Consider the following 51302-nt stretch of genomic DNA (forward strand, 5'->3'; position numbering starts at 1 on the left):
TATGTTATATAGTATTTATGCAACAACGGCGGCTGCTACATTTGTATTTTTCATGATTTGATGAATATCTTCATCGATAACTTCTTTCTTTTTATCTGCAAAATTTAAAAATTCGGTATAAACATCGTCTAATTGTAACTTGGTTAATTCATATCCTACTTTCTTTGCTCTATAGGCCAAAGCTGCTCTACCACTTCTTGCGGTTAACACTATTGCAGATTCTGTTACTCCTACGTCTGCAGGGTTTATGATTTCATAAGTCTCGCGATTTTTGATCACGCCATCCTGATGTATTCCTGAACTATGTGCAAAAGCATTAGCACCTACTATAGCCTTATTTGGTTGTACAAGTACTCCCATATGATCAGAAACCATAAGACTTGTTTCGTACAATAGTTTTGTGTTAATTCCTGTATTTAATGCTAGATCCGGATGCTGTTTTAATACCATTACTACTTCTTCTAACGAAGTATTCCCGGCACGTTCTCCAATTCCATTAATAGTGCATTCTATTTGTCTAGCGCCATTAATAGCTCCAGCTACTGAGTTGGCTGTTGCTAATCCTAAATCATTATGGCAGTGACAAGAAATAATTACATTGTGTATGCCTTTTACATTTTCTTTTAGATACTTTATTTTAGCACCATATTCTTCGGGTAAACAATATCCTGTAGTATCAGGAATATTAAGTACGGTAGCTCCGGCTTTGATCATTGCTTCGCAAACTCTTGCCAAAAATTCATTATCCGTACGTCCTGCATCTTCTGCATAAAACTCGACATCTTCAACAAAAGATTTTGAATATTTTACAGCAGCAATACCACGTTCGATTACCTTTTCTTGTGTAGAATTAAATTTATATTTGATATGTGATTCAGAAGTTCCTATACCAGTATGTATTCTTGGTCTGGCAGCATACTTTAATGCCTCTGCAGCAACCTTGATATCATTTTCTACGGCACGTGTAAGGCCGCATACTGTAGCATTTTTTACAATTTTAGCTACTTCATTGACTGATTTAAAGTCTCCGGGGCTTGAGACAGGAAATCCTGCTTCTATAATATCGACTCCTAATAGATCAAGTTGTTTGGCAAGTACTACTTTTTGCTCAGTATTAAGTTTACAACCTGGGACTTGCTCTCCATCTCTTAGGGTAGTGTCGAATATTTGGACTTTATTATCGCTCATGAGAATTTAGTGAATTATATGTTCAGTACTTTTATAAAAAAATCATCTTTTTAAAATATTATTGAGAAGATGTTTCTTAAATCTCTTACGAATTTATATTTTGGGAATTCAAAAGGGAAGTATTTGATAGCTGGTTTTACAATGCTAAACTAATTTTGTGAAACTTTAATCAATTACAAATCAATTAATTACAATATATTTTCTTACAATGACTATTGATCAAAAAGATCCTTTGTTTGTTTTAGTGAAATCACTTTCTAAATCTGAAAAGAGGCAGTTTAAGGTGTATGTAGGGCGATTAGGAGTAAATACAGATTCTAAATTTTTAGCACTTTTTAATCATTTAGATAAACATGATATTTTAGACGAGGATCTTATTGTAAAGAAAGGAATTGTGAAAAAACAACAACTTTCAAATTTAAAAGCTCATCTGTACAAGCAAATATTAATAAGTTTAAGATTGAGCCCTCTTCATCAAAATATGCGTTCTCAGATAAGAGAACAATTAGACTTTGCATCTATTTTATACCATAAGGGCCTGTATAAACAAAGCCTAAAGATATTAGAAAAGGCAAAAGTCATGGCAAAAGAAAATGAAGAACATAATGTTGCTTATGAAATAGTTGAATTAGAAAAAATAATAGAAACCCAATACATAACAAGAAGTATTAATAGCAGAGCCGATGAACTGACGATAGAGGCTAAGATGTTGAGCATGAAAAATGTATTAACCAGTCGTTTATCAAATTTGTCACTTCAGTTATATGGTTTGATGTTAAAAAGTGGATATGTACGTAATGATAAAGAGCATACTATAATTACGAATTATTTTAATAGTAAATTACCTAAGTACGAATGGAACTTAATGGGTTTCAGAGAAAAACTATGGTTATATAAAGCACATTTATGGTATAGTTTTATGATTCAAGATTTTTTATCGTGCTATCGTTATTCTAAGAAATGGGTGGACTTATTTTATGAACATCCTAAAATGATGATTCAAAACCCAGTTTTCTTTCTTAGAGGAAATCATTATTTGTTAGAATCTTTATTTTTAATAAAGGATAAAACGCAATTAAAATCTACCTTATTTAATTTTGAAGAAGCTATTAATAAAGATACGTTTCCAAAAGATGATAATATAGAGGTTTTATCATTTCAGTTTATTTATAATAATAAACTTAATATTCATTTTCTAGAAGGAACTTTTGATGAAGGAGAGCATTTGGTAAATGAAATTCTAAAGGGTATAGAAGATTATAAAAACCGTCTTGATGATCATCACATTATGGTTTTTTACTATAAAATTGGATGCCTTTATTTTGGAATGGCAAATCATAAAAAATGTATAGAATATCTTGCTAAAATCATCAATAATAAATCATTAAAAATGCGAGAAGATTTAATGTGTTTCTCTAGAGTTTTAAGCTTGGTTGCCCATTATGAAGCCGGAATGGACTATCACTTGGAAACACAATTAAAAGAAACATATCGTTTTTTAATTAAAATGGATGACCTACATGAAGTCCAAAAAGAAATGATCAAGTTTCTAAAAAACCTCGGGGATATTTTTCCACATCAAATTAAAGACGAATTTAGGAAGTTACATAAAAGATTAAAAGAATATGAAGAACATCCTTATGAGAAAAGAGCATTTTTATATTTAGACATCTTATCATGGTTAGAAAGTAATATCGAGGGTCGCCCTGTAGCAGATATTATTAAAGAAAAATCTAAAAAATCTTCACGTTAATTTTGTTTAGAGATTCTAAAGTAATAAAACGGTTAGTATTGTCTGTTAAGTAATATCAGATCTGTAGAACAAGTTATGTTAAGTATTTGTTAAAGAATTGATGTTTAAGTAGGGACTTTTATACTTAATGTGTTATTAAGCTATAGCAATTACTATGAAAATCTGTTAGATACAGAAAATATGAAAGTAAAAAGAATACTTGGTAATATCTTATTCATAACCTTAATGATTTTTACCAATATTGTTAAAGGACAAATTACCGTTGATGATCGTTCATTTACAGCGCAACAACTTATCGAGGATATTTTAATTGATAGTCCATGCGCTGTTGTAGAAAATATAGTATCTTCTACAGGAACTGCAGCTGGTTTTAATGGTATTGGATATTTTGAAGAAAATGGTTCTGGCTTTGAGATCGATAGAGGTATTGTATTAAGTACTGGGAACGCAAGAAGTGCTATTGGTCCTAATAACCCTGACACAACAGGAGAAGGAGATGGTACTGGATGGAGAGGAGACGCTGACTTAACTCGAATTACAAGCACTCCAAATTTGTTTAATGCATCTTTTATTCAGTTTGAATTTGTGCCAGCAATCGATTTTATAAGTTTTGATTTTTTATTTGCTTCAGACGAATATGTTGGTACTTTTCCTTGTACTTTTTCTGATGTTTTTGCTTTTATTCTTACAGATTCTTCTGGGAATTCAAGGAACTTGGCTGTTTTACCAGGTACAACGATTCCTATTAGAGTAACTACTGTTCATGATGGGGTTGATTTAAATATGGATGGAGATTACATAGATACATTTGTTGATTCAGCAGAATGCCCTCCTACAAACGAAGAATTTTTTAATACCAGAAATTTAATAGGCTCAAATTCACCTATAAATTTTAATGGATATACTAAAGTGTTAAAAGCATCGGGAAATGTTATACCTAATGAGCGATATACTATAAAATTGGTAATAGCAGATAATATTGATGGTAATTTTGATTCTGCTGTATTTTTATCTGCAGGTAGTTTTAATATCGGTGGGGATTTAGGAGAAGATAGAACTATTGCAAACGGTAATCCAGGATGTATAGGAGATTCGATTATCCTGAATGCTAATGTTGGATCAGGATCTACTTATGTTTGGATGAGAAATGGCATTCCATTGGTCCCAGAAGATGGAACCACAATATTAGATGGAGGCGCAAAATTAGAAGTTACACAAAATGGGACGTATACTGTTGGTATTGATATTTCAGGTAAATGTAGAGCATCAGATTCTGTAATAGTTGAGTTTGTTGCTTCCCCAGAAATTATAAATGCACCAGTAGATATTAATTCTTGTAACCCAGAAGGAAATACGACAACGGTATTTGATCTTACTAGAAATTCTAGTGTCGTACTAGGGGCACAAGACCCTTCATTGGTAAATATTTCTTATCATTTAAATGAAAACGATGCAAAGAATTATACAGGATTAAGTACAGATAATGTAATAGATAATCCCGGAGCATATACGAATACAAGTGCAAATCAAACCATTTGGATTAGAATAGCAGAACTTAATCAAAAATGTTATGAAATAGCTTCGTTTAAAATTTCAGTATTTCCTGTCGAGCCATTTCAAATAGAAAATGAATATTTAAGATGTTTAGAACGGGATGGCACATTAATCAATTTAAAACCTACAAATACTATCGACCTCAATCTAGATCCAACAATATATGATTTTCAATGGTATACAGGTATTCAACCTATTACAGGAAATGAGATTATCGGAGAAACAAGTAGTTCATTTCTACCACTTACTGCGGGAGATTATACAGTTTTAGTTACAAATAAAACTATAGGATGTACGCTACCTAAGACTATTAAAGTTATAGATTCTTATCCGCCAGAAAGTGTTACTGCAGAACTTATTTCGGGAGCATTTTCTAATAACGGTACAATTGAAGTTACAGTTACAGGTTTAGGAACGTATGAATATAGAATTGATAATGGCAACTGGCAAGAAGAAGCTGTGTTTACTAAAGTTTCAAAAGGAGAACATACAATAACAGTAAGAGATAAAGGAGAGTGTAATGAACTATCTACCACTATAAGTTTAACATCTGATTATCCTGAGTATTTTACACCAAATGGAGATGGTTTTCATGATTTTTGGCAGATTAAGGATACTAAAAATATTACAATTTCAGAGGTTTTAATTTTTGATCGATATGGTAAATTACTTGTAAATCTTGGACCTAAAGGAAACTGGGACGGTACTTTTAACGGAAAACCATTGCCATCTAATGATTATTGGTTTAAAGTTTTATATAGAGAAAATGAAGAATTTAAAGAATTTAAAGCTAATTTTACACTCTTAAGATAGATACCATTGCCAAAGAATAATCACCACCTTAAGAATATTTTAGAGTTAAATATAGCAATGCTCCTTATCAGTACTTCGGGAGCGTTAGGAAGGTACATAGATATGCCTGTACCTGTAATTATAGGTTTTAGAGCAATTTTTGCAGGAGCATTACTTTTTGCTTTTTGTAAATGGAAAAAAAATTCGTTTCAGATAGGGAGTAAGGATAGGGCCACAATTATATTAAGTGGTATCCTAATGGGATTGCATTGGATTACATATTTTTATGCCTTGAAGTTGTCTAATGTTGCAATAGGTATGTTGTCAATTTTTACGTATCCAGTAATTACAGCTTTGCTAGAACCTATTTTATTGAAAACAAAATTTCAAAAAATACATATACTATTAACTCTTTTAGTATTAATAGGAATATACTTTTTAGTACCTGACTTAGATTTTAGTAATACATATACAAAAGCAGTTGTTTTAGGAATAATTTCTGCGGTATGTTATTCACTTCGTAATCTTATTATGAAAACAAAAGTAAGTAGTTATAACGGTTCTGTACTAATGTGGTATCAATTGGTAGTAGTGAGTACTATTCTTTTGCCGTTTATATTTTTTATGGATAGTTCTGGTATCACTTCACAATGGTTCCCTACTTTGATGCTAGCGTTATTAACCACGGCAATCGGTCACACATTGTTTTTGGGTAGTTTTAAAAAGTTTTCAATCACTACAGCAAGTATTATAAGTAGCATACAACCAATATACGGTATTATTATTGGTATGATTTTTTTAGGCGAAATACCTGAAATTTCAACTATAATTGGTGGAGTTTTGATTTTAACTTCGGTGGTCATAGAAAGTGTACGGGCATACAGATAAAACGAGAAGCTCATTTTATACCTTTAAGAAATGCTAAATTCTTTTTATTAAATACAAGCTTTCCAAATAGGATCAGTAGGAGGGGGCGCTATAATGTGAATAGGTTCTTTTTTTACAGGATGTATAAGTTTAAGTTCTCTGGCATGTAGATGTATACTACCATCTTTATTACTGCGTTGTGCTCCATATTTTAAATCTCCTTTTATAAAAGACCCAATAGTAGAGAGTTGTGATCGTATTTGATGATGTCTTCCTGTATGAAGTGCGATTTCAAGTAAAAAGTAACGCTCTAGTTTTTTCAATAGTTTATAGTCTAGTATAGCCTTCTTACTATCAGAAACTTCATTTTTATGAGCGTATGATTTATTTTGTTTTGGATTGCGTTTTAGCCAATGTACTAGAGTGTCTTTGTCTTTAGGAGGTTGGTTTTTTACAATTGCCCAATATGTCTTTTTTGCTTCTTTATCAGCAAACAATTTATTTAATCTAGGTAAGGCTTTACTAGTTCTTGCAAACAATACTATTCCACTAGTGGGGCGGTCTAATCTATGAACTACGCCAAGATAAACGGCGCCAGGTTTATTATATTTTTCGGCAATATATTCTTTAACAACATCGCTTAAAGGTTTATCTCCTGTTTTGTCCCCTTGTACAATATCTCCAGGTCTTTTATTTACAACAATAATATGATTGTCTTCATAAAGGACTTGAAGGTTAGCTTTAGTCGAGATAATTTTAGACATTTTAAGATTCCTCTAATATGTTATCATTTAATGGCTTTTGTGTATGTTTCAAAATCCATTCTAATGTATTTGTATTTACAGTATTTGGGGCGTTAATTTTAATAATAACAATATCATTAAACATGAGTTGAATTTGGTGATCTGATTTTTCAATAGTAAGTGAAGACACATCACCTTCGATAGTTTTTTTACCGATATCAAAGGGCTTTTTAAAATAAAAAGTGGCGTTATTCACTTTAAATTCAAACCCAAGATACTCGATAAATCTACTAAGACCATTAATAATCATTTTTATTCCGGATAACCCAATCGTTATTAAAAGAATACCCATAAAAAAAGAAAATAAGTTGAGCTTTTCTTCGCCAATAAAAAGATAAGAAATGTTACCTAGACCTATGATACCGATAATAAAAAAAATAAGACCAACAATGATGGCCAAAATATCAACAAGTAACCCTTTTAAAGATCTTTGGATTTCAAAAACTGTATCACCAGATTGTCGAATTGTAAGTCCTAGGTTTCCTAAATACTTAAAATCTCGTATTTCTTTTTGTTCAAGATCAATATCCCTTACTAAATTATCAAATAAAGACGGGTGTTCTATATCGTTAATAGTTCGACTTAAAAACTCTTTTTTAAGTTCTTTTTTAGCAATAAAAGACAATTTGGTATGTCTTGATAAAGTAGTTTGTAATTCTTTATCAGTAAATTTAGAATATAAACCCATATATTTTTTTAATACTGCTCACTATCATTAGGAAAATCAACAGCCTTTACATCTGTAACATATTGTTTAAATGCATTAGTCATTTCGGTATACAAATCGAGGTAGCGTCTTAAAAAACGTGGATTAAATTCGTGTGTCATTCCTAGCATGTCATGAGTTACCAATACTTGTCCGTCAACACCGTTTCCAGCACCAATTCCTATAATTGGAATAGTTAAGCTTTCTGCAACTTCTTTAGCCAATTTGGCAGGGACTTTCTCTAATACTATAGCAAAACATCCTGCTTTCTCTAGCATTAAGGCATCTTCTTTTAGTTTTTGAGCTTCTGCTTCTTCTTTTGCTCTTACTGTATATGTACCAAACTTATATATAGATTGCGGAGTAAGACCTAGATGTCCCATAACTGGGATACCTGCATTAAGAATTCTTTTTATAGATTCTTTAATTTCTTTACCACCTTCTAATTTTACTGCATGTCCACCTGATTCTTTCATAATTCGTATCGCAGATCGAAGTGCTTCTTTTGGATCACTTTGATAACTACCAAAAGGTAAATCAACAACGATTAGAGCTCTGTGAATCGCTCTAATAACAGAAGAAGCATGATAAATCATTTGATCTAAAGTAATTGGTAAAGTAGTTTCATGACCAGCCATTACATTAGATGCAGAATCCCCAACAAGAATTACATCAACGCCTGCACCATCTACAATCTTAGCCATTGTATAATCATAAGCTGTGAGCATGGATATTTTTTCTCCATTAGCTTTCATTTCCACAAGGGACTTTACGGTAACGCGTTTGTAATCTTTTTTTGCTGTAGACATTTGAAATAATTTTTTGAGATGTAAAAGTAATCATTTACCAATATCGTAACAAGTGTATACCATTTTTGATGCTTTTTTATTTTAAAGAAATAAAAAATGATAATATGAAAACCTTATTTTTGATAAAATCAAAAAACAATATTATGTATAAGCTATGTATATCTGCAGTATGTATTTTTTTATGTTCATTTAGTGTTAATGCCCAAAAAGATGGTTCAAAAGATGAAGTATCACGATATAAAGAAGAGGTAAAGCAAACTATTTTGAACTTTTTTGAAGGTTTTCATGAAGGTGATACATCCAAAATAAAAAAAACTATAGATCATAATATTGCTATGCAAACTATAGCAAAAAACAAAGAAGGTAAATTAAGAACAGTACAAACAGATGTAAAAAAGTTTCTTGATGTAATACATAATCGACCTGCTGATCAGCGTTGGGATGAACGATTATTACTTTTTAAAATAGATACCGATAGTGGTATTGCTAATGCCTGGACACCGTATGAATTTTATGTAAATGATAAATTTAGTCATTGCGGAGTTAATGTTTTTCAATTATTTAATGATGGAAATTCTTGGAAAATAATTGCTATTGCCGATACTAGAAATAAAGAAGGCTGTAAATAATTTGACGTTAAATTGTTGTTTGAATATAAATATGACTAAACGTGAATGTTGTTTAACAATCACTTAAACTTACTTTAACGGCGAGACCACCTTCGCTTGTTTCTTTGTACTTTGTATTCATATCCAGAGCAGTTTCCCACATAGTAGCAATAACTTTATCTAAAGGTACTTTGGCATTTGCAGCATCGGTATCCAGTGCCATTTCGCAGGCGTTTATAGCTTTAATTGCTCCCATAGCATTACGTTCTATACAAGGTATTTGTACTAGACCGCCAATTGGATCGCAGGTTAAGCCTAAATGATGCTCCATTGCTATTTCACTAGCCATAAGAACTTGTTCAGGAGTTCCCCCCATTAGTTCTGTTAATGCTCCTGCTGCCATTGCAGAAGAAACACCAATTTCAGCTTGACAACCACCCATCGCGGCAGATATTGTGGCACCTTTTTTAAACAAACTACCAATCTCTCCGGCAACTAACATAAATTGTTTTACATCGTCAAAATTAGCATCGTGATTTTCGATAACCATATAATACATCATTACTGCCGGAATAACACCTGCACTGCCATTAGTTGGAGCTGTTACAACTCTTCCTAATGATGCATTTACTTCGTTTACAGCCAGAGCAAAACAAGAAACCCATTTTAAAATCTGACGAAATTTCACTTCGGTGTCACGAATAGATTCTATCCATTCTGTTGGGTTGGTATATGTAGTGGTACCTATAAGTTTCTTATGAGTGTCAAATGCTCTACGTCTTACATTAAGACCCCCAGGCAATGTTCCCTCTGTATGACAACCTGTATACATAGATGAAAGCATAACATCCCAGATTTTTGTTATTCTTTCATCAATTTCAGAATCACTTCTTAAAGAACGTTCATTTTCAAGAACTATTTCTGATATTTTTTTGTTTTTGGCAGTACAATATTCTAATAAATCGGTGGCTTTTTGAATAGGAAGAGGAAAACATTCAAAAGCTTCTAGTTTTTTTTCTTTTCTTTTTCGTTCCTCTTTTACTACAAAACCGCCTCCAATAGAGTAGTATGAAGATGAAATTTGCTGACCATCATTTAATATAGCATGAAATGTCATTCCGTTAGGATGAAATTCTTTAAATTTTGAATTAAAATTGATTTGAGACTCAGGATCAAAAGAAACCGCTAACTCATTATTAAATAGAAGTTGTTTTGAATTCTTGATGGTATCGATTATCGAACTAATTTGGGATACATCTATAGTTTGCGGATCATAACCACATAATCCTAAAATAACTGCAATATCAGTGGCATGTCCCTTGCCCGTAAGAGATAATGAACCATAGAGATCAACTGAAATTGTATCAACAGATGTAAAGGTGTTGTTGCTTTTTAGTTCGGCGATCCATCTTCGACCGGCTCGCCAAGGGCCTAAAGTATGTGAACTAGAGGGGCCAACTCCTATTTTGAGCATATCAAAAATACTGATACATTCCATAATTCGTAATTAGTCAATAAATTTATGGGTTAAATATAGTTTTTTGATAATAAAGAAACTTACTTTTTGTGAAATACTTAGAAAGTATTTTAAAGAGCATTAGTATCATTGTTTTTAGAATGGTTAAAGAAATCATAATGACATCCTGTCATATAAAAAGCAATGGCATAATCATTGACTTAAGAGAATTAAATTATTATGAACAGTAGTATAACAATTTATTATAAAAGATGAGTAAAATAATAGGAATAGACTTAGGGACAACCAACTCTTGTGTTTCTGTAATGGAAGGTAATGAGCCTGTAGTAATCCCTAATGCCGAAGGTAAAAGAACAACTCCTTCAGTAATTGCTTTTGTAGAAGGTGGAGAAATTAAAGTAGGAGATCCTGCAAAGCGTCAGGCGGTTACGAATCCAACTAAGACTATCTCTTCTATAAAGAGATTTATGGGAAATAAATTTTCTGAATCAGCTAAAGAAGCAGAAAGAGCTGCTTACAAAGTTGTAAAAGGAGATAACGATACACCTCGTGTTGATATTGATGGTCGTCTATATACACCACAAGAATTATCTGCTATGACACTTCAGAAAATGAAGAAAACAGCAGAAGATTATCTTGGACAAGATGTATCTAGAGCAGTAATTACTGTACCAGCATACTTTAATGATGCTCAACGTCAAGCGACTAAAGAAGCAGGAGAAATTGCAGGACTTAAAGTAGAACGTATAATCAATGAACCTACTGCCGCAGCATTGGCATATGGTCTAGATAAAAAAGGTACTGATCAAAAAATCGTAGTATTTGATTTTGGTGGAGGTACTCATGATGTATCTATCCTAGAATTAGGAGACGGTGTATTTGAAGTATTATCAACAGACGGTGATACACACTTAGGAGGTGATGATGTAGATCAAAAAATTATAGATTGGTTAGCAGAAGAATTTAAGGCAGATGAAAACATGGACTTACGTAAAGATCCAATGGCCTTACAACGTCTTAAAGAAGCTGCAGAAAAAGCTAAAATAGAATTATCATCTTCTGCACAAACTGAAATTAATTTACCATATGTTACTGCTACAGCTAGCGGACCTAAACACTTGGTAAGAACTTTATCAAAAGCTAAATTTGATCAATTAATTGATGATTTAGTAAAACGTACTGTAGAACCATGTCGTACAGCTCTTAAAGCAGCTGGATTATCAACTAGTGATATAGACGAAATTATTTTAGTAGGAGGGTCTACTCGTATACCTGCTGTACAAGAAGCTGTAGAAAAATTCTTTGGAAAAGCACCAAGTAAAGGGGTGAATCCAGATGAAGTAGTAGCAGTAGGAGCAGCAATACAAGGAGGAGTACTGACAGGAGATGTTAAAGATGTATTGTTATTAGATGTTACGCCTCTTTCTTTAGGAATAGAGACTATGGGTAATGTAATGACAAAGCTTATTGAAGCTAACACAACTATCCCTACTAAGAAATCACAGGTATTCTCTACAGCAGCAGATAATCAGCCATCAGTTGAAATCCATGTATTACAAGGAGAACGTCCTATGGCGGCAGATAATAAAACAATTGGTCGTTTCCACTTAGATGGTATTCCACCAGCGCAAAGAGGTACGCCACAGATCGAAGTTACTTTTGATATTGATGCAAATGGTATCATTAAAGTATCTGCTACAGATAAAGCAACTAATAAGTCTCAAGATATTCGTATCGAAGCTTCTTCAGGATTAACAGAAGAAGAAATAGAGAAAATGAAGCAAGAAGCAGAGGCTAATGCTGAAGCGGATAAAGCGGCAAAAGAAACTGCAGACAAGTTGAATGAAGCTGATGGAATGATTTTCCAGACAGAAAAGCAGTTGACAGAGTTTGGCGATAAAATTTCTGAAGATAATAAGAAACCTGTTGAAGAAGCTTTAGAAGAATTAAAGAAAGCTTATGAAACTAAGGATCTTGCTATTATACAACCAGCACTTGATAAGATCAATGAAGCTTGGAAAGCTGCTAGTGAAGAAATGTATAAAGCACAGGCTGAAGCACAACAAAATGGACAACCAGGACCTGATGCAGGTGCAGACCAAACAGGCGGTGGTTCTGAAGGTAGTGATGTAGAAGATGTTGACTTTGAAGAAGTAAAGTAACATTTACAACATATAGATAAAAAAATGCGCAGTATTACTGCGCATTTTTTTATTTACTTAATCCTCTTTAAAGCTTCTTTATTTGATAAAGGTTTAAGTCCCGCAGTCGAAACGAACTGAAGAACCTCTTCAGAATTTACTTTTGAATATTCCCGTAGTGCCCATCCAATTGCTTTTTTAATAAAAAATTCATTAGAATATTTGTGGTTATCACATAGAGAAAACAACAATTTTGAATCAGTCTTTTCCTTATACCCAAGCTGAAATAAAATGGCACTTCTGTTTAACCACATATTCTTTGAAGAAGAAAATTGAGAAGTTACAATAGCGACCTGATTTGGAAACTGAAGAAGATAATTCCCTAAAATATGTTTTGCAATAAAATCAACAGAATCCCACCAAGAGTTTGTTATGATTAATTTTTGAATAAAGTCTATATCTGTTACTTCATACTTCTTTTTAAGAAAACGATCTATAAGTTCTATAGCGCAATAATGTAATTCTCGTTGGGGTTTTTGGTATAGTATCTCTGTTATCTCAATAACTTTTTTTCTTGTTAGTTCAGCTTTAAAACTAGTAATAGTTTCTTTCAAAATTGCTTTTCTGATAGGAGCTTTTACTCCATATAATTTGAAAATATTTTTCAAATATTTTTCCATAGCAAAAGCTGTATCCGCATCTGCATTATTTTCAAATTTTAATATTAACTCAGAAATAAAACTCATCATCTTAAAATCCAACAGCTGTATCATCACCACGTCTATCTGCACCTCCTTCTAGGGTGCCATCGGGTAATACAAGAATGCCATCAACCTTACCAATAATTTTAGAGGTTTCTTCATCAATTTTGTATCCTTTTTGCCTTAAACTGTCCAGAATAGCAGTATCAAATAAGTTGGGTTCAAAAACAACTACATCTGGCAGCCATTGATGATGAAATCTAGGTGCATTTACGGCATCTTGCATCGTCATACCAAATTCTTTTACATTAAGTATGGTTTGTAAAACAGAAGTGATGATAGTTGAACCACCTGGAGTTCCTACAGACATCCAAAATTTTCCTTCTTTTTCAACAATAGTAGGTGTCATAGAGCTAAGCATTCTTTTTTCGGGTGCTATAGCATTGGCTTCGGCACCAATTAATCCAAACATATTAGGAACTCCAGGTTTAGCACTAAAGTCATCCATTTCATTATTTAGAAAGGTTCCTATTTCTGGGGCATATAATTTTGAGCCATAAGCTCCGTTAAGTGTTATAGTAACCGAGATAGCGTTTCCAAATTGATCGACAATAGAGTAGTGAGTCGTTTCATCGCTTTCATATCCAGGAATCATACCGCAATTTATAGCAGAAGATAATGTTGCTTTTTCAAAGCTAAAATCTGCCATTCGTTCTTGTAAATATGGTTCTCCTATTAATGTATCTATTGGTATTTTTGTAAAATCGGGATCACCAAGATAAAAACTACGATCTGCATAAGCTCTGCGTTCGGCTTCTGTAATTACCTGAATAGTTTTTGTTTGGTTATGCCCGTATTTGGAGAGATCATACGGTTCTATCATTTTCATGATTTGGGCGAGACAAACTCCTCCGCTAGAAGGAGGTGACATAGATATAATAGAAAGGTCTTTATACGTAAAACGTACTGGTTCTCGCCATTTTGCTTCATATTTAGCTAAATCTTCCATGGTGATAATCCCACCATATTCCTGTACTCGATTTACAAGTTTTTTTCCAGTTTCACCTGTATAAAACTCAGATGCACCATTTTTAATAATGCGTTCTAAAGTAATAGCGAGTTGTTTATTTTTTAAAGTATCTCCTGTATTAAAGGAATTCGCAAACAGTATAGTATCTTTATTTACTTCAATAAAAAGGTCTTTAAAATGATCAAAACGTAGTTTTTGCTTTTCGGTGATAACGAAACCACGGTTTGCTAATGCAACTACTGGGGTTAAAATTTCTTCTATAGGTAATGTTCCAAATTTTTTGTGCACCGCAAAAATTCCGGCAATTGTTCCGGGTACACCAATGGCTAAAGCGCCTACCTGACTTTTTTCAGAAACAACTTCACCATTTTCATCCAGATACATGTCTTTTGTAGCTGCTAGAGGTGCTTTTTCTCTGTAATCTAATGCTCCAGTTTCTCCATCTGCTTTGCGATACACCATAAAACCACCACCACCTAGGCTACCAGCAAAGGGGTATGCAACCGCAAGTGCCATTTCTGTTGCAACCATGGCATCAAAAGCATTGCCTCCTTTTTTCATAATCTCGGTCCCAATCTTAGAAGCTTCTTCTCGTGCAGATACTACCATAGCTTTCTGTGTGATATTACCACGTAATGGTGTGTAGGTAGAAAGTGCTTTTTCAGGAGTTTTTTTACAAGAAATAAAGAGTAAAATAGTAAGTAAGAAATAGACTGTATATTTCATTTGTATAGAGAATTAAAGTTTTGACATTTCGTCTTTGGTGTAGTGTTCAAGCTGCTTAAAAAAAGAATGAAATTCTGAATTAAAGTCCTCATAATAACTTTCGAGTTCTACAACAGCTAGATGCATCTTAGATTTATTTTTTGTCCTTCTATTCATGCCAGCCAATACATCTCCAATTCCCGAAACTGTTGCATAACTAAGCAACCAATTATCTTGGATCATATAGGGAAGAAAATTTTGAATTCGTTTAGGTAAAATATCATAGTTTTCTTCTAATAGCTTATAAAAACCTAAAGTATATTCTTTAAGCGGAATATTAGAATACTCACTCCAATTTGCAGCCAAAAAATGATCATAAAGGATATCAACAATTACAGAACTGTAGTGACCGTATTTTGGGAATAACCTTGATACACTTTGTCGTACAATAGCATTTGTATCTGTATAAAAGTCGATTTTACGATGTAATATGATGCCTTGACTAATGCGTTCAGGATAGTCTAGATACTTTTTTCCTTTTACAGAATCGGCTATAAAATTGCCTATTTTAAGTTCTGGATCATCACCAGAAAGATAGATATGGGCTAAAAAATTCATTGTGTTAAAATACGAGTTTTTTTAATTATACATTCTACTTTATTGCTGTTTATAGTTCTATTACAGTCATTGATATAAAAAAAATGTTTTTCGTGGTTTAAGATTCTATTTTTGAGAGGATAACTGAAAAATGTATGAAACATAATTCTTATTTACACGCTAGCATGACAAAAATTAGATATTGTCGTGTTGTATATTTACTTCAAGTAGCTGTAAATGTTATTGTTGTAAAATATATGTTGTTGGTTTTTATGGTATGCCCCTTTTTGTATTCATGTACCGTAATTAATGAAAGTTCGGACTTTACAGATGAGGGAACATTTACGAGTGGAATTGAAGGACCAGCTACAGATGATTCAGGAAATATTTATGCCGTTAATTTTGATACGGAAGGAACTATAGGAAAAGTAACACCAAACGGAATAACTTCTATTTTTTTAGAACTCCCTAACGGAAGTATAGGAAACGGAATACGATTTGGAAGTAAAGGAGACATGTATATCGCAGATTACAAAAATCACAATGTATTAAAGGTTGATATGAAAACGAAAGTAATAGACGTTTTTGCACATGATTCTAGTGCTAATCAACCCAACGATATAGCAATAGGAAACAATAATGTTATTTATGCCAGTGATCCTAATTGGTCTAATAATACAGGGAATCTTTGGAAAGTAACTAAAGAAAAAGGATTCGAATTGCTCGAAGGAAATATGGGCACAACTAATGGAATAGCAATGAGTCCAGATGGAGAAAAACTTTATGTGAATGAATCTGTTCAAAGAAAAGTATGGGTTTACGATATAAATGAAAGAGGTAGGTTATCAAATAAAAAATTATTCTTTTCATTTAATAAGTATGGTTTAGACGGAATGAGATGTGATGAAACAGGAAATCTTTATATATGTCGTTATGAAAAAGGTACTGTTGTCGTATTATCTAAAGAAGGAGATTTACTAAAAGAATTTAGACTTAAAGGAAAAAAACCAACAAATATTACGTTTAGTAATGATTTTAAATTGTTTTATGTTACCGTTGCAGATAGAGGCAATATTGAAGTAGTAAGAAATACATTACAAGCGATGTAAAAGCTTAAAAAAGAACCTCTTTCTTTTCAAGATTTTATAGTACATTAAATTGTACCGGTTCATTGTATCTTGTACATTTGTTTAAAATTGAAACAAATCAAGGAAGATATATATGACATTAATAAAATCAATTTCAGGAATTAGAGGTACAATTGGAGGATCTGTAGGTGAAAATTTAACACCTATAGATACGGTTAAATTTGCTTCCGCTTATGGTAGTTGGTTAAAAACAGATACAAATAGTGACCATCCTACTGTAGTAGTTGGTAGAGATGCCCGAATTTCTGGTTCGATGGTACAACAATTAGTTATGAATAGCCTAATTGGGTTGGGGATAAATGTAATTGATCTTGGACTTTCTACAACGCCAACGGTAGAAGTTGCAGTTACTTTAGAAAAAGCCGATGGAGGAATTATTCTTACCGCTAGTCACAATCCAAAACAATGGAATGCTTTGAAACTTTTGAATAATAAAGGAGAGTTTTTGAATGCAGAGAATGGAAAGAAAATCCTTGAAATAGCAGAAAACGATGCATATACATTTGCTGAAGTTGATGACTTGGGAAGTATTACTATAAACGATACCTATATAGACAAACACGTAGATGAAGTTTTAAACTTATCTCTTGTCGATGTAGATGTTGTTAAAAATGCAGGTTTTAAAGTAGTTGTAGATGCAGTTAATTCTACAGGGGGAATCGCAATCCCTAAATTACTTAAAAAAATGGGGGTTGACGTAGTTGAATTGTATTGCGACCCAACAGGTCATTTTCCGCATAACCCAGAGCCCCTAAAGGAACATCTTACTGATTTGTCTGAACTAGTGGTAAAAGAAAAAGCAGATTTCGGTTTAACAGTAGATCCAGATGTAGACAGATTAGCATTTATGAGTGAAGATGGTGAGATGTTTGGAGAAGAATATACTTTAGTAGCTTGTGCTGATTTTGTACTAGGAAAAACTCCAGGAAATACTGTTTCTAACTTATCTTCGAGCAGGGCATTAAGAGATGTCACTCAAAAACATAATGGAGTTTATGAAGCAAGTGCCGTTGGAGAAGTAAATGTAGTAGAAAAAATGAAAGCAAATAAAGCGATCATAGGAGGAGAAGGTAATGGAGGGATTATTTATCCAGAATCCCATTACGGAAGAGACTCTCTCGTAGGAGTCGCATTATTTTTAACACATTTGGCAGAGAAAAAGTGTACGGTAAGTGAATTAAGAAATAGTTATCCATCTTATTTCATGAGTAAAAATAAAGTGCAACTTACACCTGGATTAGATGTAGATGCAATTTTAGAAGAGTTTCATGACAAAAATAAGACAGAAGAAGTTTCTACTGTTGACGGAGTTAAAGTAGATTTCTCTGATTGTTGGGTACACTTGCGTAAGAGTAATACAGAACCTATCATTAGAATTTATACTGAAGCATTGAGTCAAGAAAAAGCAGATCAACTTGCAGCAGAAACTATTACTACGTTAAAGAATATTGCAGGTATTTAAACTGTAGTGCTTTACCGTATATTAGGTAAAATATAGCAAACAGTCCATTCATTTCTATTAGTTACATAAATGAATGGACTGTTTTTTATTTCAATAATATTGTTTTTTACTTGTATTTATGAATTTTGTTTTATGAATAATTCTAAACATCATTCTCTTTTCTAAAATATTTTTAGCTTCATACTCTTGGCATTAGAAATGTCTTTTTTTGTTTTGGATCAAATAGAAGTGTATTTTGTACATGATGAATTTCGTATATTTGAAAACCCCTAAAAACAGTTAGTCTATTACCATGAAAAAAATAAGGATTATACAAGAATTAAAAGAACATATTGTTCCCTTATCCAAAGAAGAATATCATTTATTGAGTGAAAGTATAATTTCTGAAGGATGTAGAGAAGCTTTGTTGGTATGGGAAAAAGATGATGACCTTATTCTTATCGATGGGCATAACAGGTATCAAATTTGTACCGACCATAATATTAAGTATAAGACTAAAAAAATGATTTTTTCTAGCATTGAAGATGTCAAATTTTGGATGCTTAATAATCAACTTGGTAGAAGAAACCTTAACCCAGATCAGTTAAGTTATTATAGAGGCTTAAAATATTGTTTTACCAAAAAAAGTAGAGGAGGATATGCAAATGTAGAATCAAAGGGTCAAATTGAACTTTCGACTTCAAAATTATTGTCTAAAGAATTTAATGTTAGCGAAAGTACAATTAAACGCGATGAAAAATATACCATGGCCCTTAATTTAATAGGGGATACAAACCCTAAACTTAAACTACAAATATTAATGGGTGAGATCAGAATGAAAAAATCTGACCTAGCGGTATTATTACAAGCCCAATCTGTTGACGATTGGATTATTGTTAATGAATCAGATTTAAGACACAAAATTAAAATCACTAAAGAAGATTTAGAAAGGAAAAAAAGCATTTCCGAATTTGATAAAATCGATACTTCATCTTCATATGAATTGGTCAATGGTGTCGATACATTATTCTTAGATCAAGACAGTAGACTTAATTTGATTAAGGGTAAAATATTATCAGCTGTTAATTCACTTATTAAGAACAGAGATAAGAATTCATTAAAATTGCTAAAAAAGCAGATAAATAAATTAGAATTAGAAATACTACATACTAAAGAATTAAAAAAACACTAATAATTTCAAATAACTTGATTTCAGTGTGTTATTTATTAGTTGTCTACCTACTGTTTACCTTTTTTAACAATTTATTATCTCAAGTCTACTTATTGTAGACCTTAGTTATGTCTAGAATTTATCAATATTATCTATTTTTGAGCCCCCAAATAATAGTCTTTAATAACACTATTATCTTTAAAATGATGTAAGTACAGTTTGTGTTTTTTGTAATACGTAACTATATACATAAATTTAAATTCAAATATTCCTCATGAAAATTTCGAATTTATAATTTAAAAGATATAATAAATCAATTATGTTTATTTAACGTTTATTTAAAAGCCCAGTTGCATTTCGTTAAATTTTAATTATTCATATTTGCAGTGTAATAAAGTACAAATATCCCCTCATATATAGTCGTCATAAAAGTAAATTTATTTAAATTTTTAAAGCTAAACCTGTTTAGTTTTGAAAAATAGAGAAACGCTGGAATAATGTCAATAATTAATAATTAAATCACTTTTTGTGATCTTACTTATTAGTTAAATAGTTGGCTAATTCTAGAGTTTTAAAACAGAAATATATTATTTTATTTTAAAGTATAATTTATGTGAACCTATGTAATAACAATCAATTAGAGCATTTTTAAGTAGCCTAGTGAAATGCAATGAAATAGTTATGACTTAAATAATATTTAATTTTATCTCGTAATTAAAAAATGATAGTTGATCTTTTTGTATTGAAAACAATTTATACTTGGGGTATAAATGAGTTCATTAGAATAAACAGGAATATATTCTTATAATATGAGAAGGTCGATTTATTAAAGAAAATTAATACTCTTAAAACCTTTTAAATGGAAACAAAAAATTTTAAATCAATCGCAGAGATCTTGTACTGTAGGGGTGAAATCGAAGCGAACAAAGTAGCTATTACTTTTTTACAATCAAAAGACAAGAAAGAAGAAATCACGTATGGTGAATTGTCAAATAGGGCAAAAGCTATAGCAAAGCAACTTAAACAAAAATTAAGTTTTGGAGATAGAGCTCTTTTACTTTATCCTCCTGGACTAGAATATATAAGTACTTTTTTTGGATGTCTTTATGCAGGTGTAATTCCTGTACCAGCTTATCCGCCAGATAGCAGAAATACAGAAAGATTGTTAATGATTATTAAGGATTCTGAAGCAAAATATGCGTTAAGTACATCTCCTGTTATAGAATATGTAAATTCACTGGTTGGAAAAAACATTTCTAATGACAACAGAAAAGAAGGAATGGACTGTTTAAATAACATAGGTTGGATAGCCACCGATTTAATAGATTCTTCTAGTACAATAGCATATGATACAAATGAATTAACCCCAAATGATATTGTTTTTTTACAGTATACATCTGGTTCGACTGGAAACCCTAAAGGAGTTATTTTAAACAATGAAAATCTTCTTGATAATTTAGAGGTAGCTCGAGAATCGTTTGGGTTTTATCCAGATACATATATGGTAAGTTGGTTACCTCCTTATCATGATATGGGATTAATAGGAGGTATATTGCAACCGCTATATAGCGGTATTGGATTAACATCTATGGCACCGATGACATTTCTTAAAAATCCTTTTATATGGTTAGAAGAAATATCTAAAAGAAAAGAAAAAGGAGGTGTTATAAGTGGAGCTCCAGATTTTGCATACCAATTATGTACAAGAAAAATAACCGATGATAAATTAGAGTTATTAGATTTAAGTAACTGGAAAGTGGCTTTTAGTGGAGCAGAACCGGTGAGAGAAAATACATTAATTGATTTTAATGAAAAGTTTAAGGCATCTAATTTTAAACCAGAGTCATTTTTTCCAGTATATGGTCTTGCAGAAGCAACACTATTAGTTTCTTCAGGAAAAACACAAGTAAATCCAAAAATTATTAGTGTAGACAAAGAGGTTTTAAAAGATCAAATAGTAAAAGTTCTTGATAAAGATAATAATGATGAAAGCTTATCTTTTGTGTCATGCGGTACCAAAGAAGATGGTCATGAAATAAGAATAGTAGATCCTGAAACGCTAACATTATCTGATGATTTAACTATTGGGGAAATCTGGATTAAAAGCCCAAGTGTAGCTGTAGGATATTGGGGAAAAGAAGATTTAACAGAAGAAATGTTTCATGCGTTTGTAAAAGATACTGGTGAAGGACCATTTTTTAGAACTGGAGATCTTGGGTTTATGATAGATGAAAATTTATATATTTCAGGAAGACATAAAGATTTGATAATTATTCGAGGTAAAAATTATTACCCTCAAGATATAGAACATACAGTACAAAAAACTCATGAATCATTAAGACCAGGATGTGGCTCTGCTTTTGCAATAGAAAATGAAGATGGAGAAGCGCTTATTGTTGTGCAAGAAGTGAAGCGAGAATTTAGAAGAAAAGTTGATGTAGACGAAGTTACAAATGCGATATGTATGGCAGTGTCTAAAGAATACCAAGTACAGGTAAAAGATGTTGTATTAATAGAGCCATCTTCGTTTCCTAAAACTACCAGTGGAAAATTACAAAGATTGGCTTCAAAAGATATGTATTTAAAAAATAACTTACAGCCCGTAAAAGCAACTTTAGTATGCTAATAACTAATTAATCGTACCAAATACGTAAGATTAATTCGATTTATTTTTAAACTTCATAAACATTGACAAAATAGGTATTCATAAATGATACCCGGTTAATGTATTGATGAATGTTTGATTGATTATCTAACTAAATTAAGAAAGAATATGTCTGTAGATATAATTAAAATACAAAAATCAATAATTTTTGATAGACTTGCTATTGTAGAAGAGTTGGAACAATTTCTAGAGAGCCCTTTTGATGAATCATCAGCAATTTCATTTAAAAAATCAGCCGAACTTGATGAAAATGAAATATTTCCTCATCAAGAAATTAAAGAATTACATAAGTGGAGATATAATGAATATTATATTCCCGAAGAATTTGGTGGAAAACTAAAATCTTTCGAAGAGTTATTATTTCTTACAAGAATGATTTCTAGAAGAGACTTATCTATTTCGATTACCGATGCGCATACGCTCTTAGGATCACTGCCAGTTTGGATTGCTGGATCAGAAGAACAAAAAGAAGAGTTAGCCGAAGCGATAAGAAATAGTAGATCTGCTTGCCTTGCAGTAACAGAAAGATCTCATGGAAGTGATCTTAATTCGAATGGAGTATATGCAGTGCAGTCAGATGATGAAGTGTATCATTTGACAGGAGAAAAATGGCCAATTAATAAAGCTACATTGACCGATATCTTATGTGTTTTAGCAAAAACTAATGATAAGAAAGATTCAAGAAGCTTATCTATTTTAATGGTAGATAAAGAAAAACTAACACCTGATACCTTTTCGTATCGTCCAAAGATCAATACACTTGGCATTAAAGGATGTGATATAAGTGGTATTGTATTCGAGAATGCAGTACTACCAAAAAATGCACTTGTTGGTAAAGAAGGTGCAGGTCTTGAAATAACATTAAAAGGATTTCAAATAACAAGAACTCTTTGTGCCGGTTTATCTCTTGGTGCAGCTGATACGGCATTAAGAACTACACTGAATTTTGTCTTAAAAAGACAATTATACGGAAAAACTGTTTTTGATATACAACATTCAAGACATACATTAGCCAAATCATTTATTGATATTTTAAGTTGTGATTGTCTAGCTATTGCTTCCTCAAGAGGGTTACATGAAATAACTTCTCAATTTAGCGTGTGGTCAGCAATTGTAAAAAATTATATACCACAAAAAGTAGAACAAAGTATACAAGAATTATCTGTTATTTTAGGGTCAAGATTTTACTTTAGGGATGATCATGACTATGGCGTTTTTCAAAAAATGATGAGAGACAACTCTATTATTAGCTTATTTGATGGTAGTACAATTATTAACAAGCATTCTTTATCACTTCAACTTAAATTTTTAGCAAAAAAGAGAGCAAAAAGTAGAGGTATAGATTTAGAAGAGAAATTAGAAAAGATTTTCTCTCTAAATAAAGATGTTAGCAATATCAATTTTGATAAACTAGACCTTTTTAGCAAAGGAAATAATATAGTACTACAAGGTATAGAGTTTGCGCTTTCTAAATTAGGAAACTTAAAAGGAAAAAGTAATGTTTCTCCTAAGACATTATCCGAAATCCTTAACTTAACAATAGATCTTATTAGTAATTTAATGGATCTTGAGAATAAAGTAGATAAATTACCTGTAGTAGAATCAGGACACAATCTTGAAACCGAATATTTTGATCTTGCTCAGGATTATTGTCAATTGCATACAGCGGCTACCTCAGTATTTATGTGGATATATAATCAAGAAGAATTAGGACCATATTTTGCAAAAGGTGAATGGCTGGTCCTTGCTTTACAGAGAACTCTGGACTCTTTTACAATTTATAAGAAAGAACTAGATAAAGAATATCTAGAAAACACAGCAAAACATTTATTAGAATTACATCAAGAAGGTAAGTTATTTTCTATAACACCTTTTCAACTTTCAAATTAATTAAAAACAAAAAAAATGTCAGAAAAAACTGAAACTATAGAAGTGGGGGCAAAAAATACTTCTATAATTGAAATGGAAAATTGGTTAATCAATAAAGTGGCAGAACATTTAAGTATGGATAGTGAAAAGATTTCTGTTCATGAAGAACTGGTGCTATATGGTTTAGACTCTATGAGTGCTATTATGATTTCTGGAGATATAGAAGAAAAACTTAATATAGAATTACCTTCTACTACACTATGGGATTATCCAACAATAGATGCAATTATGTCGTTTCTTAAAGATAAAATTTAATAAGAAACACCATAACCAATTATTAAGAATTTAAGAAAGTAACCAAAACAACTAGTATATATTTTCTTTTTTATTCTTAAGGCTTACCATATTCTTAAAACTAAAAAATAATGAAAACCGATTTTAACATAGATCAAAATACATCTCAATCATATCCACTATCCAAAGAACAAGAAGGGTTGTGGTTTTTACAACAACTAGACCCAGATATTTCGGCTTATAATGTCGTTTTTGGTGGGGAAATAGAAGGACATCTAGATATTCAAACTCTTGAACGTACATTTAATTTTTTAATTGAACGTCATGATGTTTTAAACACAACATTTGAAACAATTGAAGGTAAACCGTATCAAAATTTTGAAAAAAATATTGTTAAAGGATTTGATATTCAGTTAAATACAGATGTGTCTGAAATAGAAGAAATAGTAAAATGTATTGATAAGGATACAAAAAAACCATTTAATCTTAGTACAGATAGGTTAATTAGAGCAAATTTATATCAAAAAAATGATCAACAGCATATATTGGTGGTAACGGCACATCATATCGCTATTGATCTATGGGGATTGGCTATATTACTTAATGAGCTAAGATTAGTGTATACGGCATTTAAGACTAATGAGACTCCACAATTAAAACCAATAACAGCTAATTTCAGAAACCATGTAAATGATCAAAAAGCACTCTTGTTTTCTGAAAAAGGAGATAGTTTATTAACCTATTGGAAAGAAAAATTATCGGGAGAATTGCCGGTATTAGACTTTCCAATAGACAAAGTGAGGCCAAAATTATTAACTTATAATGGCAAAGTAGAACGATTTTCTTTAGACCAAGAATTAAGCAATGAGCTTGTAGAGTTGGCTAAACAAGAAAGTGTAACGCTTTACATGTTGTTATTAGGAGCGTACAGAATTCTTTTACAGCGCTACACAAATCAAGAAGATATTTTAATAGGAGTTCCTGTTGCTGGTAGAGGTAAAAAAGAAACAAGAAATATCATAGGTAATTTTGTAAACACCATTGTATTAAGATCTTCTTTAGATACATCTAGAAACTTTTCTGATTTTGTAAAAGATATTCGTAAAGATGTAATCGATGGGATGAAACATCAGGAATATCCTTTTTCAGAACTTGTAAAGGAACTACTTCCGGATAGAGATCCTGCAAGATCTCCATTAATTCAGACCGCATTTGCTTGGGAGAGATTACCTGTTTTAGATGATGTTATGGCATCTTTAGGAACAAGTCAAGATTCGTTATTAGATATAGAGTTGTTTGATGTTGATCAACAAGAAGGACAGTTTGAGATAAGTCTTGAAATGGGGAATGAAGTCGATGGAGAATTACATGGATTATTTAAATATAATACAGATTTATTATCTAGTGAAACTGTGGTTCAGGTAATCCAACATTTTAAAAACCTACTACGATCGATAGTGAAAAATCCAGAATTATCTATAGCTAAACTCCCAATATTACAGGATGCCGAACAAGAAGAGATCCTAAATATTTGGCAGGAAAAACCACAAGAGTTTCCTAAGTTTAATACGTTACATCAAGGATTTGAAGCAATGGTTGTTAAAAACCCAAATGCCATTGCCGCAGTGTATGACAATACCGAAATGACCTATGATGAATTAAATAAAAAAGCAAATGCTCTTGCTCATCATTTAAAAAGCCTGGGAGCTAAAAAAGGGACATTAATAGGACTTTGCGTGGATAGATCTATCGAAGTACTTGTAGGAATAATGGGGATTTTAAAATCTGGCGGAGCATACGTTCCATTAGACCCTAAAAACCCAAAAGAACGATTAGAACTAATTATTGATGATGCTAAGACTCCTATAATAATAACGCAAGGAAAAGAAAAAATAGCAATAGTAGATGATCAAATTGAAATAGTTGATTTAGACATGGATTGGCCATTAATAGAAACCAATTCAGATGAAAATTTAGATCTGGTTACAGGAAAAGATGAATTAGCATATGTAATTTATACATCTGGTTCTACAGGAAAACCAAAAGGAGTATTAAATACACACCATAATGTATTACGTCTCTTTACTGCTACGGATCATTGGTATAAATTTAGTGAGAACGATGTATGGACTTTGTTTCATACCTATGCTTTTGATGTTAGTGTTTGGGAAATATGGGGAGCACTATTATATGGCGGTAAACTAGCTGTTGTTTCTTATGAAGTAAGCAGAACACCAGAGTTGTTTTATGATCTACTTGTAGATAAAAAAGTAACCGTATTAAGTCAAACACCTTCGGCATTTAAACAACTTATAGAGTATGAAGTATCTTTGGCAGCACCAAAAGATTTATCACTGTCATATGTTGTTTTTGGGGGAGAAGCTTTAGATATACCTGCCTTAAAGCCATGGGTAGAAAGACACGGGGATCAATCCCCTAAGCTTATAAATATGTACGGTATTACAGAAACTACTGTACATACAACATATAGAGAAATAGTAAAAGAAGACCTATTATCACCAAAAAGTATGGTAGGACAGCCAATTACTGATATGAAAATTCATTTATTAGATGGTGAATTAAACCCAGTACCTTACGGAGTTACAGGAGAGATTTATGTTGGGGGAGAAGGATTAGCTGTAAAATATCTAAATAGAGAAGAGCTCACCGCAGAAAGGTTTATAAAAGACCCTTATAGTACTGATGCGAATGCACGATTGTATAAAAGTGGAGATTTGGCACAACTTTATAAAAATGGAGATTTAAAGTATATAGGAAGAGCAGATACTCAAGTAAAAATTCGAGGCTTCAGAATTGAACTTGGTGAAATCCAAACATTATTAACAGCACATCCTAGTATTAAAAATGCAGTAGTAACAACAAAAAATATAAATGATAATGATATACGAATTGTAGCTTACTACAGCATAGAAGAAGAGAAAGAAGTTACTGATAAGGCCTTGAGAAATTATTTAGTAAACAGATTACCGGATTACATGATACCATCGATTTTTATGGAAATGGAATCATTTGCACTTACTATTAATGGAAAAATAGATTACAGAAAACTTCCTATGCCCAAAATTAAAAGAGATGATGTTGAATTGATCTTACCACGAGATGTAGTTGAATTAGAATTACAGAAGATTTGGGAAAAAACTCTTAAAATTTCACCAATCGGTGTGAAAGATGATTTTTTTCAACTAGGAGGACATTCAATGTTAGCCGTGAGCATAATGAGTGATATTAAACTATTATTTGGTGATAGTTTTGCAATTTCTGTTTTGTTTCAATACCCAACAATCGAAAAATTAGGTGAAATAATCCGTGAAAAGAAAGAGATCGCCAAAGGTTCACCTCTTGTACGGTTACAAAAAGGAAAATCAGATAAACACCCAGTATTTTGTATTCACCCAATAGGAGGTAACGTTTTTTGTTATTCACCAATGGTAGAATCTATTAAAGATGAATATGAAATTTATGGTTTACAAGTGCCTTATTTATACGAAGATGGTACACCTCATATTACAGTAGAAGATATTGCAACGGATTATATTGATAACATTAAATCGGTTCAGGAAGAAGGACCCTACCATTTAGTTGGGTATTGTTTTGGAGGATTAATCGCTACAGAAATTGCACATCAGTTAAAAGAACAAGGAGACCAGATTGGGACACTAAACTTATTAGATACACGATCTCCATTGTATGATGATGCAGAAGAGTTTGATGATGCTATTCTTTTATCATGGTTTGCAAGAGATCTTGCATTACCATATGGTAAAACACTTACGATACCTCCAGAAGAGTTAAGAGAATGTGAATCTGTAGATAAAATGTTTGAACTTGTGCTATCCCGCGCAAAAAATGAACATATCGTAACAGATGATATTAATCAAGATCAAATGAGACGATATCTTGATGTGTATATCTCTAACGGAACCGCATTATCACTATACGAAGCGAAACCATACAACGGACGGATAAATTTATTAAGAGCAGTACATGAACCACTTATAGAACAAATAGGTATTAACCTAGGGTGGGATCGTTGCGAAGTTAAAGATCTTAAGGTTTACGATGTACCAGGTAATCATAATACTATGATGTATAATCCAAATGCAATTGTACTAGCAGGAACGCTTCAAAAGGTACTGGCAGAGTATAAAGAAGTTGAAACAGCGGTATTACTATAAATGGTAATAACTAAATAAAAAAAACAATAGCTCGTCAGAAAGTAATAATCATAACTTTTTGGCTAATTCAAGCAATACTAATTAATATCATTTTACGCTTTCTGATGAGCTTTTTATTTAAAAAACACCAATAAAATAAGCATTGATAACAGTATCAAAATAAATAACAAAACACAAAATCATGATATCTATTAAGCAAACATTTTATTTAGATCATAACATCAAGGATGTTTATGAATTTGTAAATGACTCAGGAAATGAAGTCGATTGGGTTTCTTCTGTGAAACAAGTCGAACAATTAGCAAATGATCAATTAAAACTACTATATGATTTTTTAGGTAGAAAAGAAACTTTTGTTATGCAAATCACAACAGAAGCATATCATCTAAGAAAGTATACAAGTACTGAAGGAGTTTTTCCTATGAAAGGAGAACAAAGATTTGAATCTATAAAAAACGGCAATGCAACAAAATTTGAATGGTATTTCGAAATGGATCCAGGAAAGTATTTTGGTATCATACCATTACTAATCATTAAAAAAGCAACAGAGAAAGTCATGAAAAAAGATGGAACAAATCTTAATAAACTGATTTCTCAAAGTATGATGAGTGTATAAGAATCATAACCCCTAACTAATTTTATTTTTTAAAATGAAACTCATAGCTAATATTATTTATAAGAGACCATGGATTGTCCTTATTGGACTTTTGGTCACTACTGTACTCTTAGGAACCGGAGTTACAAAACTTGAAACTAAGAATAATCAGGACTCAGAACTACCAGAAGATGATCCAATTGTAAAAACAAATGATTATCTGGAAGAAGTATTTGGAAAAAAAGATGTTTTAATAGTTGGTATAGAAACCGAAAATATCTTTAACAAAGAAACACTTAGTAAAATCATTAATATCTCTCAGGAAATAGAAACTGTACAAGGTGTTATTGGAGATGAAATCACAAGTTTATCGACAATTAATAACATACAAGGTAAAGATTGGGGGCTAGATGTAGGGCCATTAATGGAAGAAGTTCCGGCGACCAAAGAAGAAATTCTAGAACTTAAAAAAGAAGTTTTTTCTAACGAACTGGTTATTGGTCGCTTAGTGTCCGAAGATGCTACTTTTACATCTATAATAGCTAATCTTGACGAGGATTATGATCAAACTGTAGTTTATAATGAAATTTCTGAAATTATTAAAAAGCATGAAGGACAAGAGAAATTTTATCTTGCCGGTGCACCTATAAATTCTCATGAAATTGATACGGGTATTCAAGATGATGTAAACCTTCTTTTACCCTTAGGGCTTTTATTAGTACTTATTGGGTATTTCATTTCGTTTCGCTCTGCAAAAGGCGTAATACTGCCATTTGTCGTTGTTGTTTTAAGTATAATTTGGACAATGGGTTTAATGGGGCATATTGGTTTTCCTATAACAGTTGTATCTTCGGTATTACCAATGCTTATGATTGCTATATCAAGTTCTTATGGTATTCATGTTCTTCATCGATATTATGAAGAAATCTTAACTAGTGAGAACAGAAAAGTAGCAGCCAGAGAAACGGTAAAAAAAATAGGACCAGCAGTATTAATGACAGGGATAACCTCGGCAATAGGATCTGCTACTCTAATAATTTTTAAAGTCACCTCTATACAAGAATTTGGAATTATTACTTCATTGGGTATAATCTCTACGTTACTAGTATCTATTTTATTTATTCCTGCAATACTTGCATTGTCAAAGAAAAAAGGAGAGAAGAAGAGTACAAAAAATAGAGAGGTACTTCTTAATAAATTTTTATTGTGGGTAGCCGCCGTATCCTTAAAATATAGGGTGAGAATTTTGATCTGTACATTACTACTATTTGTTATTTCGGGTATTGGGATTAGCAAAATTAGAGTAGGTAACGATTTTATAAAGTATTTTCCAAAAGAACATGTTTTACGTTCTACGTTCAATAAATTTAATGACAAACTAGGAGGAGTTCGTACTATGGACATAATGATAGAAGCTAAAGAAGCTGATATGATTAAAGATCCAACATTTTTAAAAAAGATAGCGAATTTTCAAAAATTTGCAGAGTCTCAACCAGGGATTGGTTATAGTAGTTCGTTTTCGGATATTATTAAGCGAATGAATCTACAAATGAACGATGCAGATCCTAAGTTTAATACCATTCCAGACTCAAAAAATACGATCGCCCAGTACTTATTACTGTACTCCATTTCAGGAGATCCAGGAGATTTTGGAGATCTTATAGATTATGATTATCAAAGAGCCAAAGTCAAACTTTTCTTGACCACATCAGAGCAAGAAGAACATATAGCGTTGTATAAGAAGTTTGAAACCTATGTTAATGAGAATTTTAAAGGAGAAGCAAATATTGAGTTTGGAGGAGAAGTAATGTTCTGGTTGGCTCAAATACGCTACATCGTTAATGGTAAAATTCAAAATATTTTCTTAGCCATTTTAATTGTTTTAGTGTTTTGTGTTATCGTATTAAGATCAATATCTCTTGGGTTACTAAGTATTGTTCCATTAACAGTATCTAGTATTTTAACTTTTGGTTTTATGGGCTTTTTAGGTATTCGATTAGAAACTGGTACAGCTATTATAACTGCAATAGGAATAGGTATAGGTATCGATTTTGCAATTCATTATTTATTGCGATTTAAAGAAGAAATGATGATTACAAACGGAAATTTAGAAAAGGCAACCGAGACAACTATTCTAACTTCTGGGAAAGCAATAATTTATGATGTAGTATCCAATATTCTTGGATTTATCGTATTTATTTTCTCTGGATTTTTACCCATACAATATTTTGGATGGTTGATATCATTAACTATGATAACAGTGGCCTTTGGTTCTTTAGTATTGTTTCCTTCACTTCTAGGAATTTTTAAACCTAAATCGTTGTTTCAGCAAAAAATGATTGTGGTAAAAGAAGAAACACCACCAAAGATTATCAAAAAAGAAATGGCATTATCAGAAGAATCTAATTAAAAAAATATAAAATACTTAAAACAATGAAAATTTTTAAAGCAATAAAGCTATCAGCAATTCTAGTTGTATTTTCTCTTAACGTATCAGTGTTATCAGCGCAAACAGGTTTAGAGGTTATGACCAAAAATGAAAAACAAGTTTTTGCAGATGACGAGAAAGTAGATATCACTATGACTCTAGTAAATAAGAAAGGAAAAACTAGAGTTAGAACCATAAATCAAGTAACAAAAAGTGATGAGGCTCGAAATCGTTCATCGATTATACGATTTACATCTCCATCAGATGTAAAAGGTACTTCATTTTTAGCGATAGAGTACTCTGATAGAGATGATGATCAATGGTTGTATCTACCAGCTTTAAGTAAAACCAGAAGAATCTCATCAAGCAATCAGACAGATAATTTTGTTGGATCTGATTTCACATATGAAGACTTGGCAACAGAGGATCTTGAGGATTTTAAATATACAAATGTAAAACAAGAAACTTTAGATGGTCAAGATTGCTTCTTAGTAGAAGCAATACCTGTTTCAGAATCAAAAATCAAAGAAACAGGATATTCAAAAAGAGAAATATATGTTAGAAAATCAGATTTTGTGATTGCTAAAGTGAATTTCTATGATAAAAATGGAGTTCATTTCAAAACACTAACTACTGGTGATATTAAAAAGGTAGTTAATAATGAAAAATCCAGAGCATATGAGATAAGCATGAATAATCTTAAAACGAATCATAAAACCATTTTAAAATTTTCAAATTTTCAAATTAATACTGGAGTAGAAACAGATTTGTTTTCTAAACGAAACTTAGAGAAAGAGTACTCTTACGACTAGAAAATTATTGTATAACCCTTAATATTTGCCTATGGAATTATAGTTTAAAAAACCAAAAAGTAATAGAATAGGTATTCTTATAATTTGTTTAAAGCCACGTACTGATTGATTTGTGTGATTTTACAAGAAACAAATTAGAGAATATCTATTCTTGAATACTAGAATTCATAGAAAACTCAAAAAAGGGATAATCAAATACATAATAATATAAACTTATAATCAATTGTCATTTTGAGTTGTAGACAACTATATAGAAACAATACAAAAGATACTAGAAGAAACAGTTTTTGTAAAATTAAGTTTGCTAGTCTTTTGTTGATAATAACAGCCATACAATCTACATTTTCCCAAAAGGAGAAAAAGTATAACATCGGTGGTTTTGTTGAATTAGATCACATTAGTTATTTTAAAAATACAGAAGAATATGATACCAAAGTCAATTCTAGAAATCAAGGTATTTTACAATTAGAGTTAGACGGTAGTGTTAATGATAAATACCATTTTTTTACCGGTATCGAAGTAAGAAATGATATCTCAGATGCAGATCGTGAACGTGTTTTTATCGATGAAGCTTATATCGATATTTACATGAAAACTATGGATGTAAGAATCGGAAAACAAATAATCAATTGGGGAGAGGCAGATGGTATTAACCCAACTAATAATATTAATCCAATAGATTTTTCAGATATAATTGATACCGATGACGAACGTATAGGGGTATACTCAATATCATCAAAGTATTACATAGATGATATTACTATTCAAGGGGTTTTTATTCCCGTTTTTCAGTCTAGTAAAATACCTAGTACAAACTCTAGATGGTTTGTAGATTTTCCCACAACGGTTACACTTCCTACTGGAGAAATAATTCCCGCTCAATTTGTATTACAAGAGACGCAAGAACCTCAAAAGGATATAGAAAGTGCTCAATTTGCTTTAAAAGTAAGTACAACAATTAAAGGATGGGATTTTTCTGTTAGTTATTTTAATGGTTATGATGATTTACCATCTTTTAGTCGACAACTTTCACAAGACCAAAACGGACTAACAAATGTTTTGATTACTCCAGAAATTGAACGACTACAAGTGTTTGGGGCAGATTTTTCTACAGCCTTGGGTAGTTTTGGTTTACGTGGAGAAGCAGCTTATTTTAGAACTGAAGATCAGGATGGTACCAATCCTTTTATAGATGATTCTTTTTACCAGTATGTTATAGGGTTAGATAGAACATTTACTGATATTATCGGCGAGAATAATTTATTTGTAATTGCGCAATGGGTACATCAGATTATAGAAAGTGGTGAAGATGCACCAAACACAAATCTTAATAATATTTTTCAAGAATCTTTTGTAGCAAGAGCAGAATATGAAATCAATAATGATGCAAAATTTATTGTTCAAGGTATACATGATATCAAAGTAGACAATACCTATGTTCAATCAGAATTGCGTTATAATTTAAGTAGTGGTGTTAACTTAAGCGTAATAGGCGATTTTTTTGGCGGTAAGGACAATACTTTTTTCGGTAATTATCAAGATAATAACAGGATTCAAGCACGATTAAAATATAGTTTCTAGGAAATAATTAATGACTTATACGAGTAAAAGTAATCATCGAATGGTAAATCCTTTCTTGTGATTTAGATTCTAGATTATTTTTACTTGTATTAATCAACAACAGCGCCTTCTGGAATTGGTCCATTTCTATGTTTCCAACGTTTATGAGTCCAAAGGTAATATTCTGGGTTTTTATGGATTTGCTTTTCCAGTAAACGTAGGTATTGTTTTATAACAAAGTACTTTTCTTCTTCTTTACTATTTTCTGAGATAGGTATAAATCGCACTTCATAATGTCCTCGTTTCACTTTTTCGACATGAAGATATAGAACAATAACATCAAGACGTTGCGCTAAAAATTCACCCCCCATAAAAATAGGTACTTTGATTCCCATAAAATCAGTCCAATATTTTGCATTAGAAATTTTAGGAGATTGGTCAGAAATCATACCATATCCGCATACAGTGCCGTCTTGTTTGTCTTTAATTATTTGTCGGGCAACTTTATGACTAGCAATTAATCTTGAGTTAAAACGTCCTCGAATGCGATGAGCTAACTTATCAAAATGTTTGTTTTTAATTTGTTTGTAGATGCCAACACAAGGATTTAAGGATACGAGATCTACCGCATTAGACCATTCAAAACTACCATAATGTCCCATTAATGTGATAATACTCTTATTCTTTTTTTCAAACTCATGAAACTCATCAAGATTAACGACCTTATATCGTTTTATTAATTCTTCGCGGCTAATAGATAATGACTTAGTCATTTCTAAAAACATATCACACATATGCTTATAAAATGCTTTTCGTATTATTTGTATTTCTTTTTTAGTTTTTTCAGGAAAAACAAGGGTTAAGTTTTCCGTAACTGTAGTTCTTCTATACCTAATAATATAGTAGACAATTAAATATACAAAAGTAGAAAAGGCATAAAAAATTCTCCAGGGTAGTTTAGAAATTCCTAATATAATCGGATAGGCTAACCTATATATAAGTAAGTGCATGAATTGAAGATTAGCGGACAAAGGTAAACTTATTTACCATTAATAAGTAAATAAACTCTTTAATCTACTGTTGCGCCTTTTGGTTTCTCTGCATTACGATGTTTCCAACGTTTATGGGTCCATAAATAATACTGTGGTTCTTTATAGATCTGTTCTTCTAACATTCTTAAATAGTCTTTAACAATGGCATAATCCTCACAACTTTTAGGATCATCTGTAATGGGGACAAATGTAGCTTCGTAATAACCTCTTTTAATTTTACTCACTTTTAGGTAAAATACATTTAGATCTAATCTTTTGGCCAATACTTCTGCTCCTACAAAAGTGGGTACTTTAATGCCCATAAAATCAGTCCAATATTGTGATCTATGTAACTTTGGAGATTGATCAGAAACCAAACCGTACATATAAACTCCATCTTTTTTCTGATCTTTAGTAATTTCTTTCATGGCATTTCTGTTAGGTATAAGACGCGAACCGAAACGAGCACGGATTCTTTGAACTAATCGATCAAAATATATATTACCTAAAGGCTTGTAGATACCAACTGCTTGTATTTTTGTTTGTATATCAACAACATTAGACCATTCATAACTTGCATAATGTGCCATAAAAACCATCATACTTTTTCCTTTAGCCTCTAGGTTCTTTAAATCGTCAAGATTAGTGACTTTAAATCGTTTGATCATTTCTTCATTAGAGATAGAAATAGACTTTATCATCTCTAAAAACATATCACACATGTGCTTATAAAAACCTTTTCTAATCTGCTTAATTTCTTTAGGTGTTTTCTGGGGGAAAACCAACTCCAGATTCTCCTTCACTGCTTTTTTTCTGTACCCGATAATGTAATATACAAAGTAATAAATACCAGTAGAAAACGCATAAAATAACCCCCATGGTAGTTTAGAAATACACCACAAAATGGGGTAGACAACTCTATAAATAAGTAAGTGCATGTATTAAGAAAAATTTGATTGTAAAAATAAGGGTATTTTATGAAATCTAAAAAAATCAAAGACCCATTAACCGTAGTATAACTCCATTATACTATTGGATAAAGTACTTCTTTAACAAAATTAAAATGGGTTTTGAGAGGACAAAATATGTGGTATATTTGAATAAAATTATTGTTCCGTATGGGAAAACTTGATCTTGATATAGTAATTATAGTAATTATTGGTGCTAATATTTTAATGTCGTTAAAAGGGTTTAATGACTTTTCTTTTTTCGAAAAATTTAAATTTAATATAGGAGGGGTTCGTAGAGGAGAGCAGGTCAGAATGTTAACTTCTGGTTTTTTGCATGTAGATATGATGCATTTGTTTTTTAACATGCTTACTTTATATTTCTTTGCACCTGTTGTTCTAGGTTTTTTAGGAAATGTAAAATTTTTGATTTTGTATTTTGGAAGCTTGTTAATGGGGAATTTATTTTCATTGTACTTTCATAAAGATGAGTATCATTATAGTGCCGTAGGGGCAAGTGGCGCTGTTTCAGGGGTTATCTATGCGGGAATTTTGTTCAGACCTGATATGAGTTTATATCTTATGTTTATTCCTATTCCTATTCCGGCTTATATTTTTGGGATTGGTTATCTATTATATTCTATTTTTGGAATGAAAAATAGTGTTGGTAATATTGGTCATGATGCACATTTTGGAGGTGCAGTTGGGGGATATTTCATAACACTAATTATGGCACCATGGCTTTTTCAAGAGAATTTTTTAATGATAATATTATTAGCTGTGCCAATTATTATCTTATTTGTTATGCAAAGACTAGGAAAACTATAAGTATAAAAAAACGACCCATTAGGGTCGTTTTTTTATACTATTATAATTCAATATATTATAAAGACTTTTCTCCTAATAATTCTGAGATTTTCTTCTCTAGAGCAGGACCACGTAGGTTTTTAGCAATTACTTTACCTTCTTCATCTATAATAAATGTAGCAGGTATAGAACGTACCCCGTACGCTTGCGCTATTGGATCTTGCCAGAATTTTAAATTAGAAACATGATTCCAATTTAAATCATCATCAGCAATAGCCTTTGTCCAGGCTGTTTGTTGTTTATCTAAAGAAACACCAATGATGTTAAGCCCTTTATCATGATACTTATTGTAAACTCTAACTACATTAGGATTTTCCATTCTACATGGTTTACACCATGAAGCCCAAAAGTCTATAATTGTAATTTTACCCATAGATTCTTTTAGAGACAATAATTTACCTTCTGGAGTTGGACCAGAAAAATCTTCGGCAGTACTACCCATATCTATACGTTTCTGCATAGATACTGCTAAGGTTTGAGCGATTACTTGATTGAGATTTTTACCTAAACGACTCTGTTTTACAGTATCCTGCAACGCAGTATAGGTTTCTTGAGCTTCTTTAGGAGGTAACATTTTAAGGTTAAGAAGATCTCCTAATGCCATAACAGCTACTAATGAACTAGTGTTATTTTCTGCTATTTTTAATCTATAGTTTTTTTCGCTATCTCTTAATTCTTCTTTTTTGGCCGCGATTGCAAGAGCTTTATCACTTTCGTTTAGCCTAGATGCTATTTGATATTGATTATTAAGTTCAACTCTCTCTTTGCCAAACTCGTTAATTTTTTGGATGTATTCAAAAAATAATTTGTTTTCGTTACCTCCTTCAATAATAGAAGAACGTAAACTATCCTTATGAATCGTCATCTTAATTGCATTATTCTCTGGAAGAAACAATACATTACCTTGAATATTATTAAAAGTAAGATAATTAAAATCATTACTTTCTGCAGGGGGTAAGTTTAGTTTAAATTTTTCCTGTTCAATTGTTGTAGAATCAACTATTATAGGACGTCCGGAGTGGCTAATGGCGTTAATAAACACTTTTGTTCCGTTTTCAAAACCAGCTGTTTTGGCATTGATCGAATATCCTTTTTCTTCTTTTGTGCAAGCTGCAACTAATACTAGTAAAGCAAGCAGAGCAATTCTTTTCATAAAATTCATATTTCTTGACAGTAAAAGTAAAGAATCATATGTATATACTCAAAATATTAACGTTGCAGATGAGGTAATTGTTAAAGGATTCTTATAAAGAACCTAAAATTACACCTAAAACTGACAAAATGTTGTAACAAATACCCCTTTAGGTCGTCTTATAATTGTTTTGATAGTAGATTGAAAATAAGAATACTATGTAATGATGTAATTAATAAACCGACTAATATTTATTTATTTGATTTTTTTCTGACTTTCGGTCCAATTATTGTTAAAGTATTCGTCTTAGTAACAGAAACGATATTAAAAAAATAAAATTTAATTAATTGTTAATATCTGTTTAACCAATTTTTAATGCATTATTTTTGCTAAATTAGGGTAAATAATTATATATGAGGGCTTTAGATCAGGATTTTCCACTTGACATTTGGATTAGTTTTTCAAAGTTTTTTGAACAATATAGAAACTACTTAAAGAGTGATAATGAACTCCTTAAGGATAGAGCTATACGTGTTTTAAAAATAGCTGAAGAATATCCTGAATTAGAAGAAGGTATAAGATCAGAAGAAAGAGTACAAGAATTATTACCACAAATTAAAATGGTTCTTGAAGATTCTTTTGCCCAAATATTACAATCCAACGAGATTAAAATAGCTACAATACCATTTAATAATAATGTTTTACAATCTTCTGAACGTTATAAAAATATTATTAAGGCAGCTGGTAAAGATTTTGAACCAGAAATTAAAAATCTTGATGAAGATCACTATTTTATAATGGGATGTAGTATTATTTTAAAATCATACTATGGGTATAGTATTGATTTTAGAAGACCATTTTTTTACGATATTCCTGATGAGAATGGTATTACAAGACATTACAGAATAATGTATAATGCTGATTTTATAGAAATTATAAAAACCGATGATGCTCGGGATATTACTAAAGAAGACGTAGCAGAGTTACTAGATAATTTTGATAATGTAGAAGTTTGGAAAGAAAAGTTCCCGCCAAATAGTTGGATTTTTAAAGGTATAGTTCTTGCTAATATGTTTGACGTTACTACAGACGTTTCTTTATCTGATTTCAAGACAAGCCTTATTAAATATGATAAAACCCAAGGGGATTTTGTAGATAGTTTTCAGGCAATCTTTAGGGCTATATTTAATTTACATGAAATAAAAGTAGGATTCTCTAATTATAACCCAGAAGAAGAGGTACTTGAAAAAGTACCTTTGCGTAATATAGATAGTTATATTCTTTTTAATAGATATTCTGATAGATGTGACACTGCACTTTGTGGAGGGACAAATTATTACCTTTTTGAAAAGTCGACGTATTTTGCAATATCAGATGTAAAAAGATATCAAAAGTCTACTCCAGAGGAGAAGATGTATGCTAATTTAATAGAACAAAATATAAATAGTGCCATTCTTGCTCCCATAAAGAGTGAAGGAAAAATGCTAGGAATTCTTGAAATTGTTTCACCTAATGTACATGAGCTTAATAGCATCAATGCAAATAAATTGCAAGATGTGATGCCATATTTGGTGGATTCAGTGTTACGCTCTAAGTCAAAAGCAGAAAATGAATTAGAATTGATTATTCAGCAGGAATGTACATCAATTCACCCTAGTGTACATTGGAAATTTAGGCAAGAAGCTAAACAATTTATGCGTTCAATGTTAGAAGGCACTCCAACTTCATTTAAAGAAGTTGTATTTGATAATGTATATCCACTATATGGGCAAATCGATATTAAGGGGTCTTCTGAAGCACGTAATTTTGCCATACAAAAAGACTTAGTTTTACAGCTTAAAGGTATTGCTAAAGTTCTGAATAAGGTAATAGAATCTGATCCATTACCAATATATGAGCAACTAAACTATAGAACAAATCGCTACATTAATTCTATCACAGAACAATTACAGGTAGATAGTGAACAAAAAATTGTAAACTTTATAAAAAAAGAAATCACACCGCTATTTAAGCATCTAAAGAAGAAAAATAGTGAGTTAAATATTCTTATCGAACAGTATGAGGATGTACTTGATAAAAACATTAAAACGGTATACAAACATCGTAAAGCTTATGATGATTCGGTGATGTTGATCAACAAGAAAATGGCCGCATTATTAGATCAAAAACAAGATGAAGCGCAGGGTATGTACCCGCATTACTTTGAAAGATTTAAAACTGATGGTGTTGAGCATAATATGTATATCGGAGAGTCGATTACAAAACAAAATAGTTTTAATAAAGTATATCTTTATAACCTTAGACTTTGGCAATTACAAGTAATGTGCGAAATGGAAAATGCATATTATCAAATGAAAACTGATTTGCCAGTAGCACTAGATGTAGCATCTATGGTTTTAGTTTTTAATGCCTCATTATCTGTTAGGTTTAGAATGGATGAAAAACGTTTTGATGTCGATGGGACCTATAATGCCAGATATGAAGTTGTAAAGAAAAGAGTCGATAAATCTAAGATTAAAGGTACAGATCAAAGAATTACAGAAAAAGGCAAGCTAGTAATAGTATATTCTCAAAGTTCTGACGAAAGAGAATACATAAAATATATCAACTTTTTACAGTCAAAAAACTACCTAGAAGAAGAAATAGAAGTTGTAGAGATCGAAAATTTACAAGGTGTAACCGGACTTAAAGCATTACGCGTAAATATTCTTTATCATAAAAAAGAAGATAATAAGGAGTTTTATACTTACGAAGATTTAATGAAAGAACTTAATTAAATCTTTTAAATAATAGCATAAGATATTTCTTAGTTTCTTGATCTAATAATGTGTTATGCTTATTATTTTTATTACTGTAATAAATTAAAGGCAAGTGCAAAAGAAATTACCGAAGTCACGATCCCAATAATAAATACAGTATAGGTTATTCTTAGTATTTTGTATTTCTTATGTAATACTTTTCCTAAAAAGTACAAATCCTTTATCATGGTATCATAAATATAATCTTTATCAGCCATAAGTTCTTCCATTGCCCATTTGTATTCATCTAATGGCATTTTATGAAAGTTTCCAAAAAACAATAGGTTTACTTTTTTTTCTTCAATTTCCTTACGAGTAAACTCTCCACTAGTAACATTAGGTCTTGTAGCTAAAACCGATAAAACAATAGAAGCAATACTAAAAATTAAAAATATCAATGTTGGATATATAAGATATTGGTTAGACGGGTTATCAAGTTTAGGAATAAGGTTAGATAAAGCTAATGATATAATAATAGCATTTACCGAGAGCAGAATATTGGCCTTGGTGTCTGCAATATCACTTAATTTTAAATGATTTCTTAGTGTGACTCTAAATAATGTTTGTATACCTTTCTCGGGACTTTCTTCTTTTGCTTGTTTTTTTTCTTTTTTCTTTTTGATCTTACTTCGTTCTTCTATCATCTTAGAAAGGTTTTCCTCTTTTCTTGATTTCCAATGTTCTTTAGCGTAAGAAGTATAGTAATGGTGTTTGTTTTCAAATAAATCAATATTAGCTTTAAGCCATTGCGATTTGTTCAGATCACAGACATTAGTTAGTTTAAATTCTTTTCTTAAAAGTTCACTAGCCTCTTCATAATAATCTTTTGCAAAATGAGAAGCATCGGCATCTCTAATAATTTCTTCTAAAAGATTTGTTGGCTCATGCTCCATTTTAGTAGCCATAATCAACACAGAGACCTTGTCAATAATATCTTGACTCACTTTATGTTGTGCCAAAAATTCTTCAGAAATAGTAACACTATGGGATTCATGATCTGTAGAGCTTTTAGAATATCCTGTATCATGCAATAAAGCAGTTAATAACAAAACTTCTTTATCTTGATCAGATATATTAGTATTATCAATAATTTCTTTTGTACTTTTAAGTACTCTTTTGGTATGATCGTAATTATGATAAGTACAAGTGTTCGGCAGCTCTTTTTCAAAAAGTTCTGCAACAAAATTATCAGTTAATTCTAGTAAAGAAGACATATTTGTTATTTTTCGGTAACCAAAATAATTAAAAAAAAGAGATTGTAGTTTACAACAATGAATAAATATAATAAGTTTCTGATTATTAGTGTTGCATTTTTGCTTAGTTCTTGCGCAACATATTCTCCTAAGTATAAAGTCGTAGATTTTAAAAAAACATTACCAAACGGCACTATAGAAAGTACCTTTTATTTAGTAGGAGATGCTGGGTATGCTAAAAAAGGAGAGAGTACAGAGGGTTTATCTATGCTTAATAAAGTTTTGGATACAGCAAAAACAAAAAATGATTACCTTATTTTCTTAGGCGATAATATATACCCTAAGGGTATGCCAAAGAAAAATACTCCAGAAAGAAGTTTAGCAGAACATAGAATCAATGCACAAATAGAAGCAGTTAGAAATTTTCAAGGCGATGTCATTTTTATCCCTGGAAATCATGATTGGTATGCTAATGGAGTAGAAGGGGTGAAACGTCAAGAGAAATTCATTTTATCAAAAACAGGGAAAAAAGTTAGTCTCTTACCTTCTAAAGGATGTCCGATCGAAAGCATAACGGTTAGTGATAAAGTTCAACTATTGCTTTTAGATACGCAATGGTATTTGGCAAATTGGGATAAAAACCCTACTGTTAACGATGATTGTGAAATCAAAACCAGAGAAAAGTTTTTTCTTGAGATAGAAGGTGAAGTAAAAAAGCATAGTAAGAAAACAATAGTAATCGCGATGCATCATCCTATGTTTACTAATGGTCCTCATGGTGGAAAGTATAGTTTTGATAAACACATTTTTCCATCTAAAAAGAAAATTCCGCTACCAATTTTAGGGTCTTTGGCTACATTAATACGTGCACAAGGAGGTGTTACGGCACAAGACTTATCAAATGTTCACTATAATGGTTTAATGAGAAGATTGTCTACAATGACTAGGGGAGTAGATAGAGTTGTATTTGCCTCTGGACATGAACATTCTTTACAGTATATTGATAGTCCCGGCGGTAAACAAATTGTATCAGGATCGGGGTCTAAAGTATCGGCAGCAGCATTGGGAAAAGATGGTGAGTTTTCATATCCAGGTCAAGGTTTTGCTGTCCTAGATGTGTTTAAAAATGGAGCATCAAATGTTCGTTTTTTTGGTGGAAAAAATGGTAAAACAGAAGTAGTATATCAAACCGAAGTTCATCCAAAAGAAGAGATTCATGATTATAGTGGCATTAATAATACTTTTGAGCCCGAATTTTCTGCTTCAATTTATAAAAATGCAGAGGTTGAAAAATCATGGTTCTTTAAAACGATGATGGGAGATCATTATAGACATGTTTATGGTAAAAATGTAAAAGTTCCTGTTATTACTTTAGATACACTTTTTGGAGGGGTAACAATCGAAAGACAAGGAGGAGGTCAGGTAACAAGATCCTTAAGACTTATTACCAAAGAAGGAAAACGGTATAGTCTTAGAGCAATGCGTAAGAGTGTTACTCAGTTTTTGCAAAAAGGAGCCTTTAAAAACACATATGTAGGAGACAGTTTTGACGATACGATGACAGAAGAGGCTCTCTCAGATTTTTATACCTCAAGTTATCCATATGCTTTTCTTACCGTAGGAACATTAGCCGATGCTATAGGTGTATATCATGCCAATCCTAAACTATACTATATGCCTAAGCACCCCGCTTTAGGAAGATATAATGATAGTTTTGGTGGAGAACTTTATTTTTTAGAAGAACGTCCGGGAAAAGAATATAGCGACGAGGCTTCCTTTGGTAAACCTGATGATATAGAAAGTACAGATGATTTACTGAGTAAGCTACGAAAAGACGAAGAATACCAACTTGACGAAGAACATTATATAAGAACCCGACTTTTTGATATGGTATTAGGTGACTGGGATCGTCATTCTGATCAATGGCGCTGGGCACGATTCGATACAAAAAAAGGTAAAATATATAGACCGATCCCCAGAGATAGAGACCAGGTTTACTCTAATTATGATGGTGTGATTTTGGATGTTGTCAAGTTTGTAGTGCCATTGGCACGTAAGTTTCAGGTTTATGATGATGAACTTAAAAAAGTAAGATGGATCAATCAATCGGGATTGCCATTAGATAAAGCACTAATACAAAATGCAAATAAAGATACTTGGATTAAACAGGCACGTTATATTAAAGAGAATATTTCAGAAAGAACTATAGAAGAAGCCTTTAAAAATCTTCCTTCAGAACTTCATGGGGATACTGTAGAAAAGATTAAAAGAGATCTGAAAGTTAGAATTGAAAATATCGAAAGTTTGGCACTTCAATATCATGAATATCTTTTAAAGCATATTATTGTAAAAGGAACTGATAAGGATGATTATTTTGAGATTATACGAGAAGATAACAAGACAACAATAAAAGTTTCAAGAATTAAAGGAGATAAAATTAAAAAACCATATATCAATAGAGTGTTCAATTCTAAAGAAACTAAAGAAATATGGATTTATGGTTTAGATGATGATGATCAATTTGTAGTCAAAGGAAAAGGAAAAAGGCCGATCAAATTGCGTATTGTTGGAGGTCAAAATAATGATGTGTATGCGATAGATTCAGGAAGAAAAGTTAAAGTATTTGATCATAGATCAAAACCAAATACAATAAAGAAAAAAGGAGGAGCAACATTTAGGCTAAGTAATATTTATAAATACAACTTGTACGATTTTAATAAATATATAGAAAAAACGAATGTGGTTACTCCATTCGTAGGTTTTAATCCCGATGATGGGCTTAATGTTAGTCTTACAGATGTTTATACTGTGAAAGGATTTAAAAATAGTCCCTTTCATAGTAAGCATACTTTTAGAGCAGCCTACTATTTTCAAACCTCAGGGGGATATGATGTTTCATACTCTGGAGAATATATGAATGCAATAGGAAATTGGAACGTCTTGGTAAGCGGATTACTTACAAGTGAAAATTTTGCTCAAAACTTTTTTGGATTAGGAAATAATTCGATTAATAATGATGATGAATTAGGTTTTGATTTTAATAGAGTAAAGATAAGTACTTGGGCTGTTGGTTTAGGTTTCTCTAAAAACGGATATTATGGATCTAAGTTTTCAATCAAAGCAAATTATGAGGGGATAGAAGTGCAAGATACCTTTGAAAGATTTATCACCTCGGGACTTGATTTTGTAGCAGATGATCCAGATTTTTTTGAAAGAAAGTTTTTTGCAAATGTAGACATGCAATATGTTTTTGAAAGTTATGATAACGCCGTTAATCCAACAAGAGGAATGCTTTTTAAGGTTCAAACAGGAGGAAGAACTAATGTAGAAGACACCGATCGTACCTATGGGTATCTCTACCCTAAGTTAGGATTTTATAATGCTTTGACACGAAATAGAAAATTAGTCCTCAAAACAGATGTTATGGCACAGATAACTATTGGTGATGAATTTGAGTTTTATCAAGGAGCGTCATTAGGCGGAGTTAATGGATTAAGAGGTTATCGAGAAGAGCGTTTTACAGGAGAGAGTGCAGTGGCATTTAGTGGAGATCTAAGATATAGTTTTAATAAATTTAAGACAGGTTTGCTGCCATTGCAGTTAGGAGTTTTTAGTGGGTATGATATAGGGCGAGTATGGTTAGATGGTGAGGACTCTGATAAATGGCATGACTCTGTTGGTGGTGGAATGTGGATTAACGCAGTGGATACAATAGGGGGGCAGTTAGGATTGTTTACCAGTGACGATGGCTTACGGTTTACTTTTGGGTTTGGATTAGATTTCTAACAAATTAATCTAAAGTATATTGATATAATGTCGCCTTTTTATGTTTCATTTTTTCATCTGTAATATATAAAGTAGAGTCGTTTTTAAAAGAAATACCCTCTTTCTGCGAATAGTGATGTAATTTTATTTTTTTAACAGAACCATTAAATAAGCTATCTCCTTTAAAATTTTGAAGTAAAAATATTTTATTGTGAGCAAGCAATGCTATTTTATTACCCGATCGATTTACCGCCGCCGCAGTAATTAGACAGTCAGAAGGGTCTTTGCAAGTGTCATACTCTCCAATCAGTTTTGCCATATACTTACCAGGTTTAGCAGAAATCTTATATAATTTTGTGGTAATAGGAGATTTTTTAACCCTATTTTTTGTAAAGAGATAAAGATTCCCATTAAGATGAATAAATGCTTCTACATCAAAGTTTAGGTCATTCTTTTTAGGAGGAAACCTTTTTTGATCTTCAAAAATAAATTCGATTTTAGAAACCGAAATAGTATTAGATAAGATTCCAGAAACTTTATAAATAACTAGATCTTTTCTGGTATTTTGATTATTTCCAAAATCGCCAATATATATATTATCGTTATGATCATAGGTAAGATCTTCCCAATCAATATTTTTTGAATCAGGAATTTTAATTTCTTTTAATATCTTACCATCTTGATTAAGACAGAACAAAGTATTGTCATTTCCAGAATCATTAATTGCATATAGTTTATTGTTTTCAAGTGTTGTAATACCCGATATTTCATGAAGAGTATTTGATAAAGGGGCAATCTTTACCAAAATAGAAGCTTCATTCTTTTGACAGCTAACTTGTAAAGCCGTTAAAAGAATGAAACATAAAAGTGCTGATATTTTAATTTCTCTGATTCCAAGCATTAAGCATCCAACTTGTTTTTTCGAGCTCTCCAATATAAGTTCCAGTAATATCTAAGGTACCTTCATCTTTAACATCTGCTGCTTTTTCCGCTACATTTTTTAGTTGACTTAAAATTATGTCATGATCTTCTAAAATAGCCGAAACCATTTCGTGATCAAGCAGATTGCTTTCAGATTCTTTAATATTAGAATTATTTAGATATGAACTGTAGTTGCTAAAAGGTTTTGCTCTAAGGGTTAATATTCTTTCGGCAATTTCGTCAATTTTAAGTTTAGCATCCTCATAAAGTTCTTCAAATTTTTCATGTAACTCAAAAAAGTTGGATCCTGTAACATTCCAATGAAAATTTCTTAATTTCTGATAATGCATATGATAATCCGCTAATAAGGTGTTTAAAGCCGCTATGGTTTCTTTATTTGAATATGTCATAGTTTTTGTTTATTGATTATTTATTTTCAATACAAAAATACTATAGTTTATTATTGTTTATTGTAGATGCTCATAGTTAGTGGTGATAGTGGTATTATTATAGTCGATTTGAAATTTCATCTAAAACAAGTTCAAAATAGGCTGGATCATGAGGAACATAATTTAGGGATTCTTTAGAACTCATGATTTTATCTTTAAATATATTAATATCAATGTAATCGACCTGTGCTACTTCTTCAGACTGTAATGTAAATTTGTGAATAGGAAGGTGAAGAGCTAACAAATATATATGATGAAATTCATTATCATACAGATTTGGTTTAGGTTTTTTCTCGGCCAAGTATATACCAATGTATTCTAAATTATTATTTGAAATATAGATGCCAATTTCTTCCTTTATTTCACGAATAGCTGAATTTTCTGGAGATTCTCCAGCTTCAATATGACCAGCCACAGACACATCCCATAAATTTGGATAAGTGTCTTTATTATAAGAACGCTTTTGTAACAGTATTTTACCTTCTTTTGTATATATCCAGATATGCACACTAGCGTGATATAACCCCAATCGATGTGCTTCAGATTTAAGTCGAGCTTCACCAGTAGGAATACCTTTATCATTAAGTATATCTATCATTTCATCTGCCATAGTCTAAAAATAAAAAATCCTGTTTGAGAAAACAGGATTTAGAGTATAAAAAACGAAGTCTATTTGTCAAAGTAACTAAAAGTATCACCCGATTTAATATTTAATAAACTTTCATAAATCAATTTGATAACATTTTCAACATCATCTCTGTGTACCATTTCAACAGTGGTATGCATATAGCGTAGTGGTAATGAAATCAAAGCAGAGGCAACCCCACCGTTACTATAGGCAAATGCATCTGTGTCCGTACCAGTCATTCTACTAGAAGCCATTCGTTGAAAAGGTATTTTCTTGTCTTCGGCAGTATCTATTAATAATTCTCTTAATCTATTTTGTACAGCTGGAGCGTAAGAAATAACAGGTCCATCACCAATTTTAGTTTCTCCCTGAGTTTTCTTTTCTATCATAGGAGTAGTGGTATCGTGACAAACATCTGTAACAATGGCAACATTTGGTTGTATCGTTTGTGTAATCATTTCTGCACCTCTTAGTCCAATCTCTTCTTGGACAGAATTTGTGATATACAATCCAAAAGGAAGTTTCTTTTTATTTTCCTTTAATAAACGAGCAACTTCTGCTATCATAAAACCTCCCATTCTATTATCAAGAGCTCGACAAACAAACTTGTCCTTGTTTAGAATGAAAAATTCATCAGGATATGTAATAACACAGCCTACATGAACTCCAAGTTTTAGTACTTCTTCTTTATTAGTACATCCAACGTCAATACAAATATTCTCTAAAGTAGGAGCTTGTTCTTTAGCACCTTTTCTAGTATGAATTGCAGGCCAGCCAAAAACCCCTTTTACGATACCTTTTTTTGTATGTATATTAACACGTTTGGATGTTGCTATCTGATGATCACTACCACCATTACGTATTACATATATAAGTCCATTATCAGTAATGTAATTTACATACCATGAAATCTCATCAGCATGCCCTTCAATAACAACTTTGTATTTCGCTTTTGGATTAATTACACCTACAGCAGTTCCATATGTATCAGTTATAAATTCATCTACATAAGGTTTAAGATAATCCATCCATATCTTTTGCCCTTCCCATTCGTATCCTGTAGGTGCAGGGTTATTTAGATATTTTTCAAGGAAGGTTATAGATTTTTTATTCAATATGCTCTTTTTAGCCATGGTATTTTAAATATAATTTTATTTTTTGACTAAATTAACAATATTCACATAGATTTCACGCTTTAGAATCTGTTAATTATTACTTTTTAAAGTAATTTTGAAGCCTTAGAAAATATTATGTTTAGATATTTACCATATATAGTAGTATTCTTATGTACTCCTTTGCTTTATGGACAAGGGAAAAAGAAACCTGTTGATTCAATAAAAGCAGATACAACTGGGTTTGTGCAATATTATATAATAGAAGGAGATACTATCCCTCATGATGCTATAGACCTTGATGAAGTAGTTATATTAGGTAAATTAAAGTTTGATGATAAACTGGCAAGAAGAAAATATCTTATTCTTAGACGTAAAACACGTAAAGTGTATCCGTATGCAAAATTAGCTTCAGAACGATTAATTACATTGAACAAAAGGTTAGAAGGGATTAATTCGAAGAGGTCAAAGAAGAAGTACACAAAAATACTTCAGAAATACATGGAAGAGGAGTTTACCACAGAACTTAAAAAACTTACACGTACCGAAGGACAAATATTAGTAAAGTTAATCCATCGTCAAACTGGTAAAACAATGTTTGAGCTTATTAAAGAGTATAGAAGTGGTTGGAGGGCGTTTTGGTATAATAATACGGCTAAGATTTTTGATATTTCTTTAAAAAGACATTATGACCCTATTAATATAGAAGAGGATTATTGGATAGAAGATATATTACAACGTAGTTTTCAGTCGAATATCCTTGAAGAACAAAAGACAGCACTCGATTTTAGTTTTTATGATTTAAGAAATAAATGGACAGATACAATCAAAACTAGTACGGTTAAAAATAACTTGTTCGGGTTTTAATACTAGGGGATAGGTTACTTATGTTCTCTCAGTGTAACTAAAATTTAAAAAAATCGATTTCTAGTTTCATTATTTTTTATTATCTTAGCTTTCTATCTTTTTTAAAATCAAGGCTTTTCATTTCTTTTGAAAAAAAACATTAAAAAAGTCATTGTCGAATAGTTTTATGTGTGTAGATTTGCGCCCTCGAAACGGGGTAATGTGTTTCGGGTAGTTCATTGAGATTTGGTTTTATTTTTAGGTTAAAAAAACTTTATTTTTTTTCTACGAAATAGCTTGTCAGAATAAAAAAGGGTTGTATGTTTGCATCCGCTAAGCTCGAGGGCTTAGGAGTTCATTGAGAGTTTTGTTTTGGTTAGGGATTTAGGAAAAAGTTTTTTAAAAATAATTTCAAAAAAGCTTTGTAGAATAAAAAAGGGTTGTATATTTGCATCCGCTTAGCGAAACAGAGCGAGTTCGTAAAAATAATTATAATGGTTTTCTACTGATAATTTAGGTAGAATTGGGGTTCGATTCCTTAGGTAATAACAAGAGTAATTTTGGCTACTAGATGTGGTTTTAGATTGCTAAGAAAGTTCATAGACATATTGATTGACAGCGCGTATTTAGCTATTTTATTTATAGGATAGTTAATACATACGAAATTAAAGACTAGAATCATTTAGAGATACGATTATAATTCCGTTGTATTGTTTTCAAATAATATTTAAAGACAAACGATGAAGAGTTTGATCCTGGCTCAGGATGAACGCTAGCGGCAGGCTTAACACATGCAAGTCGAGGGGTAACATAAGTGCTTGCACTTGATGACGACCGGCGCACGGGTGCGTAACGCGTATAGAACCTACCTTATAGTAAGGGATAGCCCAGAGAAATTTGGATTAATACCTTATAGTATTATTGATTGGCATCGATTAATAATTAAAGATTTATTGCTATAAGATGGCTATGCGTTCTATTAGCTAGTTGGTATGGTAACGGCATACCAAGGCTACGATAGATAGGGGTCCTGAGAGGGAGATCCCCCACACTGGTACTGAGACACGGACCAGACTCCTACGGGAGGCAGCAGTGAGGAATATTGGACAATGGAGGCAACTCTGATCCAGCCATGCCGCGTGTAGGAAGACTGCCCTATGGGTTGTAAACTACTTTTATAGAGGAAGAAACCCCGATATGTATATCGGTCTGACGGTACTCTACGAATAAGGATCGGCTAACTCCGTGCCAGCAGCCGCGGTAATACGGAGGATCCAAGCGTTATCCGGAATCATTGGGTTTAAAGGGTCCGTAGGCGGTTTTGTAAGTCAGTGGTGAAAGTTTTCGGCTCAACCGGAAAATTGCCATTGATACTGCAAGACTTGAATTATTGTGAAGTGGTTAGAATGTGTAGTGTAGCGGTGAAATGCATAGATATTACACAGAATACCGATTGCGAAGGCAGATCACTAACAATATATTGACGCTAAGGGACGAAAGCGTGGGTAGCGAACAGGATTAGATACCCTGGTAGTCCACGCCGTAAACGATGGTTACTAGCTGTTCGGACTTCGGTCTGAGTGGCTAAGCGAAAGTGATAAGTAACCCACCTGGGGAGTACGTTCGCAAGAATGAAACTCAAAGGAATTGACGGGGGCCCGCACAAGCGGTGGAGCATGTGGTTTAATTCGATGATACGCGAG

At 31.8% G+C, this 51302-nt stretch carries 36 protein-coding genes and 1 rRNA gene (1 of these 37 running past the window's edge); 21 read left to right on the forward strand and 16 right to left on the reverse strand.

The annotated features are described in order from the left end of the window. Positions 1-15 precede the first annotated feature (15 nt). Positions 16-1188 carry a 2-isopropylmalate synthase gene (locus D1816_RS01430; RefSeq protein ID WP_082832353.1) on the reverse strand — a complete coding sequence of 391 codons (1173 nt, stop codon included), beginning with the start codon at positions 1186-1188 and terminating at the stop codon, positions 16-18. Between the two features lie 208 nt (positions 1189-1396). On the opposite strand from D1816_RS01430, the gene D1816_RS01435 reads away from it, so the two are divergent. The 3 genes from D1816_RS01435 to D1816_RS01445 all read left to right on the forward strand — a co-directional run bounded on the left by D1816_RS01435 (position 1397) and on the right by D1816_RS01445 (position 6175). Beyond that, positions 1397-2941 carry a hypothetical protein gene (locus D1816_RS01435; protein WP_066311755.1) on the forward strand — a complete coding sequence of 515 codons (1545 nt, stop codon included), beginning with the start codon at positions 1397-1399 and terminating at the stop codon, positions 2939-2941. Positions 2942-3121: 180 nt separating this feature from the next. Continuing rightward, the gene (locus tag D1816_RS01440) at positions 3122-5308 is read left to right on the forward strand and encodes a T9SS type B sorting domain-containing protein (protein WP_118500901.1); all 2187 of its coding nucleotides are present in this window, start codon (positions 3122-3124) and stop codon (positions 5306-5308) included. A 6-nt stretch (positions 5309-5314) separates the two neighbouring features. Further along, positions 5315-6175 (forward strand): DMT family transporter, encoded by an 861-nt coding sequence (locus D1816_RS01445; protein ID WP_232517357.1) that lies wholly within the window; start codon positions 5315-5317, stop codon positions 6173-6175. Positions 6176-6222: 47 nt separating this feature from the next. Here the strand turns inward: D1816_RS01445 and D1816_RS01450 are convergent, their stop codons facing one another. The 3 genes from D1816_RS01450 to panB are packed head-to-tail and all read right to left on the reverse strand — an operon-like array spanning position 6223 to position 8472. Next, positions 6223-6918, reverse strand: coding sequence for an RluA family pseudouridine synthase (locus D1816_RS01450; RefSeq protein ID WP_118500902.1), 696 nt, complete (start codon positions 6916-6918; stop codon positions 6223-6225). Between the two features lies 1 nt (position 6919). After that, a complete protein-coding gene (locus D1816_RS01455) occupies positions 6920-7645 on the reverse strand; it encodes a hypothetical protein (RefSeq protein WP_118500903.1) in 726 nt (241 codons plus the stop codon). A gap of 8 nt (positions 7646-7653) precedes the next feature. Continuing rightward, positions 7654-8472: a 3-methyl-2-oxobutanoate hydroxymethyltransferase gene (gene panB, locus D1816_RS01460; RefSeq protein WP_066311743.1), complete on the reverse strand. Its 819-nt coding sequence runs from the start codon at positions 8470-8472 to the stop codon at positions 7654-7656. Positions 8473-8576: 104 nt separating this feature from the next. On the opposite strand from panB, the gene D1816_RS01465 reads away from it, so the two are divergent. After that, positions 8577-9101, forward strand: a complete 525-nt coding sequence (locus D1816_RS01465; protein ID WP_158597788.1) for a nuclear transport factor 2 family protein — start codon at positions 8577-8579, stop codon at positions 9099-9101. Positions 9102-9153: 52 nt separating this feature from the next. Here D1816_RS01465 and D1816_RS01470 read toward each other — a convergent pair whose 3' ends face one another. Further along, on the reverse strand, positions 9154-10578 hold the full coding sequence (locus D1816_RS01470) for an L-serine ammonia-lyase (protein ID WP_118500905.1): 1425 nt from the start codon (positions 10576-10578) through the stop codon (positions 9154-9156). A gap of 230 nt (positions 10579-10808) precedes the next feature. On the opposite strand from D1816_RS01470, the gene dnaK reads away from it, so the two are divergent. Continuing rightward, positions 10809-12719 carry a molecular chaperone DnaK gene (dnaK, locus tag D1816_RS01475; protein ID WP_118500906.1) on the forward strand — a complete coding sequence of 637 codons (1911 nt, stop codon included), beginning with the start codon at positions 10809-10811 and terminating at the stop codon, positions 12717-12719. Positions 12720-12772: 53 nt separating this feature from the next. Here the strand turns inward: dnaK and D1816_RS01480 are convergent, their stop codons facing one another. From D1816_RS01480 to D1816_RS01490, 3 genes are read right to left on the reverse strand one after another with little or no spacing between them, the layout of a single operon-like run. Next, complete coding sequence (locus tag D1816_RS01480) at positions 12773-13471, reverse strand: DNA alkylation repair protein (RefSeq protein WP_118500907.1); 699 nt, start codon at positions 13469-13471, stop codon at positions 12773-12775. Beyond that, positions 13449-15155, reverse strand: a complete 1707-nt coding sequence (gene ggt / locus D1816_RS01485; RefSeq protein ID WP_118500908.1) for a gamma-glutamyltransferase — start codon at positions 15153-15155, stop codon at positions 13449-13451. The genes D1816_RS01480 and ggt overlap by 23 nt, the downstream gene beginning before the upstream one ends. 12 nt (positions 15156-15167) lie before the next feature. Further along, complete coding sequence (locus tag D1816_RS01490; RefSeq protein ID WP_118500909.1) at positions 15168-15752, reverse strand: ACP phosphodiesterase; 585 nt, start codon at positions 15750-15752, stop codon at positions 15168-15170. A 164-nt stretch (positions 15753-15916) separates the two neighbouring features. Here D1816_RS01490 and D1816_RS01495 point away from each other — a divergent pair, with 164 nt between their 5' ends. The 11 genes from D1816_RS01495 (at position 15917) to D1816_RS01545 (ending at position 33931) form a co-directional block, all read left to right on the forward strand. Beyond that, on the forward strand, positions 15917-16840 hold the full coding sequence (locus tag D1816_RS01495) for an SMP-30/gluconolactonase/LRE family protein (protein WP_233565311.1): 924 nt from the start codon (positions 15917-15919) through the stop codon (positions 16838-16840). Between the two features lie 112 nt (positions 16841-16952). Beyond that, the gene (gene glmM / locus D1816_RS01500) at positions 16953-18341 is read left to right on the forward strand and encodes a phosphoglucosamine mutase (protein ID WP_118500910.1); all 1389 of its coding nucleotides are present in this window, start codon (positions 16953-16955) and stop codon (positions 18339-18341) included. Positions 18342-18633: 292 nt separating this feature from the next. Then, positions 18634-19512 (forward strand): hypothetical protein, encoded by an 879-nt coding sequence (locus tag D1816_RS01505; protein WP_066311723.1) that lies wholly within the window; start codon positions 18634-18636, stop codon positions 19510-19512. Between the two features lie 838 nt (positions 19513-20350). Continuing rightward, the gene (locus tag D1816_RS01510) at positions 20351-22117 is read left to right on the forward strand and encodes a fatty acyl-AMP ligase (protein ID WP_066311721.1); all 1767 of its coding nucleotides are present in this window, start codon (positions 20351-20353) and stop codon (positions 22115-22117) included. Positions 22118-22264: 147 nt separating this feature from the next. After that, the gene (locus tag D1816_RS01515) at positions 22265-24046 is read left to right on the forward strand and encodes an acyl-CoA dehydrogenase family protein (protein WP_118500911.1); all 1782 of its coding nucleotides are present in this window, start codon (positions 22265-22267) and stop codon (positions 24044-24046) included. Between the two features lie 15 nt (positions 24047-24061). After that, complete coding sequence (locus D1816_RS01520; RefSeq protein WP_066311718.1) at positions 24062-24340, forward strand: acyl carrier protein; 279 nt, start codon at positions 24062-24064, stop codon at positions 24338-24340. A 110-nt stretch (positions 24341-24450) separates the two neighbouring features. Continuing rightward, the gene (locus D1816_RS01525; protein ID WP_118500912.1) at positions 24451-28515 is read left to right on the forward strand and encodes a non-ribosomal peptide synthetase; all 4065 of its coding nucleotides are present in this window, start codon (positions 24451-24453) and stop codon (positions 28513-28515) included. Positions 28516-28696: 181 nt separating this feature from the next. Continuing rightward, on the forward strand, positions 28697-29131 hold the full coding sequence (locus D1816_RS01530; protein ID WP_066311710.1) for an SRPBCC family protein: 435 nt from the start codon (positions 28697-28699) through the stop codon (positions 29129-29131). Between the two features lie 34 nt (positions 29132-29165). Next, the gene (locus D1816_RS01535; protein ID WP_118500913.1) at positions 29166-31520 is read left to right on the forward strand and encodes an RND family transporter; all 2355 of its coding nucleotides are present in this window, start codon (positions 29166-29168) and stop codon (positions 31518-31520) included. Between the two features lie 23 nt (positions 31521-31543). Beyond that, positions 31544-32350, forward strand: a complete 807-nt coding sequence (locus D1816_RS01540; RefSeq protein WP_066311705.1) for an outer membrane lipoprotein-sorting protein — start codon at positions 31544-31546, stop codon at positions 32348-32350. A 312-nt stretch (positions 32351-32662) separates the two neighbouring features. Continuing rightward, a complete protein-coding gene (locus D1816_RS01545) occupies positions 32663-33931 on the forward strand; it encodes a DUF1302 domain-containing protein (RefSeq protein WP_147405119.1) in 1269 nt (422 codons plus the stop codon). A gap of 89 nt (positions 33932-34020) precedes the next feature. Here D1816_RS01545 and D1816_RS01550 read toward each other — a convergent pair whose 3' ends face one another. Together D1816_RS01550 and D1816_RS01555 are read right to left on the reverse strand one after the other, a co-directional pair. Further along, positions 34021-34920 carry a lysophospholipid acyltransferase family protein gene (locus D1816_RS01550; RefSeq protein ID WP_066311699.1) on the reverse strand — a complete coding sequence of 300 codons (900 nt, stop codon included), beginning with the start codon at positions 34918-34920 and terminating at the stop codon, positions 34021-34023. 59 nt (positions 34921-34979) lie between these two features. Beyond that, entirely contained in the window at positions 34980-35879 is a 900-nt protein-coding gene (locus D1816_RS01555; protein WP_118500915.1) for a lysophospholipid acyltransferase family protein, read from the reverse strand. 180 nt (positions 35880-36059) lie between these two features. Between D1816_RS01555 and D1816_RS01560 the strand changes: the two genes are divergently transcribed. Then, a complete protein-coding gene (locus D1816_RS01560; protein ID WP_118500916.1) occupies positions 36060-36716 on the forward strand; it encodes a rhomboid family intramembrane serine protease in 657 nt (218 codons plus the stop codon). A gap of 55 nt (positions 36717-36771) precedes the next feature. Here D1816_RS01560 and D1816_RS01565 read toward each other — a convergent pair whose 3' ends face one another. Further along, positions 36772-37908 (reverse strand): TlpA disulfide reductase family protein, encoded by a 1137-nt coding sequence (locus D1816_RS01565; RefSeq protein WP_066311690.1) that lies wholly within the window; start codon positions 37906-37908, stop codon positions 36772-36774. Positions 37909-38300: 392 nt separating this feature from the next. Here D1816_RS01565 and D1816_RS01570 point away from each other — a divergent pair, with 392 nt between their 5' ends. After that, positions 38301-40664 (forward strand): cell surface protein, encoded by a 2364-nt coding sequence (locus tag D1816_RS01570; RefSeq protein ID WP_066311689.1) that lies wholly within the window; start codon positions 38301-38303, stop codon positions 40662-40664. A gap of 71 nt (positions 40665-40735) precedes the next feature. On the opposite strand, the gene D1816_RS01575 is transcribed toward D1816_RS01570, so the two are convergent. Then, a complete protein-coding gene (locus tag D1816_RS01575) occupies positions 40736-41899 on the reverse strand; it encodes a Pycsar system effector family protein (protein ID WP_066311684.1) in 1164 nt (387 codons plus the stop codon). A gap of 57 nt (positions 41900-41956) precedes the next feature. Here D1816_RS01575 and D1816_RS01580 point away from each other — a divergent pair, with 57 nt between their 5' ends. After that, entirely contained in the window at positions 41957-45664 is a 3708-nt protein-coding gene (locus D1816_RS01580) for a metallophosphoesterase (protein ID WP_118500917.1), read from the forward strand. Positions 45665-45668: 4 nt separating this feature from the next. Here the strand turns inward: D1816_RS01580 and D1816_RS01585 are convergent, their stop codons facing one another. The 4 genes from D1816_RS01585 to D1816_RS01600 all read right to left on the reverse strand — a co-directional run bounded on the left by D1816_RS01585 (position 45669) and on the right by D1816_RS01600 (position 48774). Beyond that, entirely contained in the window at positions 45669-46544 is an 876-nt protein-coding gene (locus tag D1816_RS01585) for a hypothetical protein (protein WP_118500918.1), read from the reverse strand. After that, the gene (locus D1816_RS01590; protein ID WP_066311678.1) at positions 46522-46974 is read right to left on the reverse strand and encodes a Dps family protein; all 453 of its coding nucleotides are present in this window, start codon (positions 46972-46974) and stop codon (positions 46522-46524) included. The genes D1816_RS01585 and D1816_RS01590 overlap by 23 nt, the downstream gene beginning before the upstream one ends. Before the next feature lie 97 nt (positions 46975-47071). Beyond that, on the reverse strand, positions 47072-47623 hold the full coding sequence (locus D1816_RS01595) for an NUDIX domain-containing protein (RefSeq protein ID WP_118500919.1): 552 nt from the start codon (positions 47621-47623) through the stop codon (positions 47072-47074). Positions 47624-47682: 59 nt separating this feature from the next. Then, positions 47683-48774: a M42 family metallopeptidase gene (locus D1816_RS01600; protein WP_066311674.1), complete on the reverse strand. Its 1092-nt coding sequence runs from the start codon at positions 48772-48774 to the stop codon at positions 47683-47685. A gap of 117 nt (positions 48775-48891) precedes the next feature. Here D1816_RS01600 and D1816_RS01605 point away from each other — a divergent pair, with 117 nt between their 5' ends. Together D1816_RS01605 and D1816_RS01610 are read left to right on the forward strand one after the other, a co-directional pair. Beyond that, complete coding sequence (locus tag D1816_RS01605; protein ID WP_118500920.1) at positions 48892-49620, forward strand: DUF4294 domain-containing protein; 729 nt, start codon at positions 48892-48894, stop codon at positions 49618-49620. A gap of 716 nt (positions 49621-50336) precedes the next feature. Next, a 16S ribosomal RNA gene (locus D1816_RS01610) occupies positions 50337-51302 on the forward strand; it runs 556 nt beyond the window's last position.

This window comes from Aquimarina sp. AD10 (assembly GCF_003443715.1).
Taxonomy (GTDB): Bacteria; Bacteroidota; Bacteroidia; order Flavobacteriales; family Flavobacteriaceae; genus Aquimarina; species Aquimarina aggregata.

Excerpts from the sequence above, each read along its gene's own strand:
- D1816_RS01495 (WP_233565311.1), top strand. The coding sequence starts at position 15,917 with ATGACAAAAATTAGATATTGTCGTGTTGTATATTTACTTCAAGTAGCT.
- D1816_RS01595 (WP_118500919.1), bottom strand. The coding sequence starts at position 47,623 with ATGGCAGATGAAATGATAGATATACTTAATGATAAAGGTATTCCTACT.
- D1816_RS01480 (WP_118500907.1), bottom strand. The coding sequence starts at position 13,471 with ATGATACAGCTGTTGGATTTTAAGATGATGAGTTTTATTTCTGAGTTA.
- D1816_RS01520 (WP_066311718.1), top strand. The coding sequence starts at position 24,062 with ATGTCAGAAAAAACTGAAACTATAGAAGTGGGGGCAAAAAATACTTCT.
- D1816_RS01505 (WP_066311723.1), top strand. The coding sequence starts at position 18,634 with ATGAAAAAAATAAGGATTATACAAGAATTAAAAGAACATATTGTTCCC.
- D1816_RS01435 (WP_066311755.1), top strand. The coding sequence starts at position 1,397 with ATGACTATTGATCAAAAAGATCCTTTGTTTGTTTTAGTGAAATCACTT.
- D1816_RS01550 (WP_066311699.1), bottom strand. The coding sequence starts at position 34,920 with ATGCACTTACTTATATATAGGTTAGCCTATCCGATTATATTAGGAATT.
- D1816_RS01510 (WP_066311721.1), top strand. The coding sequence starts at position 20,351 with ATGGAAACAAAAAATTTTAAATCAATCGCAGAGATCTTGTACTGTAGG.
- D1816_RS01525 (WP_118500912.1), top strand. The coding sequence starts at position 24,451 with ATGAAAACCGATTTTAACATAGATCAAAATACATCTCAATCATATCCA.
- D1816_RS01465 (WP_158597788.1), top strand. The coding sequence starts at position 8,577 with ATGAAAACCTTATTTTTGATAAAATCAAAAAACAATATTATGTATAAG.
- D1816_RS01490 (WP_118500909.1), bottom strand. The coding sequence starts at position 15,752 with ATGAATTTTTTAGCCCATATCTATCTTTCTGGTGATGATCCAGAACTT.
- D1816_RS01450 (WP_118500902.1), bottom strand. The coding sequence starts at position 6,918 with ATGTCTAAAATTATCTCGACTAAAGCTAACCTTCAAGTCCTTTATGAA.
- ggt (WP_118500908.1), bottom strand. The coding sequence starts at position 15,155 with ATGAAATATACAGTCTATTTCTTACTTACTATTTTACTCTTTATTTCT.
- D1816_RS01535 (WP_118500913.1), top strand. The coding sequence starts at position 29,166 with ATGAAACTCATAGCTAATATTATTTATAAGAGACCATGGATTGTCCTT.
- D1816_RS01430 (WP_082832353.1), bottom strand. The coding sequence starts at position 1,188 with ATGAGCGATAATAAAGTCCAAATATTCGACACTACCCTAAGAGATGGA.
- glmM (WP_118500910.1), top strand. The coding sequence starts at position 16,953 with ATGACATTAATAAAATCAATTTCAGGAATTAGAGGTACAATTGGAGGA.
- D1816_RS01530 (WP_066311710.1), top strand. The coding sequence starts at position 28,697 with ATGATATCTATTAAGCAAACATTTTATTTAGATCATAACATCAAGGAT.
- D1816_RS01440 (WP_118500901.1), top strand. The coding sequence starts at position 3,122 with ATGAAAGTAAAAAGAATACTTGGTAATATCTTATTCATAACCTTAATG.
- D1816_RS01565 (WP_066311690.1), bottom strand. The coding sequence starts at position 37,908 with ATGAAAAGAATTGCTCTGCTTGCTTTACTAGTATTAGTTGCAGCTTGC.
- D1816_RS01590 (WP_066311678.1), bottom strand. The coding sequence starts at position 46,974 with ATGACATATTCAAATAAAGAAACCATAGCGGCTTTAAACACCTTATTA.
- D1816_RS01555 (WP_118500915.1), bottom strand. The coding sequence starts at position 35,879 with ATGCACTTACTTATTTATAGAGTTGTCTACCCCATTTTGTGGTGTATT.
- D1816_RS01585 (WP_118500918.1), bottom strand. The coding sequence starts at position 46,544 with ATGCTTGGAATCAGAGAAATTAAAATATCAGCACTTTTATGTTTCATT.
- D1816_RS01575 (WP_066311684.1), bottom strand. The coding sequence starts at position 41,899 with ATGTCTTCTTTACTAGAATTAACTGATAATTTTGTTGCAGAACTTTTT.
- D1816_RS01540 (WP_066311705.1), top strand. The coding sequence starts at position 31,544 with ATGAAAATTTTTAAAGCAATAAAGCTATCAGCAATTCTAGTTGTATTT.
- D1816_RS01570 (WP_066311689.1), top strand. The coding sequence starts at position 38,301 with ATGAGGGCTTTAGATCAGGATTTTCCACTTGACATTTGGATTAGTTTT.
- dnaK (WP_118500906.1), top strand. The coding sequence starts at position 10,809 with ATGAGTAAAATAATAGGAATAGACTTAGGGACAACCAACTCTTGTGTT.
- D1816_RS01600 (WP_066311674.1), bottom strand. The coding sequence starts at position 48,774 with ATGGCTAAAAAGAGCATATTGAATAAAAAATCTATAACCTTCCTTGAA.
- D1816_RS01455 (WP_118500903.1), bottom strand. The coding sequence starts at position 7,645 with ATGGGTTTATATTCTAAATTTACTGATAAAGAATTACAAACTACTTTA.
- panB (WP_066311743.1), bottom strand. The coding sequence starts at position 8,472 with ATGTCTACAGCAAAAAAAGATTACAAACGCGTTACCGTAAAGTCCCTT.
- D1816_RS01560 (WP_118500916.1), top strand. The coding sequence starts at position 36,060 with ATGGGAAAACTTGATCTTGATATAGTAATTATAGTAATTATTGGTGCT.
- D1816_RS01470 (WP_118500905.1), bottom strand. The coding sequence starts at position 10,578 with ATGGAATGTATCAGTATTTTTGATATGCTCAAAATAGGAGTTGGCCCC.
- D1816_RS01515 (WP_118500911.1), top strand. The coding sequence starts at position 22,265 with ATGTCTGTAGATATAATTAAAATACAAAAATCAATAATTTTTGATAGA.
- D1816_RS01580 (WP_118500917.1), top strand. The coding sequence starts at position 41,957 with ATGAATAAATATAATAAGTTTCTGATTATTAGTGTTGCATTTTTGCTT.
- D1816_RS01605 (WP_118500920.1), top strand. The coding sequence starts at position 48,892 with ATGTTTAGATATTTACCATATATAGTAGTATTCTTATGTACTCCTTTG.